60 protein-coding genes (2 of these 60 cut by a window edge) are annotated in these 57,671 nt (G+C 38.5%); 57 read left to right on the plus strand and 3 right to left on the minus strand.

Going from position 1 to position 57,671, the window contains the following annotated elements; translation table 11 throughout:
- The 8 genes in view from pyrR to pyrE are tightly spaced (at most 17 nt apart) and all read left to right on the plus strand, a layout consistent with a single transcriptional unit that may run on beyond the window.
- Positions 1-446, plus strand: partial view of a bifunctional pyr operon transcriptional regulator/uracil phosphoribosyltransferase PyrR gene (pyrR, locus tag H624_RS0110425; protein WP_026867544.1) — the 3' portion only. It extends 76 nt beyond the left edge of the window; 446 of the gene's 522 nt are visible here — the last part of the coding sequence; its start codon lies beyond the left edge, outside the window; the stop codon is at positions 444-446.
- 17 nt (positions 447-463) lie between these two features.
- A complete protein-coding gene (locus H624_RS0110430) occupies positions 464-1,777 on the plus strand; it encodes a solute carrier family 23 protein (RefSeq protein ID WP_026867545.1) in 1,314 nt (437 codons plus the stop codon).
- Entirely contained in the window at positions 1,778-2,698 is a 921-nt protein-coding gene (locus H624_RS12085; protein ID WP_051220571.1) for an aspartate carbamoyltransferase catalytic subunit, read from the plus strand.
- Complete coding sequence (locus H624_RS0110440) at positions 2,661-3,929, plus strand: dihydroorotase (RefSeq protein WP_026867546.1); 1,269 nt, start codon at positions 2,661-2,663, stop codon at positions 3,927-3,929. Before H624_RS12085 ends, H624_RS0110440 begins: the two co-directional genes overlap by 38 nt.
- 14 nt (positions 3,930-3,943) lie before the next feature.
- A complete protein-coding gene (locus tag H624_RS0110445) occupies positions 3,944-4,708 on the plus strand; it encodes a dihydroorotate dehydrogenase electron transfer subunit (protein WP_026867547.1) in 765 nt (254 codons plus the stop codon).
- Positions 4,705-5,616 carry a dihydroorotate dehydrogenase gene (locus tag H624_RS0110450; RefSeq protein WP_026867548.1) on the plus strand — a complete coding sequence of 304 codons (912 nt, stop codon included), beginning with the start codon at positions 4,705-4,707 and terminating at the stop codon, positions 5,614-5,616. Before H624_RS0110445 ends, H624_RS0110450 begins: the two co-directional genes overlap by 4 nt.
- 13 nt (positions 5,617-5,629) lie before the next feature.
- Positions 5,630-6,325: an orotidine-5'-phosphate decarboxylase gene (gene pyrF, locus H624_RS0110455; RefSeq protein WP_026867549.1), complete on the plus strand. Its 696-nt coding sequence runs from the start codon at positions 5,630-5,632 to the stop codon at positions 6,323-6,325.
- 1 nt (position 6,326) lies between these two features.
- Positions 6,327-6,932 carry an orotate phosphoribosyltransferase gene (gene pyrE, locus H624_RS0110460; protein ID WP_026867550.1) on the plus strand — a complete coding sequence of 202 codons (606 nt, stop codon included), beginning with the start codon at positions 6,327-6,329 and terminating at the stop codon, positions 6,930-6,932.
- A 136-nt stretch (positions 6,933-7,068) separates the two neighbouring features.
- On the opposite strand, the gene H624_RS0110465 is transcribed toward pyrE, so the two are convergent.
- Entirely contained in the window at positions 7,069-8,757 is a 1,689-nt protein-coding gene (locus tag H624_RS0110465) for an Rqc2 family fibronectin-binding protein (RefSeq protein ID WP_026867551.1), read from the minus strand.
- Positions 8,758-8,887: 130 nt separating this feature from the next.
- Here H624_RS0110465 and gmk point away from each other — a divergent pair, with 130 nt between their 5' ends.
- From gmk to H624_RS0110510, 9 genes are all read left to right on the plus strand, one after another.
- Positions 8,888-9,511 carry a guanylate kinase gene (gene gmk, locus H624_RS0110470; protein ID WP_026867552.1) on the plus strand — a complete coding sequence of 208 codons (624 nt, stop codon included), beginning with the start codon at positions 8,888-8,890 and terminating at the stop codon, positions 9,509-9,511.
- Positions 9,511-9,705 carry a DNA-directed RNA polymerase subunit omega gene (gene rpoZ, locus H624_RS0110475; protein ID WP_026867553.1) on the plus strand — a complete coding sequence of 65 codons (195 nt, stop codon included), beginning with the start codon at positions 9,511-9,513 and terminating at the stop codon, positions 9,703-9,705. Before gmk ends, rpoZ begins: the two co-directional genes overlap by 1 nt.
- A gap of 55 nt (positions 9,706-9,760) precedes the next feature.
- The gene (gene coaBC / locus H624_RS0110480; protein ID WP_026867554.1) at positions 9,761-10,948 is read left to right on the plus strand and encodes a bifunctional phosphopantothenoylcysteine decarboxylase/phosphopantothenate--cysteine ligase CoaBC; all 1,188 of its coding nucleotides are present in this window, start codon (positions 9,761-9,763) and stop codon (positions 10,946-10,948) included.
- Complete coding sequence (gene priA, locus H624_RS0110485) at positions 10,948-13,329, plus strand: primosomal protein N' (protein WP_026867555.1); 2,382 nt, start codon at positions 10,948-10,950, stop codon at positions 13,327-13,329. The genes coaBC and priA overlap by 1 nt, the downstream gene beginning before the upstream one ends.
- Before the next feature lie 10 nt (positions 13,330-13,339).
- The gene (gene fmt, locus H624_RS0110490) at positions 13,340-14,287 is read left to right on the plus strand and encodes a methionyl-tRNA formyltransferase (RefSeq protein WP_026867556.1); all 948 of its coding nucleotides are present in this window, start codon (positions 13,340-13,342) and stop codon (positions 14,285-14,287) included.
- A complete protein-coding gene (gene rsmB / locus H624_RS0110495; protein WP_026867557.1) occupies positions 14,277-15,578 on the plus strand; it encodes a 16S rRNA (cytosine(967)-C(5))-methyltransferase RsmB in 1,302 nt (433 codons plus the stop codon). The genes fmt and rsmB overlap by 11 nt, the downstream gene beginning before the upstream one ends.
- 22 nt (positions 15,579-15,600) lie before the next feature.
- Positions 15,601-16,347: a Stp1/IreP family PP2C-type Ser/Thr phosphatase gene (locus H624_RS0110500; RefSeq protein ID WP_156889186.1), complete on the plus strand. Its 747-nt coding sequence runs from the start codon at positions 15,601-15,603 to the stop codon at positions 16,345-16,347.
- Entirely contained in the window at positions 16,344-18,323 is a 1,980-nt protein-coding gene (pknB, locus tag H624_RS0110505; protein ID WP_026867559.1) for a Stk1 family PASTA domain-containing Ser/Thr kinase, read from the plus strand. The genes H624_RS0110500 and pknB overlap by 4 nt, the downstream gene beginning before the upstream one ends.
- A gap of 70 nt (positions 18,324-18,393) precedes the next feature.
- The gene (locus H624_RS0110510; RefSeq protein ID WP_026867560.1) at positions 18,394-19,662 is read left to right on the plus strand and encodes a cytochrome P450; all 1,269 of its coding nucleotides are present in this window, start codon (positions 18,394-18,396) and stop codon (positions 19,660-19,662) included.
- Between the two features lie 120 nt (positions 19,663-19,782).
- Here H624_RS0110510 and H624_RS0110515 read toward each other — a convergent pair whose 3' ends face one another.
- Positions 19,783-20,082, minus strand: coding sequence for a rhodanese-like domain-containing protein (locus H624_RS0110515; RefSeq protein WP_035857263.1), 300 nt, complete (start codon positions 20,080-20,082; stop codon positions 19,783-19,785).
- A gap of 103 nt (positions 20,083-20,185) precedes the next feature.
- Between H624_RS0110515 and rsgA the strand changes: the two genes are divergently transcribed.
- From rsgA to H624_RS0110535, 4 genes are read left to right on the plus strand one after another with little or no spacing between them, the layout of a single operon-like run.
- Positions 20,186-21,046, plus strand: coding sequence for a ribosome small subunit-dependent GTPase A (gene rsgA / locus H624_RS0110520; RefSeq protein WP_026867562.1), 861 nt, complete (start codon positions 20,186-20,188; stop codon positions 21,044-21,046).
- Positions 21,047-21,048: 2 nt separating this feature from the next.
- Positions 21,049-21,693, plus strand: coding sequence for a ribulose-phosphate 3-epimerase (gene rpe, locus H624_RS0110525; protein ID WP_026867563.1), 645 nt, complete (start codon positions 21,049-21,051; stop codon positions 21,691-21,693).
- Between the two features lie 4 nt (positions 21,694-21,697).
- Complete coding sequence (locus tag H624_RS0110530; RefSeq protein WP_051220572.1) at positions 21,698-22,309, plus strand: thiamine diphosphokinase; 612 nt, start codon at positions 21,698-21,700, stop codon at positions 22,307-22,309.
- 10 nt (positions 22,310-22,319) lie between these two features.
- A complete protein-coding gene (locus H624_RS0110535) occupies positions 22,320-23,021 on the plus strand; it encodes a DUF554 domain-containing protein (protein WP_026867565.1) in 702 nt (233 codons plus the stop codon).
- A gap of 44 nt (positions 23,022-23,065) precedes the next feature.
- On the opposite strand, the gene rpmB is transcribed toward H624_RS0110535, so the two are convergent.
- A complete protein-coding gene (gene rpmB, locus H624_RS0110540) occupies positions 23,066-23,254 on the minus strand; it encodes a 50S ribosomal protein L28 (RefSeq protein ID WP_026867566.1) in 189 nt (62 codons plus the stop codon).
- 190 nt (positions 23,255-23,444) lie between these two features.
- Here rpmB and H624_RS0110545 point away from each other — a divergent pair, with 190 nt between their 5' ends.
- From H624_RS0110545 to frr, 36 genes are all read left to right on the plus strand, one after another.
- On the plus strand, positions 23,445-23,813 hold the full coding sequence (locus H624_RS0110545; RefSeq protein ID WP_026867567.1) for an Asp23/Gls24 family envelope stress response protein: 369 nt from the start codon (positions 23,445-23,447) through the stop codon (positions 23,811-23,813).
- A gap of 18 nt (positions 23,814-23,831) precedes the next feature.
- Complete coding sequence (locus H624_RS0110550) at positions 23,832-25,484, plus strand: DAK2 domain-containing protein (protein ID WP_026867568.1); 1,653 nt, start codon at positions 23,832-23,834, stop codon at positions 25,482-25,484.
- Between the two features lie 56 nt (positions 25,485-25,540).
- On the plus strand, positions 25,541-26,206 hold the full coding sequence (gene sdaAB, locus H624_RS0110555) for an L-serine ammonia-lyase, iron-sulfur-dependent subunit beta (protein WP_026867569.1): 666 nt from the start codon (positions 25,541-25,543) through the stop codon (positions 26,204-26,206).
- A gap of 3 nt (positions 26,207-26,209) precedes the next feature.
- On the plus strand, positions 26,210-27,085 hold the full coding sequence (gene sdaAA, locus H624_RS0110560; protein WP_026867570.1) for an L-serine ammonia-lyase, iron-sulfur-dependent, subunit alpha: 876 nt from the start codon (positions 26,210-26,212) through the stop codon (positions 27,083-27,085).
- Positions 27,085-29,052: an ATP-dependent DNA helicase RecG gene (recG, locus tag H624_RS12090; RefSeq protein WP_035857269.1), complete on the plus strand. Its 1,968-nt coding sequence runs from the start codon at positions 27,085-27,087 to the stop codon at positions 29,050-29,052. The genes sdaAA and recG overlap by 1 nt, the downstream gene beginning before the upstream one ends.
- A gap of 12 nt (positions 29,053-29,064) precedes the next feature.
- A complete protein-coding gene (locus H624_RS0110570; RefSeq protein ID WP_026867571.1) occupies positions 29,065-29,685 on the plus strand; it encodes a sortase in 621 nt (206 codons plus the stop codon).
- Between the two features lie 218 nt (positions 29,686-29,903).
- Positions 29,904-30,473, plus strand: a complete 570-nt coding sequence (gene fapR / locus H624_RS0110575; RefSeq protein WP_026867572.1) for a transcription factor FapR — start codon at positions 29,904-29,906, stop codon at positions 30,471-30,473.
- 3 nt (positions 30,474-30,476) lie between these two features.
- The gene (gene plsX / locus H624_RS0110580; RefSeq protein ID WP_026867573.1) at positions 30,477-31,460 is read left to right on the plus strand and encodes a phosphate acyltransferase PlsX; all 984 of its coding nucleotides are present in this window, start codon (positions 30,477-30,479) and stop codon (positions 31,458-31,460) included.
- Positions 31,453-32,361: an ACP S-malonyltransferase gene (gene fabD / locus H624_RS0110585; RefSeq protein WP_026867574.1), complete on the plus strand. Its 909-nt coding sequence runs from the start codon at positions 31,453-31,455 to the stop codon at positions 32,359-32,361. The genes plsX and fabD overlap by 8 nt, the downstream gene beginning before the upstream one ends.
- On the plus strand, positions 32,354-33,091 hold the full coding sequence (gene fabG, locus H624_RS0110590; protein WP_026867575.1) for a 3-oxoacyl-[acyl-carrier-protein] reductase: 738 nt from the start codon (positions 32,354-32,356) through the stop codon (positions 33,089-33,091). Before fabD ends, fabG begins: the two co-directional genes overlap by 8 nt.
- A gap of 36 nt (positions 33,092-33,127) precedes the next feature.
- Entirely contained in the window at positions 33,128-33,367 is a 240-nt protein-coding gene (locus H624_RS0110595; protein ID WP_026867576.1) for an acyl carrier protein, read from the plus strand.
- Positions 33,368-33,449: 82 nt separating this feature from the next.
- The gene (gene rnc / locus H624_RS0110600) at positions 33,450-34,211 is read left to right on the plus strand and encodes a ribonuclease III (RefSeq protein ID WP_051220573.1); all 762 of its coding nucleotides are present in this window, start codon (positions 33,450-33,452) and stop codon (positions 34,209-34,211) included.
- A gap of 4 nt (positions 34,212-34,215) precedes the next feature.
- Positions 34,216-37,773, plus strand: coding sequence for a chromosome segregation protein SMC (gene smc / locus H624_RS0110605; RefSeq protein WP_026867578.1), 3,558 nt, complete (start codon positions 34,216-34,218; stop codon positions 37,771-37,773).
- Positions 37,773-38,879, plus strand: a complete 1,107-nt coding sequence (gene ftsY / locus H624_RS0110610) for a signal recognition particle-docking protein FtsY (RefSeq protein ID WP_026867579.1) — start codon at positions 37,773-37,775, stop codon at positions 38,877-38,879. Before smc ends, ftsY begins: the two co-directional genes overlap by 1 nt.
- Positions 38,869-39,207, plus strand: coding sequence for a putative DNA-binding protein (locus H624_RS0110615; RefSeq protein ID WP_156889194.1), 339 nt, complete (start codon positions 38,869-38,871; stop codon positions 39,205-39,207). Before ftsY ends, H624_RS0110615 begins: the two co-directional genes overlap by 11 nt.
- 13 nt (positions 39,208-39,220) lie before the next feature.
- Positions 39,221-40,567 carry a signal recognition particle protein gene (ffh, locus tag H624_RS0110620; RefSeq protein WP_026867581.1) on the plus strand — a complete coding sequence of 449 codons (1,347 nt, stop codon included), beginning with the start codon at positions 39,221-39,223 and terminating at the stop codon, positions 40,565-40,567.
- Between the two features lie 96 nt (positions 40,568-40,663).
- A complete protein-coding gene (gene rpsP, locus H624_RS0110625; RefSeq protein ID WP_026867582.1) occupies positions 40,664-40,939 on the plus strand; it encodes a 30S ribosomal protein S16 in 276 nt (91 codons plus the stop codon).
- A 5-nt stretch (positions 40,940-40,944) separates the two neighbouring features.
- Positions 40,945-41,172 carry a KH domain-containing protein gene (locus tag H624_RS0110630; RefSeq protein ID WP_026867583.1) on the plus strand — a complete coding sequence of 76 codons (228 nt, stop codon included), beginning with the start codon at positions 40,945-40,947 and terminating at the stop codon, positions 41,170-41,172.
- Positions 41,173-41,223: 51 nt separating this feature from the next.
- Positions 41,224-41,718, plus strand: coding sequence for a ribosome maturation factor RimM (gene rimM, locus H624_RS0110635; RefSeq protein ID WP_026867584.1), 495 nt, complete (start codon positions 41,224-41,226; stop codon positions 41,716-41,718).
- On the plus strand, positions 41,718-42,386 hold the full coding sequence (gene trmD / locus H624_RS12095; RefSeq protein WP_035857271.1) for a tRNA (guanosine(37)-N1)-methyltransferase TrmD: 669 nt from the start codon (positions 41,718-41,720) through the stop codon (positions 42,384-42,386). Before rimM ends, trmD begins: the two co-directional genes overlap by 1 nt.
- 143 nt (positions 42,387-42,529) lie before the next feature.
- A complete protein-coding gene (gene rplS, locus H624_RS0110645; RefSeq protein WP_026867585.1) occupies positions 42,530-42,877 on the plus strand; it encodes a 50S ribosomal protein L19 in 348 nt (115 codons plus the stop codon).
- Positions 42,878-43,033: 156 nt separating this feature from the next.
- Positions 43,034-44,014: a nuclease-related domain-containing protein gene (locus H624_RS0110650; protein WP_026867586.1), complete on the plus strand. Its 981-nt coding sequence runs from the start codon at positions 43,034-43,036 to the stop codon at positions 44,012-44,014.
- Between the two features lie 140 nt (positions 44,015-44,154).
- Positions 44,155-45,009, plus strand: a complete 855-nt coding sequence (gene ylqF, locus H624_RS0110655) for a ribosome biogenesis GTPase YlqF (RefSeq protein WP_026867587.1) — start codon at positions 44,155-44,157, stop codon at positions 45,007-45,009.
- A gap of 4 nt (positions 45,010-45,013) precedes the next feature.
- Complete coding sequence (locus tag H624_RS0110660) at positions 45,014-45,760, plus strand: ribonuclease HII (RefSeq protein ID WP_026867588.1); 747 nt, start codon at positions 45,014-45,016, stop codon at positions 45,758-45,760.
- Positions 45,761-45,888: 128 nt separating this feature from the next.
- Entirely contained in the window at positions 45,889-47,058 is a 1,170-nt protein-coding gene (gene sucC, locus H624_RS0110665) for an ADP-forming succinate--CoA ligase subunit beta (RefSeq protein WP_026867589.1), read from the plus strand.
- A 17-nt stretch (positions 47,059-47,075) separates the two neighbouring features.
- Positions 47,076-47,984, plus strand: a complete 909-nt coding sequence (gene sucD, locus H624_RS0110670; RefSeq protein WP_026867590.1) for a succinate--CoA ligase subunit alpha — start codon at positions 47,076-47,078, stop codon at positions 47,982-47,984.
- A gap of 160 nt (positions 47,985-48,144) precedes the next feature.
- Entirely contained in the window at positions 48,145-48,933 is a 789-nt protein-coding gene (gene dprA, locus H624_RS0110675) for a DNA-processing protein DprA (RefSeq protein ID WP_084145830.1), read from the plus strand.
- 105 nt (positions 48,934-49,038) lie between these two features.
- Positions 49,039-51,102 carry a type I DNA topoisomerase gene (gene topA / locus H624_RS0110680; RefSeq protein ID WP_035857273.1) on the plus strand — a complete coding sequence of 688 codons (2,064 nt, stop codon included), beginning with the start codon at positions 49,039-49,041 and terminating at the stop codon, positions 51,100-51,102.
- A 219-nt stretch (positions 51,103-51,321) separates the two neighbouring features.
- Entirely contained in the window at positions 51,322-52,203 is an 882-nt protein-coding gene (gene xerA / locus H624_RS0110685) for a site-specific tyrosine recombinase/integron integrase (RefSeq protein WP_281170744.1), read from the plus strand.
- Between the two features lie 4 nt (positions 52,204-52,207).
- A complete protein-coding gene (gene hslV, locus H624_RS0110690; protein ID WP_035857275.1) occupies positions 52,208-52,735 on the plus strand; it encodes an ATP-dependent protease subunit HslV in 528 nt (175 codons plus the stop codon).
- Positions 52,736-52,752: 17 nt separating this feature from the next.
- A complete protein-coding gene (hslU, locus tag H624_RS0110695) occupies positions 52,753-54,132 on the plus strand; it encodes an ATP-dependent protease ATPase subunit HslU (protein ID WP_035857277.1) in 1,380 nt (459 codons plus the stop codon).
- Positions 54,133-54,150: 18 nt separating this feature from the next.
- Positions 54,151-54,921 (plus strand): GTP-sensing pleiotropic transcriptional regulator CodY, encoded by a 771-nt coding sequence (codY, locus tag H624_RS0110700; RefSeq protein WP_026867596.1) that lies wholly within the window; start codon positions 54,151-54,153, stop codon positions 54,919-54,921.
- Between the two features lie 146 nt (positions 54,922-55,067).
- The gene (rpsB, locus tag H624_RS0110705) at positions 55,068-55,835 is read left to right on the plus strand and encodes a 30S ribosomal protein S2 (RefSeq protein ID WP_026867597.1); all 768 of its coding nucleotides are present in this window, start codon (positions 55,068-55,070) and stop codon (positions 55,833-55,835) included.
- A gap of 77 nt (positions 55,836-55,912) precedes the next feature.
- The gene (tsf, locus tag H624_RS0110710; protein WP_026867598.1) at positions 55,913-56,791 is read left to right on the plus strand and encodes a translation elongation factor Ts; all 879 of its coding nucleotides are present in this window, start codon (positions 55,913-55,915) and stop codon (positions 56,789-56,791) included.
- A gap of 68 nt (positions 56,792-56,859) precedes the next feature.
- Positions 56,860-57,582: a UMP kinase gene (pyrH, locus tag H624_RS0110715; protein ID WP_026867599.1), complete on the plus strand. Its 723-nt coding sequence runs from the start codon at positions 56,860-56,862 to the stop codon at positions 57,580-57,582.
- Positions 57,583-57,599: 17 nt separating this feature from the next.
- A protein-coding gene (gene frr, locus H624_RS0110720) for a ribosome recycling factor (RefSeq protein ID WP_026867600.1) crosses the window boundary here: on the plus strand, positions 57,600-57,671 show its 5' portion. 486 nt of this gene lie beyond the right edge of the window; only the first 72 of its 558 coding nucleotides appear in the window; the start codon lies at positions 57,600-57,602; its stop codon lies beyond the right edge, outside the window.

The following is a 57,671-nucleotide window of genomic DNA, read 5'->3' on the forward strand; positions in this document are numbered from 1 at the left end:
AACATAAAGGGCCTGAGAACATCGTCATCCTTGGTGTAAAAACACGAGGCGAGCACTTAGCGAAACGCATCACGGAAAAAATAGAGTCTATAGAAGGCGTAAAAATCCCATCAGGAACAATCGACATTAGCGGTTATCGAGATGATCGACCAGAAGATGCAAAGTCAAGTGATGCAGTGATCACTGAAGCAGATTACACAGATAAAAATGTAGTGATTGTCGATGATGTATTAGAAACAGGACGTACCATTAGAGCAGCTATCGATGCGATTTTAAATTTAGCTCGACCAAAGACCATTTCACTGTCCATATTAGTTGATAGAGGACATAGAGAACTACCTATTCGTCCTGACTATATCGGTAAAAATATACCGACATCTAAAAGTGAGAAGGTCATTGTAAAGGTTCACGAAGTTGACGGGGAAACGAGCGTCACAATCCAATAGTAAAAGGAGATGTACACATGTCAGGTAAAACGTCCGAAGATGCCTTATTTGAAAGAACGGTGGAACCAAAGTTAGATGTTCATGAAAGGCCGAAACTACTACAAGGGCTATTGCTCAGTTCACAGCACCTCTTCGCTATGTTCGGTGCCACAGTACTAGTACCCTTCTTAACTGGGTTACCAGTCAGCGCGGCACTGATTGCAAGTGGATTCGGGACACTGATTTATATTCTGGTCACCAAGGGACAGATACCAGCTTACCTCGGTTCAAGTTTTGCTTTTATACTTCCGATTACGATTGCACTTGGAGCGAATAGCCTTGGTGAAGTATTGACCGCACTATTCTTTAGTGGTGTGCTCTATGTATTAATTGGCTTCATAATTAAGCTCGCTGGTACTGATTGGATCATGAAAATGTTACCACCGATAGTTGTTGGACCGGTCATTATGGTAATTGGACTTGGCCTAGCACCAGTTGCAGTGGATATGGCCATGTACACGGACTCAGGGAATCAAGAAGGTTACAGTATAACTTATATTACAGTCGCTTTAATTACCTTGGTGATTACAATATTAGCTTCTATATTCTTAAAAGGTGTACTCGGTTTGATACCGATACTAATCGGTATCGTCGGAGGGTACATTACAGCCTTAATCTTCGGCATCGTCGACTTGAGTATTATCAGAGACACGGGTTGGTTTGTTTTACCTGACTTGTACGTTCCGTTTGTAGATTACACACCGGCGATGAATATAGGACTCTTCATCGTCATGCTACCGATCGTCTTTGTAACGATTTCAGAGCACATTGGACACCAGGTAGTCATCAATAAGATTGTCGGAAGGAACTTCTTTAAAAAGCCTGGTCTTCACCGTTCGCTCCTAGGTGATGGCCTTGCGACCATGTTTTCGAGCACGATTGGTGGCCCACCAACAACGACTTACGGTGAAAATATCGGAGTCTTGGCCATTACGAGAATTTTTTCGATCTGGGTTATCGGCGGGGCGGCTGTACTTGCAATTATCCTCGGTTTTGTTGGTAAATTTACAGCCGTAGTTCAAAGTATCCCTTCACCAGTCATGGGTGGGGTATCCATCCTGCTATTCGGGATCATCGCAGCTAGTGGTTTACGCATGCTCATCGATGCGAAAACTGACCTTGATAACAAGAGAAATCTCGTCATCGCTTCGGTCATACTGGTCATCGGCATCGGTAAGGCGCATCTAGATTTCACTATAGGAAACATTCCTTTTAACTTAGAAGGTATGGCACTCGCAGCACTTGCAGGCATATTATTAAATCTAATTTTACCTAACAAGGAGATGGACTAAATGAAAAACTTATTATCAATGGAAGAAGTTAACGTAAATGAAATTGAAGCTTTAATTACAAGGGCATTAGAGATTAAATACGGTAAGCCAGTGATGAAGTTAAACGATAAAACAGTCGTCAACTTGTTCTATGAAAACTCTACGCGTACAAAAGTGAGCTTTGAAATGGCAGAGAAAAACTTAAACCTAACCCAGCTACCTTTTGATATTGCAACGAGTTCAGTGTCTAAGGGTGAATCGCTCTACGATACATGTAAAACACTAGAAGCAATTGGAGCGGATGCACTGATCATTAGACATCCTGATAATAAGTACTATCAAGAATTAGAAAATATTAATATTCCCATCATCAACGGCGGTGACGGCAGTGGTTCACACCCAACACAGTCACTATTAGATATGATGACTATATATGAAAACTTAGGTAGAATTGCAGGATTAAAAATTGCGATTGTCGGTGATATCAAGCACTCAAGAGTTGCTAAATCTAATGCACAGGCGCTATCTAAAATGGGTGCAGATGTCTATTTCTCAGGGCCAGAAGTCCTACAAGAAGCGACACTCAATGTGCCTTATATCGATTTAGACGAAGCAGTTAAAACATGTGATGTTGTTATGTTATTAAGAGTACAGCATGAACGACATGAATCTTTTGAAGAAATGGATAAGTCAGAGTACAACCGCTTATACGGCATGAATGAGGAACGCTTAAAAGAAATGAAAAGTCATGCTATTATTATGCACCCTGCACCAATGAATAGAGGTGTTGAAATAACAGATAGCCTGGTTGAATGCGAAAAAAGTGTCATCTTTGAACAGATGTCAAACGGTGTTTTCATGCGTATGAGTATTTTAGAACGTGTACTGGAAGGAGAAGAATCATATGTCAATGCTACTAAAGCACGCTACGCTCTTATATAAAGGGTCTGAAATTACGAGAGATGTTCGTATAGAAGAGGGTATTGTCACTGAAATTGGTGAATCATTAACTGGCGGTGACAAAGAGATTGATTGTTCAGGGAAACTATTATCTGCAGGATTTGTCGATGTCCATGTTCATCTAAGAGAACCAGGTTTTGAACATAAAGAAACGGTTGCAACAGGATCAAAAGCAGCTGCTCGGGGTGGCTTTACAACCATCTGTCCAATGCCAAACACATCCCCAATCATTGATTCTATCGAAGAACTTAATAAGCTTAATGCAATTATAGAAAGAGATGCAGTGATTGAGGTATTGCCTTATGTTTCGATTACAAAAAGGTTAAAAGGAGATAAGCTTGTTGATTTCCCTGCCTTAAAGAAAGCTGGCGCATTTGCATTTACCGACGATGGTGTCGGTGTCCAAAGTGCGGATATGATGTACCGTGCCATGCAAAAGGCTGGTGAAATTGATATGCCGATTGTAGCGCATACAGAAGAGAATTCTCTTATATACGGTGGTGTCATTCATCAGGGTGAGACAAGTGAAAAATTAGATATTCCTGGTATCCCATCGATTACAGAAACAGTCCAAATTGCGAGGGACGTGCTCTTAGCTGAAGCGGCAGATTGTCATTATCATGTCTGTCACGTTTCAACGAAGGAAAGTGTGCGAGTGATTAGAGATGCGAAACGTGCAGGAATTAAAGTGACTGCAGAGGTCACACCGCACCACTTAGTATTAGACGAAAATGATATTACAACGCGAGACCCTAACTTTAAGATGAACCCACCACTTAGATCATCAACAGACAAACAAGCTTTAATTGAAGGGCTCTTAGACGGGACGATTGATTTTATTGCCACTGACCATGCACCCCATCATGAAGATGAGAAGAATGTAGGCATATTAAAAGCACCATTTGGCATTACTGGAAGTGAAAATGCCTTCCAGTTACTATACACGAGACTAGTACAAACAGACGTATTTACACTCGAACAACTGCTTGATTGGTTGACAGTAAAACCTGCCGAAGTTTTCAACTTAGATCGCGGGAAGTTAGAGGTTGGTCAACGTGCAGACTTAACTTTAATTGATTTAGAAAAGACCTATACGTTAAATAAAAAAGATTTTTTATCGAAATCACAGAACACACCTTTTGATGGTGTGGAACTAAACAGTGATATTGTCTTAACTATATCTCAAGGTCGTATCGTCTACGAAAATATGTGAAACAGGGGTGCCTCATGCTTAGAGAAGGTAAAGTGGTTGCTAAAAGTTACATAGCAAGAGATGTGTTTGAGTTTGTTATTGCAGTCGACCTCAAAAATATAGAAATTAGACCTGGTCAGTTTGTCCATGTACGGGTCTCGGAATCGACAGAACACGTCTTAAGACGACCGATTTCAATTTCTTCTGTCGATACAATCAATCATACAATCACACTTGTTTTTAGAGCTGGTGACCAATCGAGCGGTACTAATAAAATAGCACTAACTGCTGTCGGTGAGCATCTTGACCTATTGCTACCTCTAGGAAATGGCTATAAGTTAGATGATGTCAACCAAGGAGATAGTGTCCTCATTATCGGTGGAGGCATTGGTGTACCGCCACTCTACGAATTGGCTAAAAGATTGGATGATAGAGGGGTAAGGACGACACATATTCTCGGCTTTAACAGTGAAAAAGATGTGTTTTACGAAGATAAGTTTAAAGCGCTTGGGGAAACTTATATTGCCACTGCTGATGGCTCTTATGGCAATCCTGGATTCGTCACAGATGTCATTGAAGAAATTGGTGACGCTTTTGATAAGTTTTACGCTTGTGGTCCAAAGGTAATGTTAAAAGTCCTAGATGAAACCTTAGATATCGATGGCTATATTTCCCTAGAAGAACGAATGGGTTGTGGCATCGGTGTTTGTTATGCCTGTGTTTGTCAAAGTAGGAAACAAGGGCAGCTTAAAATATGTACAGATGGACCAGTATTTGAAAAGGGAGCGATTATTCTATGAATCACAAATTAAACGTCTCTTTACCTGGTCTAGACTTAAAAAATCCTGTCATGCCTGCTTCTGGTTGCTTTAGTTTTGGACAGGAATTCAGTAAACTATACAATTTATCTGAGCTTGGTGCAATTATGATTAAGGCAGCGACAGAAGAAGAACGAGAGGGTAATTTAACGCCTCGTGTAGCAGAAACATCAAGTGGTATGTTGAATGCAATTGGTCTACAAAACCCCGGTGTCGATCATATTATCGAAAATGAATTAAAGTTTCTAAATACATACGATGTACCTGTCATTGCTAATGTTGCCGGCACTACAATTGAAGATTATGTTGAGGTCGCAAGAAAAATTTCAGCTTCACCTACAGTAAAGGCTTTGGAATTAAATATATCTTGTCCAAATGTTAAAGAAGGTGGCATCCAATTTGGAACTGATCCAAAGACGGCAAAAGAATTAACACGGGCTGTTAAAGAAGTTAGTGAAAAACCAGTTTATGTTAAGCTTTCACCTAATGTAACGAGTATTGTTGACATGGCGAAAAGTGTGAGTGAGTATGCTGATGGCCTAACGATGATCAATACCTTAGTGGGTATGAAGCTCGATAGTAATGGAAAACCATTGCTCAATAATAAGACTGGCGGGCTCAGTGGGCCAGCTATAAAACCTGTTGCAATCAATATGGTCTATCAAGTCCGTCAAGCATTACCTGATATACCGATTATTGCTATGGGTGGGATTAGTAACGTTGATGATATCATTGATTTCATCAGTGTAGGCGCAGATGCCGTTGCAATAGGGACAATGAATTTTACAAATCCCTTTATTTGTAAAGAGCTAATCGAGCTTTTATCAAAAAAAGTGAGTGATATGAATTTAAACCACATACACGATATTAAAGGACGCGCATTTGTCTAAGAGGAGAAATATAATGACGAATTCACTAATTATCGCTTTAGATTATCCAAACTTAAAAGAAGCAAAAAAATTTTTAAAACATTTTGATGAGCCACTCTATGTCAAAGTCGGCATGGAATTATACATGCAAGAAGGTGCGAATGTTATTTCTTACTTAAAGGATGCGGGCCATCAAGTGTTTTTAGATTTAAAACTACATGATATTCCGACAACTGTAGAGAGAACGATGGCTGTCTTAGGTCATTTAGATGTTGATATGATCAATGTGCATGCCCAAGGTGGCTTCGACATGATGTACAGGGCAAGTATAGCTTTTAAAGCTGCTAATCAAAATGGCAAGATTATTGCAGTGACGCAATTGACATCTTTTGATGAAAAAACGATGCAAAAAGAACAGCAAACATCACTTTCTATGACAGACAGCGTCTTACATTATGCCAAGCTTGCCTATAAAGCTGGTTTGGATGGGGTGGTGTCATCACCATTAGAAAGTCGCTTGATTCATAATGAGATTACTGAAGATTTTTTAACAGTCACACCAGGCATACGCTTGACTGACAATAGATCGGACGATCAAGTACGTGTTGTCACGCCAGAACGTGCGCGACTGTTAACTTCAGATTATATTGTCGTCGGTCGACCAATTACTGAAAGTGATAATCCAAGAAGTGCATATCATCATATTAAACAACTATGGGAGGGTAAGTAAATTGTCTAAAAAAATTGCCAACATATTACTAAAACTCGGTGCGGTTAAGCTATCGACACTTGAACCCTTTACCTGGGCAAGCGGGATAAAGTCTCCAATCTATTGTGATAACAGACAGATTTTAGGAGATGTTAAGTCGCATAGAGCAGTTATTGAGAATTTTAAAAGTTTGGCCGGAAGATACGGCGCTATTGATGTAGTAGCCGGAACAGCAACAGCGGGCATACCACATGCAACCTTGCTAGCAGATCGATTAGATTTACCCTCCGCATATGTGAGAAGCAGTAAAAAATCACATGGTACAGGACGTCAAATAGAAGGGTCGCCGGTCGATGGTAAAAATGTATTATTAATTGAAGATTTGATTTCGACCGGCGGCTCTAGTCTAAACGCAGTTGAAGCTTTAAAAGAAGAAGGTGCCAATGTTGTCGGCGTACTTGCTATATTTTCTTACGGTATTGCAGGTGTAGAAGAAAAATTCTCCAGAGCAGATTGTAAATTAGAGGTGCTGACTAATTTAGATACGATTTTAAGTGAAGCGGTTGATTGTGGCGTCATAAATTCAGATGAGCATGTTCAGATTTTAGAATTTAGAGATGGTTTGTAAGGTATCGGCTCAATGTGAGGCCGACAGCGGTCCGGTAGAAGAATACCGGCTCAATGTGAACCTGACAGCGGGCCGCAAAACAAAAATCGGCTCACTGTAAAACACACAGTGAGCCGGCCTAAAATAAAATCTATATTTATTTTTCCATTGCTTTAACTTTGTCGCTATCTGGAGTCACATTGACTGTCGTCTGTTCTGAATAGCTAACAAAGCCTGGTTTCGTGCCAGGTATGTTTTTAACATGTTTGATTTCTGTATAGTCAACCGGTACTCCAGCAGATTGACCTGCCTTAGAGTAATATGCAGCTAACATTGCTGCCTCTAATATATCTGCTTCTTCTATATCATTTGCATTATGTGCAATAACGACGTGTGAACCTGGAATATCTTTAGTGTGGAACCACAGATGGTTGTTCTGAGCTTGACGGTTAGTCAAATAGTCATTTTGTTTATTATTTTTACCGACAAAGACAGGTAGGCCGTTTGAAGTCACAAATTCATGTAGCTGAATCTTTTTCTGTTTCTTTTTCTTCTTAGATTTCTGTGCTTTTATAATTCGCTCTTCAACAAGCTCTTGTCTAACTTCCTCTACTTCATCTTCTGTCGTAATATTCTCCATCTGATGCAGTAAATTATTAAAGTATTCAACATCCATATGCGCAATTCTTAGCTGTTCTTCAGCAATCTTTTCCCTATTTTTCAACTTATTATATCGGTTGTAAAAGTACTGTGCATTTTCAGACGGTGACCGTTGTTGATCTAAAGGAATATCAATTTCTTCATTTGTGTAATAGTCGAGTACCTTAACACTATCTTGAAATGGTTTAATCGTGTGCATATAGGCCGTTATCAATTCACCATACTTTTGATATTTGTCTTTTTCTTTTGCTTCTATTAAATCATCTTTAAGCTTATCAATCTTCCTAAGTGTCTTATCGTGCTCACGTTCAATAACTTGATAGTAGTCAGATGCTTTTTGTTTAATCATACTTTTTTGAGCTCTCTGATGGTAAAAGTCATCCATAAGTTCACTTAAACTATCGTAAGTTTTAGTTGGATTTCCAAGATGGTGGAGCCTAGTAAAGTAAAATACAGGTTTGTCTTGATCGTAAAATACTGGTTCCACTTTTTGACTGTCATCTAAGGCATCTTTAATCGCGTCGACGATGTTATCCTTATTAAAGTAGGTCACCTTAGACTCAACTTCTTTTACAAAGAGTGGGCTGAAGCCCTCAATATGATTTAAAATTTGCTTGTTGACCTTACCCTTATTCCAATCGATAAACTTCGGTAGCTCATTGATTTCAGAAGTTCTCGGATTTAATTTCTTACCTGTCGGCGGTTTTTCATAACTAAAGCCCGGCATGATGGTTCGGACATTGTTGTTTGGTGTGAGGTGTTTGATGCTTTCAATAATTTTATATGTTTGATCAGTTAAAATGATATTGGAATGACGTCCCATGATTTCTAAAATTAAAATTCGTTCGATATCATCACCAATATCATTTATAGCACGTATATGAATATGAACAATTCTATCGTTACCTTGTTGTTCTACTGAAGTGATGATGCCACCCTCGATGTGTTTTCTTAATACTCGAGTAAACATTGGGGGTTCAAATGGAAATTCATATTTTTCCCCTGTAATATGAAATCTTGAGAACATCGGATGACTACTGATTAATAATTGATGATTTTTACCAGCCGCGCGCATTTTAAAGAGAAGGGTAGTCTGGTCCATTTGATGTATTTTATTAATTTTACCACTCACTAGAAATTGTAATTCGTCTACAAGTGCATGTGTAAAATTTCCGTCTAAAGCCATGTGTATTCCTCCTCAAAATGATTACATATTATTTTATCATGAATGTCGGGTCAATGTCGGCAATATTGATGAAATTTCAGATGATCTATGATACATTAAGAAGTAATCAAAATTAGAAAGGTTACATTCCATGGTATCTGATAAAGGATTGCTCATCGTACTCTCAGGACCGTCTGGTGTCGGAAAAGGCACAGTTCGTAAAGCTATTTTCGATCATCCTGAGACTAACTTTAAATATTCAATTTCAATGACAACAAGAAACAAAAGAGAAGGCGAAGTTGATGGTGTCGATTACTTCTTTAAAACTAGGGAAGAATTTGAAACATTAATTCGTCAAGATAAGTTTATCGAGTACGCAGAATACGTCGGTAATTATTACGGTACTCCAGTGGATTATGTAAAAGAAACGACTGCCAATGGTCATGATGTCTTTTTAGAAATTGAAGTGGAAGGTGCCAAACAAGTCAGAGAAAAATTCCCTGAGGCCTTGTTTATCTTCTTAGCACCACCAACACTTAGTCAATTAGAACAACGACTCATCGGCCGTGGAACAGATTCACAAGAAGTCATCGACCACCGCATAAGAGAAGCGAAACGTGAGTTGAACATGATGAATCTTTACGATTATGTCGTTATTAATGATGATGTTACAAAAGCAAGAGAGAGTGTACAATGCATTGTTGAAGCGAGTCATCTGGAGCGGTCACGTGTAGAGAATAAGTTAAGAAAATTATTATTGGAGGCTGACAATTAATGTTATACCCAGCAGGTCACGAATTAAAAAAACATGTTGATTCAAAATATCTAGTAGTATCTATGGCAGCGAAACGCGCCAGAGATTTACAGGAGCATCCTGATCGTAAGCTTTTAGATTCATATCGTTCTAAGAAAAATGTTGGCTTTGCTTTAGAAGAAATTGCAGCCGGCAAAGTGACAGTAGATAAATAGTTCAAAAAATAACGCTGACAATTCATTGTCAGCTTTTTTTAAAGAGGTGGGAAATTTGGCAAATATCGTAATCGGTGTTACAGGCGGCATTGCCAGTTACAAGGCGATTGATTTAACGAGCAAACTCGTTCAAAGAGGCCATGCTGTTCGAGTCGTTTTAACAGATAACACACAAGAATTCGTTACACCACTCGCTTTTCAAGCTATCAGTCGTAACCATGTCTATACCAATACTTTTTTAGAAGAGGACCCAGCCTCCATTGCACATATTAAAATTGGTGAGTGGGCTGATGTAATTGCAGTTGTTCCAGTGACTGCAAATACTATAGGGAAATTTGCGAATGGTATCTATGACAACATGTTACTCAATGTACTCGCAGCGAATACTAAGCCGGTATTAATGGCGCCAGCAATGAATGTACACATGCTACATCAGCCTTCAGTACAAAACAATATCGATAAACTGCGTGCACAAGGCGTAACGTTCATTGACTCAGAATCAGGCTTTTTAGCATGTGGCTATAATGCTAAAGGACGTTTGGCAGACGTATTTAAGATCGTGGAAAAGCTTGAAGAAATGGTGACAGCAAAACAAGATTTTCTAGGTAAGAAAGTGTTAATTACGGCGGGCCCAACGCGTGAAAAACTCGACCCAATACGTTTCTTATCTAATTTTTCAAGTGGCAAGATGGGTTATAGTATCGCTGAAGCCTTTCAAGCACAGGGAGCAGATGTCACTTTAATTAGTGGACCGGTCAATCTACCGACACCTACTGGAGTCAGAAGAATTGATGTGGAATCAACAGAAGAGATGTTTGAGGCTGTAAAAGCACACATGAATAACGATATAGGTGTTTTCACTGCGGCAGTTTCTGACTATACAGTAAAAGATGTAAGTAGTAATAAGATGAAGAAGGTCAATGGCAAGTTACCTTCAATTGAACTTATCGAAACACAAGATATATTAAAATATGTGGGTCACAATTCAAAGAATATGTATGTTGTCGGTTTTGCAGCAGAGACACATGACGTTGAATCATATGCGCTTGGTAAGCTTGAAAATAAAAAGGCTGACGCAATTATTATGAATGATGTGTCGAATCCTGAAATTGGCATGAATTCGGATGACAATGAAGTAACAATGCTATTTAAAGATGGTACAAAACACCCATTACAAAAGATGAGTAAACGTCAATTAGCCAATCAAATAATAGAAGCTTTAAAAGAACGGGTGAAGGATTAATGTATGCATCTGTCATCGTGAGTGTGACTTCAAAAGATGTTAATCGTTTGTTTGACTATAAAGTACCTGATCATTTAAAAGATGTAATAAAAGTCGGGCACAGGGTCTTTGTCCCCTTTGGCCCGAGACATATTCAAGCATATGTCATGGCGTTAAATGAATATAGTGATGTTCCTGAAAATAAAGTCAAAGAAATTGTTAAAGTCATGGATGTCGAGCCGGTTCTAACAACAGAATTAGTCGCCTTATCAAAAAAGCTTGCGAACTATTATATAGAACCCTATATATCAGTGATTGAAACGATATTACCAGCAGCCTTGAAGACCAAAGCAAAAAAAGTCTTACATTTAAATGATAATGCGACAGCAGAAGCTCGGTTCATGTATGAATCCTTAAACAATGGTCAACTTATAGAGACGAAAAGTTTATCAACGAAAGAACTTGCATCACTTTTACCCTATATAAATCAGGGTGAGGTTTATGAGGATATTCAACTGAGTCAACATACGAGAAAGAAAACCCAAAAAGCGGTGGAGTCACTCTACCTAAATAAATCAACATTGGAACGTGCACCCAAGCAACTTGAAGCGCTCTATGCTGTTGAACAAGCTGAGGAACCTGTATTATTAAGCGATCTTAAGGACCAAGGATATTCTGAAGCAATTGTTAGAGAATTAGAGAAAAAAGGTTTTGTTAGAAAGTTAGACGTTGTCGTTGAAAGAGACCCGTTTGATGGGAAGGTTTTTGAAGCAGACCAGAAGAAAACCTTAACCAAAGAACAAGATGAAGCATTTAAGTCGATTAACCAAGCAGTTATAGAGGGCCAAATTAACACCTATCTCTTACACGGTGTGACCGGTAGTGGGAAGACTGAGGTATATTTACAACTCATTGAAACAACACTAAAAGAAGGAAAAGAAGCGTTAATGCTCGTACCTGAAATTGCTTTAACACCGCAGATGGTTAACCGTTTTAAGGCGCGTTTTGGTGATGATGTTGCTGTACTGCATTCCGCCTTAAGCCATGGTGAAAAATACGATGAGTGGAGAAAGATTAGTGATGGACGTGCGCGTGTTTCAGTAGGTGCACGTTCTTCCATATTTGCACCTTTTAAAAATATAGGGTTAATTATCATCGATGAAGAGCACGAAACGACCTATAAGCAATCTGAAAGACCGATGTATCATGCTGCTGAAGTGGCAAAATTAAGAGCGGAATTCCATAGTTGTCCAGTCGTCTTAGGCTCAGCGACACCGTCATTAGAAAGTTTTGCTCGTGCACAAAAAGGTGTGTATGATTTATTTACTTTAAGCGAACGTCCAAATATGAATCCATTGCCGACCGCAGAAATTGTCGATATGGCTGAGGAACATAAAGAAGGTAATGCTGGAATTTTATCGGCACGTTTAAAAGAAGCGATTCATTCGAGAATAGACAAAGGTGAACAGACCGTGCTCTTGTTAAACCGACGCGGTTTTGCAAACTTTCAAATCTGCCAAAATTGTGGTCACGTACCACAGTGTCCTAACTGTGATATTTCCCTAACTTATCATAAGACGAATCAGAGTTTGATGTGTCACTATTGTGGTTATGAGGAAGCGGTCAAGAAGCAGTGTCAAGACTGTGGCGCGAGTGATGTAACCTTTAGAGGGACTGGGACACAAAAAGTTGAAGAAATTTTAAGAGATACTTTTGGTGTCGATATCGTCAGAATGGATGTTGATACTACCCAAAATAAAGGAGCACATGAACAATTACTGAAAACTTTCGAAGAACAAAAAGTTCCCATTCTCCTTGGGACTCAGATGATTGCTAAAGGTTTAGACTATCCCAATGTGACCTTAGTCGGCGTCCTAAACGCAGATACGATGTTAAATTTGCCAGACTTTAGGGCGAATGAACGCACCTTTCAATTGCTCACTCAGGTTGCAGGGCGTGCAGGGCGCCACAGTCTACCTGGAGAGGTCATTTATCAGACGTACAATCCAACGCATTATACAATCACTATGGCTAAGGACAATAACTATATTGATTTTTATAGCAAAGAGATGGACTTTAGAAAGTTTGCGCGTTATTCACCGTATTATTTTCATGTCCTATTCACCATATCTAGTGAGCAGATTAAGGATTGTTTAAATGCAACGACAGATATTCATCAAACGCTTGTTGATAGTGTATCCACTTCTGCTTATATTATCGGACCGTCACCAAGCCCAATTGAAAGGATTAAGAACAAGCATCGCTTTCAAATCCTGTTAAAATATAAGAGAGAGCCTGCCCTGATGGATGTATTAAATCAGCTTGATTTAAAATATACTGAGTTATATAAGAAAAGTGGTATATCATTAAAAATTGATGTCGATCCACAATTCATAATGTAGGAGTTTAATTATGACAAAAATAATATTTATGGGTACACCTGATTTTTCGGTGCCAATTTTAAAAGAACTTCAAAAAGAATACGGTGTTGATTTAGTTATCTCTCAACCTGCTAGACCAGTCGGCAGAAAAAAAGTGCTGACAGATCCACCCGTTGCAGTTGCAGCTAAATTGCTCGGTATAGAGGTGTATCAACCAGAAACAATGCAGACTGATGAAGCCCTTCAAAAGGTAAGTGACATTGAGCCAGACCTAATTATCACCGCTGCATTTGGGCAATTATTACCTGAAAGCGTTCTAGAAGTACCAAGATACGGTGCCTTAAATGTGCATGCTTCACTCCTACCTAAACATAGAGGGGGTGCACCCATTCACCGTGCGATCATGAGCGGTGACTCACATACTGGTGTGACGATTATGTATATGGCGAAAAAACTAGATGCAGGGGATATTATTAGTAGCGAGCGTATTGAAATCAAAGATGAAGATGATACGGGTACCTTATTTAATAAATTAAGTTATGTCGGTGCATCTTTATTGATGAAAACTTTACCTTCAGTTTTAAGTGGAGAAAATGAGAGAACAGAACAAGATCATGACGCAGCAACTTTCAGTGCTAACATTTCTAAAAAGGATGAAATCATTGACTTTACTAAAGACGCAAGAGATGTCTTTAATACAATTAGAGGCTTAAATCCATGGCCTGTTGGACATACGACCTTAGATGATAAACGCTTAAAAATATTTAGTGCGTCCTTAACAAATGAAACAACAAACAAGCCTGCTGGAACAATTGTCAAACTGTCTGACGATGGCTTTTTAGTAGCGACAGGAGATGGTTTACTCATCAATTTAACAGAAGTACAACTCGCTGGTAAAAAGCGTGTAAAAGCCTTAGATTTTATAAATAATCAAAAGAACCTAATAGGGGAAAGACTAGGGGTGGATCATGACAGTTAGAGCAATTGCACTCGACTTATTCGAGGCTGTAATAACGGATAAGGCCTATAGTAATATCGCCTTAAATGAAGCCTTAAGATATGAAGACCTATCAACTGAAGATAAGGGACTTTTGACTGAAATACTATATGGTACCTTACAAAGAAAGTTGACTTTAGAGCACTTTATTAAGCCATTTGTTAGGACTAAGTTAAAACGTTGGCAAAGACACTTACTCCTTATAAGTGTCTATCAATTAGAATATCTAGATAGAGTACCGGATTATGCGGTTATCAATGAAGCGGTGGAAATCGCTAAAGATGAAGGTGGTCCGGGCTCAGCTAAACAAATTAACGGGATATTAAGAGCTTACTTAAGAAGTGAACGTCCTGGTTTTACAAATATTAAAGACGATGCACACAGGTTATCATTAATGTATAGCATGCCTAAATGGATTATTAGACATTGGTTTAAACATTATAGTTATGATGAAACTGAAAAGATTTTAGATGCATTGAATGAGCGTCCACAAATGTATTTAAGAACGAATAAGAAATTAATTGATAGAGATGATTTAATCAAAACATTAACCGCTGAAGGATACATGGTGGCACCATCAGACTTGCATCCCGATGCGATTCGTTTCAATGGACAAAATATTACTTTATCCCAAAGTTATAAAGATGGACTGTTTGCAATACAAGATGTTTCTTCGATGTTTGTAGCTATGGCGCTAAAACCAGAAGATAATGATGTAATATTAGATGCATGTAGTGCACCAGGCGGTAAAGGCATGCATGCTTTAGAGTCGATGCATGGTGGAGAAGTCGTTTTCGCTGACTTACATGACCACAAAATTACATTGATTAACAATGAAGCAACACGTCTAAAACATACCAATTATCAAGCGTTATCAGCAGATGCGAAAAGTTTTGATTACGGTAGACAGTTTGACCGCATTATTGTTGATGCACCGTGTTCAGGACTCGGTGTAATTAAGCGAAAACCTGAAATTAAATATGAACGATCTTCTGACAGTATAGAAGAACTCGTTGAATTACAATTAGAAATACTGGATAATGTAAAAAAACACTTAAAACCTGGTGGGATTTTAATCTATTCAACGTGTACCATTCATCAGTTGGAGAATGAAAATGTTGCTTTTACCTTCAAAAAGAAACACGACGACATAGAGTTTGATGATTTCTCCATTCCAGCTTTTGATTTTACCGGACCGTACCGACAAATCTTACCCTATGAACATGATACAGATGGCTTTTTTATAGCAAGATTTAAGAAGTCACAAAGTTGATCAACGGAAGTGAGGGTTTACCTTGGAAGTAACTTCGAAAAGTATATGTGGACAATTCAGAGAAATAAATGAAGATATGACAGGTTTTTTTACCAACCAAACCGGCCAACAACTGCTGTTAATAGCTGATGGTATGGGCGGGCACCAATATGGTGAAGTGGCGAGTCAATTCGTACATGATAAAATTAAGCACGCTTGGGAAGAGAAGAATTTATTTAATATAGATGAGGCTGAAGCATTTTTAAGAGACCTCGTCGTAAAGACCAACCGTGAACTGTATGACTATCAGGAAGAAAACACTAAGTATAAAGGTATGGGCACGACCTTGGTATTAGTTGCTGTTATAGATACGAGTATGCTCGTCTTGAATGTTGGTGATTCGAGGGCTTATGTTATGAACAATCGTAAGATTGATCAGATTACAGAAGATCATACTTTCGTTAATGTACTTGTTGCCAGTGGTGAGATTACTAAAGAAGAAGCTTTATCGCACCCGAGACGTAATTTGATTACGCGTGCTATGGGTACTGAACCGATGATTCAAGCCGATGTCTTCCGATTAAGAGCACGTCAGTATGACTATGCCTTACTTGCGACAGATGGATTAACGGATATTTTACGACCGGACGAAATTCATAAGTTGATGTACAGTGCTAAGCTCAACTTAGAAGAAAAGGCAGAACACCTAGTTCAATCAGCAGAGGACAATCAATCTCGAGATAATATTAGTATTGTCGTTGCTGACTTGAGACGAGGTGACGGGAATTGATCGGAAAAGTAGTGTCAGAGCGTTATAAAATAGAAAAATATCTCGGCGGCGGCATGAGTTCAGTCTATCAGGCTAAAGATATAATTTTAGATAGAGACGTCGTTGTTAAAATGATTAAATCTGATCCGTTAGACAAAGAGAAGTCAGTAAGAAGATTTCAAAGAGAAGTGGAGAGTACAATCCAGCTTTCTCATCCGAATATTGTGAGCGTAATCGATGTGGATGACACTGAAGAATATCATATTCTTGTGACTGAAGTCGTCCACGGGCCAAACTTAAAAGCGTACATTATGAAAAACAATCCTTTAGATATCGATGAAATAGTCAGTATTGCAATGATGACTTTAAAGGGTATAGAACATGCTCATGATAGAGGGATTATTCACCGAGATATCAAACCTCAAAATTTACTTTTAGATGAAAAAGGCAGAATCAAAATTACTGATTTTGGTATTGCTAAAGCACTGAGTGAGACGCGCATGACTGAAACCAATCAAGTCATAGGGTCGGTACAATATATTTCACCTGAACAAGCGAAAGGGCAAAATACTGATGAACGTACGGATATATATTCTTTTGGCATTATGCTATTTGAATTGTTAACAGGACGTTTACCATATGAAGCTGAGACAGCTGTTTCCGTTGCTTTAAAACACATCTCAGATCCTTTTCCGGACATCAATGATTACAGAGAAATTCCAATCGGTTTAAAAAATATTGTTATGAAGTGTACAGAGAAAGATCCAAGAGATCGTTATCGTCACGCAAATGACGTACTTTCTGCACTCGTACATTATAAAGATATGACAGAACCATATCAGCCGGTTAAAAAAATCACCCAAGACAAGACGGTCGTAACTCCGCCGGTTGTCCCAGTTAAGAAAGAAGAGAAAACAGCGCCTAAACAACAAATGGCAAACTCTCAAGTTGTGAATGAACCAAAAGAAGAAAAACTAAAAAAGAAAAGGCGTAAGTGGCCTTGGATTGCTTTACTTATCTTCTTGTTGTTAGCAAGTTCAGCAAGTGCAGCCTTCTTCTTATGGGATAGAATACCGCCGACTGTAGAGATTGAGAACCTACAAAATATGACAGTCGAAGAAGCTGAATCTTACCTTGAATCGGAGTCTCTGGTCTTAGGTGAGATAGAGGAGACCTATGACGATAACTTTGAAGAGGGTACAATTATAGAAACGACGCCAGTTTCTGGATCCGAAGTTGAAAGAGAAAGTGAAATCGATTTTCTAGTAAGTTTAGGAAAACAACCATTTACAGTTGAAGATTATACAGGTGCGAACTTTGAAGAAACCAAAGCAGCTTTAGAAGAAGCTGGTTTTTCAAATGTGGTCGCTGAGTATGAATATTCTGATCAAGAAGTGGGTACAGTGCTTAGTCAATCTATCGAACAAGATGAAGAAGTTTATCCAGAAGAAGAGACGATGACTTTGACAGTTTCAGAAGGACATGAACCAATACCAATCACTAACTATACAGGTACGGACTTTGACACTGCTAAGTCAGAATTAGAAGCTCAAGGTTTCATCGTAAATGTGACAACAGAAGTTTACAGTGATTCAGTAGCAGAAGGTGCGATAGTTTCTCAAGACCCTTCTTATGGAGATTTTTTACCTGGATCACAAATTAATGTTATCGTGTCATTAGGAGAAGCACCGCCAGAAGAAACGACCTATCAAATTTCACTAAATCTACCATATCCTGAATCATCAATATCTGGTTCTGAAAGTTCAGATTCAAAATCAGAATCAGAGAGTGACTCTGAAGAAGAGGAATCTGAACCTGTGGATGCAAAAATTTATATTGACGATAAGGATAATGATATAGGTGAAGTAGCAGAGACGATAGAAATTACCGAAGATACGAATCACACAATTTCTCTAGTCCTTGAAGAAGGACAGGATGGATCATACAAAGTAGAAGTTGATGGTGAAGAAGTTATAAATGAAACAGTTGAAAATTAAGTAAATATTGGCATTGGCTTTACTGTTTATATATAATGGTGGAGTACATTCGAATTGGAGGAATGAAATTATGGCAACACTTAAGAGGGATAAGGGCCTAGATAATACTTTGAAAGTATTAAAGCAAGGTTATCTTTACACAACAAATCAGAGAAATCGTCTAAACACATCAGTTTTCCAAACTAAAGCACTCGGTGGTAAACCATTCGTAGTTGTGACTGGTAAGGAAGGCGCTGAAATGTTCTACAACAATGATGTTGTTCAACGTGAAGGCATGTTACCTAAACGTATCGTTAATACGCTTTTTGGTAAAGGTGCAATCCATACGGTAGATGGTAAAAAACACGTAGACAGAAAAGCATTGTTCATGAGCTTGATGACTGAAGGTAACTTGAATTATGTACGAGAATTAACGCGTACATTATGGCATGCGAACACACAACGTATGGAAAGTATGGATGAGGTAAATATTTACCGTGAATCTATCGTACTACTTACAAAAGTAGGAACACGTTGGGCAGGCGTTCAAGCACCACCTGAAGATATCGAAAGAATCGCAACAGACATGGACATCATGATCGATTCATTTAGAGCACTTGGTGGTGTCTTTAAAGGTTACAAGGCATCAAAAGAAGCACGTCGTCGTGTTGAAGATTGGTTAGAAGAACAAATTATTGAGACTCGTAAAGGGAATATTCATCCACCAGAAGGTACAGCACTTTACGAATTTGCACATTGGGAAGACTACTTAGGTAACCCAATGGACTCAAGAACTTGTGCGATTGACTTAATGAACACATTCCGCCCATTAATCGCAATCAACAGATTCGTTTCATTCGGTTTACACGCGATGAACGAAAACCCAATCACACGTGAAAAAATTAAATCAGAACCTGACTATGCATATAAATTCGCTCAAGAAGTTCGTCGTTACTATCCATTCGTTCCATTCCTTCCAGGTAAAGCGAAAGTAGACATCGACTTCCAAGGCGTTACAATTCCTGCAGGTGTAGGTCTTGCATTAGATGTTTATGGTACAACGCATGATGAATCACTTTGGGACGATCCAAATGAATTCCGCCCAGAAAGATTCGAAACTTGGGACGGATCACCATTTGACCTTATTCCACAAGGTGGTGGAGATTACTGGACAAATCACCGTTGTGCAGGTGAATGGATCACAGTAATCATCATGGAAGAAACAATGAAATACTTTGCAGAAAAAATAACTTATGATGTTCCAGAACAAGATTTAGAAGTGGACTTAAACAGTATCCCAGGATACGTTAAGAGTGGCTTTGTAATCAAAAATGTTCGCGAAGTTGTAGACAGAACATAATAATTATAGAAAAAGTGGCAAGCCCCTTTGGGAGCTTGCCACTTTTTTTATGATTATATAGTTTTTGATTGGTTGTGTGCTTCGGATGATGATGAAGATTGCACATCACCCCTTCTGTATCTAAAAATAACTTCTCACACCATGGTATTTACTCATACCGCCTTCTATATTGTTAGCATTGTAACCATGTAGAAGCATGTGGTCCTGAACACGTTTTGATCGGCCACCTGATTTACATACTAAGTAATATTCTTTACTCTTATCCAACGTGAGTTCATCTAGATTAAAGGTACTTAATGGGTAGTGTACTGCTCCAGGAAGAAATCCTGTTTCTTTTAATTCTTCAGTTTCTCTGACATCAATGACAACTTTCCCATCTTTACCGAGTACTGTATTAATTTCATTAATATTAATATCCATTTTAAACCTCCATAATCATTATCCATTTACATATACCAATCATTTTATCATACATAATAAATTGATATAATAGACTAGTACTTATAATAAACTGAGGTGTTGTATGCAAAAAGGGAAAATTGTAAAAGCTTTAAGTGGTTTTTATTATGTATTATCAGATGACAAGATATATTCGACTAGAGCACGTGGTCTCTTTAGAAAGAATGATGAAAGTCCCTTAGTGGGCGATGAAGTTAAATTTCAAATCGAAAATGAAGATGAAGGCTATATTACCGAAATTTTGCCTCGTAGAAATGCTTTAGTTCGTCCACCGGTTGCAAACATCGATCAGCTCTTGGTGACGGCAAGCTTGAAGTCTCCGGATTTTAGCTACTATTTACTCGATCGTTTCATTGCCTATAGTGAAGCGAATGACATTGATCCTGTCATCATTGTGACAAAGAACGACCTTAACGATGACAAGGAATTGATTCATGAAATTGAGGAAACTTACGGTCATATTTATGAAGTTCACTTTACGGATAAAACACATATCAGAGATGATTTACAGGACCTTTTCTCAGGGAAAACAAGTGTGCTCGCTGGGCAATCTGGTGCGGGAAAATCAACCTTACTTAACACACTACTCCCTGAACTTGAACTCAAGACAGATGAGATTTCCAATGCTTTAAACCGTGGTAAGCATACGACCCGTCATGTAGAACTAATTGATCATGATGGTGGATATATTGCGGATACACCGGGATTCTCAACGATTGAATTTATGAACATCGACAAATATAATATCAAATTTTGCTTTATAGATTTTAATCAATATAGCTGTAAATTCCGAGAATGTCTCCACATTAATGAACCTAAATGTGGTGTCAAACAAGCGGTTGAAGATGGTGAACTTAAACAGAGTCGCTACGACAGTTATGTCAAAATTTATAATGAAATTGACAATAGAAAAGAGAGGTACTAAATATGGCAAAGGTATTACCGTCACTTTTAGCAAGTGATTTTTCAAAGTTAGCTACAGAGATAAAAGAAATGGAAGATGCAGGCGCTGATATTTTTCATTTAGATATAATGGATGGTCAGTTTGTTCCTAATATTTCTTATGGTATTCCTGTGTGCCAAGCAATCGCACAGCATGCTAGTATACCATTGGATGTCCATTTGATGACCTATGATCCCACTCAGTTTGTAGAAGAATTTAAAAACATGGGTGTAGACATGTTGTCGTTTCATATAGAGGCGACACCACATGCGCATAGAGCAATACAGTTGATTAAGTCTTCAGGAATGAAGGCAGGGATTGCACTAAATCCACAAACACCAGTTGAAGCTGTAAAACATTTACTAAAGGATCTTGATTTCGTTTTAATCATGACAGTGAATCCAGGCTTTGGTGGACAGGCCTTTATTGACATGTGCTTAGATAAGTTGGACGAACTTACAACCATAAAGCATAATTCTAACTTAGACTTTGATATTGAAGTAGACGGTGGTATTAATGATAAGACTGGCGCACTTTGTAAAGCGCACGGTGCAAACCTACTAGTGAGTGGGTCATATTTATTTAAAGCAGAAGACAAACAACAAACGATTAGGAACCTAAAGGAATGATCATATGCCTCACATCAATGTGCTCTTACGGGATATAAAGGTTAAACCCTTATTAGAAGGCCCATGGTCTGGAGTCGATGCTGGTGTTTTGGGTCTACATAATAATAATTTTGACATCATGCATCTCTATGGTGACTTTGATAGTGTTTCAGAGCTTGAACTTGAAAAGTTACAAGAAAAGCTAGACTTTGAAATTTCACCAGCGGAAAAAGATTTTACAGATTCTGAAATTGCTTTAAAGGCACTTGCTGAAGCGGGTTATACGAGTATTGATGTTTACGGTGCACTCGGTGGACGAATCGATCATGAGTTAATTAACATTCAACTGTTAAAAAACCCGCAACTTAGAGAATTAAATATTAGACTTATCGATGACAAAAACATCATAAGTCTGTTACCATCAGGTAGGCACAATCTGTCAAAGACGTCGTTGACATATGTCTCATTTGTTCCGTTTTACGATGAGACTTGTTTAACCTTGTCAGGTTTTAAATATAACTTAACGGATAAATATATTAGTATTGGTGAAACATTGACCGTCTCAAATGAGTTTCAAAACGATGAAGCCTTTGTTGAAACGAGTCATGATTTATTAATGATAAATTCTTCAGATTAGAGGTGGATGAATGATATTTGCAGGTGCAATTGTCAACGCATTAGCGATCATCGTTGGTGGGTTACTCGGTATGGTATTAACCTTTATACCTGAGCACATTAAAGATGCAATAATGAAAATACAGGGTGTTTTTATTATTGCCATGGGTATACAAATGGTTGTCGGTGCGACCGACATTTTGACAACGCTTATATCACTCATTATTGGTGTAGTTGTTGGTGAAGTGATTCAATTGGAAAAACAATTAAACCGCATGGGTCACCTACTAGAGTATAAACTTGGTGACAAGCATGGGGGTAATATCTCTCAAGGTTTAATTTCAGGGATGTTAATCTTTATAGTCGGTGCGATGGGCATTGTCGGTGGTTTGGATGCAGGTCTACGCGGGAACAATGATGTCCTGTATACAAAATCAGCGATGGACTTCTTCATTGCCTTAGTTATGACAGCGGCCTACGGTCGTGGCGTTATTTTTTCAGGTATTCCTACATTTATTTATACAGCACTGATCATTATTAGTGCACGTCTAATTGCTGCTTTTATACCTGAAGGGACACTCAATTTGATGATAGATCAAGTGAGTGCAACTGGAGGGGTAATTCTACTTGCTATCGGTTTAAATATGTTAAATGTGACCACAATGCGAGTAGGGAATATGATTCCAGCAATCTTTATTGGTATGATTTTAGTTTGGATGATTTCATTCTTCTAAATAAAAAAGCCGTCAGATCAATTGATCTGACGGCTTTTTTAATATTAAACGCGTTCTACTTTACCAGATTTTAGTGCACGAGCTGAAACCCAAACTTTTTTAGGCTTACCGTCAACTAAAATTCTTACTTTTTGTAGGTTAGCTCCAAAAGTTCTCTTATTAGCGTTTAGCGCGTGAGAACGGTTGTTACCACTTCTAGATCTACGTCCAGTTACATAACATTCTTTGACCATGTGTCCCACTCCTCTACTTAAAATTACATAATCATGTTCTTTTATACTTTATGCATACTCTAATATGGTACACTAAGACAAATGATAAGACAATAGAAATTTTTAGAAAATGTTTAGAAAAACTGTAATAACACTTGTATTTGACTAGTGGTTTTGCTTATAATTATATGATGTATTGGAGGCGAATTAAATGGCGCTAGAAATTGTAAATGATTTAGGTAAAATTGAAATTTCAACGGATGTAATTGCGAATATCGCTGGTGGTACTGTCGTAGAATCTTACGGTGTTGTTGGGATGGCATCTAAGAACCAAGTCCGCGATGGTTTTGCTGAACTCCTAGGTAAAGAAAACTATTCACGTGGAGTAATCGTTGAAAATAATGAAGGTAAGTTGACAATCGAGTTATATATAATTGCCGGTTACGGTGTGAAAATATCAGAAGTTGCTTCAAATGTACAAACTTCAGTAAAATATAAATTAGAAAAAACATTGGGCTTAAATATAGAAGCTGTGAATATACACGTTCAAGGCGTGCGTATTATCTCAACAGATGAGTAACCAGGGAGGATTTACAAGATAATGAACAAAATAGATGGCGTAATGTTCCGACAAATGATTAAAAACGGAGCACAAAACCTAAAAAAGAATGCAGATTATGTTGATTCATTAAACGTATTTCCGGTCCCAGACGGCGACACAGGTACGAACATGAATCTTTCGATGTCTTCAGGTGCGAGTGAAGTCGAACCGGTAGACGATAAGCATATTGGTACAGTAGGTAAGCACTTTTCAAAAGGCTTACTTATGGGCGCACGTGGAAACTCAGGTGTCATACTATCTCAATTATTTAGAGGCTTCTCTAAGGCGATTGAAGATAAGGATACGGTCGATACAGATCAGTTTATTGCAGCGTTTAAACAGGGTGTTAAAACTGCATATAAAGCAGTGATGAAACCAGTTGAAGGTACAATATTAACTGTCGCAAAGGACGCATCTAAAAAAGCTGCTGAATTTGAAGGCCAAGATAAGTCAATTATCGAAGTGATGCAAGCGACTTTAGAAGAGGCAAAAGCTTCATTGAAGCGTACGCCTGAATTGTTACCAGTCTTAAAAGAGGTTGGTGTGGTCGATTCTGGTGGACAAGGTTTAGTCTATGTTTATGAAGGTTTCTTAAGTGCTTTAACAGGTCAAGAAATCGAAGAGGACGAAGATCAATTAAACAATGAGTTATTAGTGGATTCTCATGACCACGACAATGATTTCGATGACTTTATGAGTGTCGATGATATCGAGTTTGGTTATTGTACTGAATTCATGGTGCGTTTCGAAGATGGTAAACGTGCCTTTGATGAAGATGAATTCCGTCAAGAGATGAGTGACTTTGGTGATTCTTTACTCGTCATTTCTGATGATGAAATTGTAAAAGTTCACGTCCACACTGAAACACCTGGTGAGGCGTTCACATATGGTCAAACATACGGTGAATTAATTAAACTTAAAGTTGAAAACATGCGTGAGCAGTTCAGAACAGTTCACGGCAATAAAAATGATAAAGTAGCTGAGAAACAATCATACGATACTGCCATAATCACAGTATCAAGTGGAGAAGGCATAAACGAGTTGTTTAAGAGTATCGGAGTGACTCATGTCATCAACGGTGGCCAAACAATGAATCCTTCTACTGAGGACATTGTCAATGTCATTAAAGATGAAGATGTAAAAGAAGTCTTGATACTACCTAATAATAAGAATATTGTGATGGCAGCAGAACAAGCCACGTACATGCTCGATATTCCTTCAGCAGTGGTTTCGACAACATCAATCCCTGAAGGTTTAGCTGCAATGCTTAGCTTTAACCCAGAAGCAGAATTATCAGAGAATAAAGCGCAGATGACTAAAGCATTTGAATTTGTCCAAACAGGACAAGTGACATATTCAGTCAGAGATACTAAAATAGATGGCATAGAGATTAAAAAAGACCAGCATATGGGTATCGCAAATGGTAAAATCATTACTGCTAGTGACTCAAAACATACGACGCTAAAAGATCTAATTAACAATATGATTGATGAGGATACTGAAATCATCACTGTACTTATCGGTGAAGAAGGTACTGAAGAAGAAGTTGAATCAGTGATTGAATCAATAGAAGCAGAAAATGAAGATGTAGAATTTGAAGTTCATAACGGTGCACAGCCCGTATACAGCTACTTAATTTCTGTTGAATAAAGAAGACTGGCCGCATCGGTTAACCCGATGCGGCTTTTTGAACAAGGAGGGATTGTATGAAATTTAAAAGTGTCTTTGACATAATCGGCCCGGTCATGGTCGGCCCATCATCATCACATACAGCAGGTGCGGCGAGAATTGGCTTACTTGCAAGAAGTCTCTTCGGCGGACAGCCAGATAAGGCAGACATTTATTTATATGGTTCCTTTAGGGATACATATCAAGGCCATGCGACAGATGTTGCTTTACTTGGTGGTCTCCTTGGTTACGACACGGATGATGAACGTATTATCAATGCAAAAAAAGACGCAGAATCACACAATATGACTTATAATTTTATAGAAATGAACGAAGAACGTTCACACCCGAATACTGCAGTCTTACACTTATTTAAAGGTGAGGAAGAGCTTGTGATCGAGGGCGTCTCCATCGGTGGCGGTAAGATTGAACTCGTTAGCATAAATGGTTACAACATTAATATATCAGGTAACTATCATGCTTTACTTGTCTTTCACAAGGATGAGTTCGGTACGATTGCACGTGTGACAACTAAGCTGGGTGAAGAAAAACTCAATATTTCTCAGATGAGCGTTTCACGTAAGGAAAAAGGCCAAGTAGCCCTAATGACTGTTGAACTTGATGACACAATTTCACAAACCGCAATAGATGAAATTCGTGCTGTAAAAGGTGTCGACAGAGTCATAGAAATGATTGGAGGATAAGAAATGTTTAATAGTATAAATCAATTAGTAGAACGTGCCTTATCTGAAGGTATTTCTCTTTCAGAAGTGATGATTCAACAAGAGATGGAACAGACAGGTCAATCGTATTTAGATGTTTATAATTTGATGAAAATTAATTATGAAACGATGGAAAATGCGGTTCAAGAAGGTATTGCTGGTGTGAATTCTACAACAGGATTAACCGGTATGGACGCTGTGAAGATGCAGAAATATATAGATTCAGGTAAGGGACTGAGCGGTGAACTTAATCTCCTTGCAATTGCCAATGCAATTTCAACAAATGAAGTTAATGCGGCTATGGGTAAAATTTGTGCGACACCGACAGCTGGTTCTGCAGGTGTTGTCCCTGGTGTTTTATTTGCTATGGTAAAAAAAGATCCGACGATTACTGAGGAACAAAAGATTCGCTTCTTGTTCACTTCAGGTGCCTTTGGTTTTGTCGTTGCGAATAATGCGAGTATCTCAGGTGCAGCAGGCGGCTGCCAAGCAGAAGTGGGTAGTGCCAGTGCGATGGCTGCAGCCGCACTTGTAGAATTAGCAGGTGGTACACCAGAAATGAGTGCGAACGCCTTCGCCATCGCTATGAAAAATATGCTCGGGCTTGTATGTGACCCAGTTGCTGGTTTAGTAGAGGTACCATGTGTCAAACGTAATGCAGCAGGTGCATCTAATGCTTTAACAGCAGCAGATATGGCATTAGCAGGAATTGAATCAAGAATTCCAGCAGATGAGGTCATTGAAGCGATGTACAAGATAGGGTTAACAATGCCATCAGCGCTCCGTGAAACTGGTCGTGGTGGTTTAGCGGCTACACCAACAGGAGAACGTCTTAAAGCAGAACTATTCGGTGCAAAATAATGACGCGCATTCATCAGGTACAGACACCAGATCAAAGTATAACGGGTTTAAAAGGTGTCGGGGATAAGGTCAAAGAAAAACTTTTTAGTATTGGAATAGAAGGTGTGAATGATGTATTATTTCACCTTCCTTCATCCTATACAGATCAAAGTGTGGTTAATTTAAATGAAGCTATAGACGGCGCAAATATTACCGTAGAAGGTACAGTGAAAACTGAACCTCAATTAGCTTTCTTTAGAAAAGGTAAGAGCCGTCTTACTTTTTTTATGGATGCAGATGGTATTTATGTTAAGGTAACTTTCTTTAATCAACCCTATCTTAAAAGTAAAATTATTAATGGTGAATTTGTTAGGCTCTTCGGGAAATTTAACCGTAATAAGCTTGAGATTAACGGTAGTAAATTAATCTTTGAAGCTAGTGGAGGCATGTCGGTAAAATATCCACTCGGTGGCGTGATACAGTCGAAAACCTTTCAAAAAATAGTGAGAAGTGCCTTTGACACTGCTATTTTTAACTTAGATTTACCACAACACTTAAAAGCAAAATATAAGTTGATGGCTGTACGTGACGCCTTGTTCGAACTTCATTTTCCAACGAGTCAGGTTATGACAGATCAAGCGAGACGTACAATTAAATTCTTTGAGTTGTATAATTTCCAACTTAAGATAATGGATAAACGACAAAAAGAACGCGTGAGAAGCGAGCGTTTTATAGTCGATTATAATATAGATGAATTAAAGCAGTTTATAGAAACCTTACCCTTTGAATTAACAGGAGATCAAAAGCGTAGCGTCAATGATATTTGCCGTGATTTTAAGCAGAATATTTCCATGCACAGGCTACTACAAGGTGATGTGGGTAGTGGGAAGACGATTGTTGCTGGAATTGCTGTTTACGCCGTGAAGACCATCGGTGAACAAAGTGCAGTAATGGTCCCAACAGAAGTGCTTGCTAACCAGCATTATCAGAGTTTTAAAGATACTTTTGGTGATAAGCTAGTGATTGAAAAACTCACAGGGACGACCAAACCTAGAGAAAAAAGAGAAATTTTGGATCGACTGAGTAGTGGTGAAATTGATCTCTTAGTAGGAACGCATGCGATCTTTGAAGACGACGTGGTTTTTGACCGTTTAAGTTTTACAATTATAGATGAGCAACACCGCTTTGGTGTAAGACAAAGGCAACGCTTAAACGATAAGGCTTATAGAAAAAATGTGTTGTACATGACAGCGACTCCGATTCCAAGAACTTTATCGATTACTGCTTATGGTGATATGGATGTCTCTCTAATAAGAGAAATGCCAGCAGGACGTTTGCCAATTACAACAGAATGGCGACGCTTTAATGAGTTAGATCAAGTGTTAAGCTCAGTAAAAAATGAAATAGATAAAGGCCATAGTGCCTATATTGTCGCACCGTTAATTGAAGAGTCGGAAACCTTAGACTTAAAAAATGTCTACGAGATTTATAGTATTTTTGAAGATTACTTTGGACATGAAGACGTCGTACTTGTACACGGGCGAATGAAGCCTGAAGAGAAAAATGATGCAATGAAGGCTTTTGAATCTCTGAATAAAAAACTTTTAGTATCGACAACAGTGATTGAAGTAGGTATTAATGTGCCTAATGCGACATCCATAGTGATCTTTAATGCAGAACGATTCGGGTTATCTACTTTACATCAGCTTAGAGGAAGAGTCGGTCGGAATAATAAACAAAGTGCATGTATTTTAGTCAGTGATGCGGCGACAGATAATGCCAAATTACGAATGGAAATCATGACCTCTACGACAGATGGCTTTATTTTGAGTGAACGCGATTTAGAAATGCGTGGACCAGGTGATTACTTTGGTGTCAGACAAAGTGGTTTACCACAATTTAAAGTTGCTGACATTACAGAAGATTATCGTATACTAGAAGTAGCGAGAGAGGAAGCAGCAAAAGCCTATCTTCAAGATCAGTTTTAATCGGAGGAAACCATGAGAATTTTATTGAGAACACTCGGGGTGTTGATGATTGTTGCCGCACTAGTCTTATTTTTCTGGCAGGAGATTAGAGAATACTTTACAGATCAAGTCAATGATAAAGTCATTACTGCCTACCAAGACGGTGATGATGTAAAGATAAATCCTTTAGAGTCCTTTGTTTCTGGTGTTGAAGCAACTGAAGATACATCACTTAATATTTCAGATAATATGGCTGGTGTGCTGGAAATTGAAAGTGCTGAAATCTTTGAACCATTATATAAAGGCGCGCTGACTGAAGAGAAACTTCGTAATGGTGTCAGTTTACTTGAAGAAACGGATAATCTAGAGATGCAGAATATCCCGATTGCTGGTCATAGAGTTGAAGGTGCAGGCATCAGATTTAACTACATCGACCGTGCAGAAGTTGGGGATGAAGTCAAAATCATTACCCATGATGATACGAAAGTGTATAAGATTACTGAAATGTTTGAAGTTGAACCTACAGAAGTCAATGTCCTCGACCAAAAAGAGGGCGAGCCACAAGAACTGACATTGATTACATGTGAGGATTACAATCCAGACACGTTACTCTTTGAGAAGCGGTTAATCGTTAGAGCTGAAATAGTTCAATAATAGCGCACTTCCTCCCATGGAGGAAGTGTTTTTATGTGCCGTCGACCTTATAACGAAGGCGAGTATTTTGATTTACGTGCCGTCGTCACCCGTAATAAATGCACTTTTTTATCATTGAAACTAATTGAAAAAATGGTAAGGGTTTAATATACTAAGTTTAGTGTTATGTTTAGATATTAATACCAACTACTAAAGTATAGAAGATTAGAGGAATCGACATGGGGAAATTAAAGAAAGTGGAACGACAATCAAATCTAGAAGCACATCTAGAAGAAGATCCATTTTTAACTGATGACCAGTTAGCAAAGATTTTTGACGTGTCTATCCAAACGATTCGTTTGGACCGTCTCGAATTGAATATACCTGAATTAAGAACGAGAGTTCAACACGTTGCTCGTGAAGGGGCAGATAAGATTCGTGCGTTATCTGTTCAAGATGTAGTCGGGGAAATAATCGATATCGAACTCAATGACAATGCAATTTCTCTGTTTATCATTGAAAGCGGGCATGTCTTTGAAAAAAACGAAATTGCCCGAGGGCATTTTTTGTTTGCACAAGCAAATTCTCTTTGTGTCGCTTTAATCGATGAGCCACTAGCATTAACTTCAAAAGCAGAAGTAGATTTTAAACGACCTGTTATGTTAAATGATAAGGTTATCGCCAAAGCAAAGGTGATCTCGATGGATAAGAATAGGGCACAAATTGAAGTGGAATCAAAAGTGAATGGTAAAGTGATTTTTACTGGAAAATTTGAAATGTATTATAAAGATGAAGATGGAGCTGAGTAGAACATGGCTAAAATTGCGATTGATTTAATGGGTGGAGACAATGCCCCTAGAGCGATAGAAGAAGGTGTACTCGAAGCGGTAGAGACATACCCAGATGTAGAAATCCTAGCATTTGGAACAAAAGGTAGCTACACACAGTCCCATCCAAAAGTGACGTTTATTGAAGTAACAGAAGTGATTGAATCAGATGATGATCCAGTCAAAGCGGTCAGAAAGAAAAAAGATAGTTCACTGGTTCGTGCAATTAAAGCGGTCAGTGATGGTGAGGCGGATGCGATTGTATCTGCAGGAAATACAGGTGCCTTGATGAGTGCAGGACTCTTTGGAGTCAAGCGCATAAACGGTATCGAACGTCCGGCGATTACTTCGATGATTCCGACCACTTCAGGTGAAGGTATGATGTTACTTGATATGGGTGCGAATTCTGAGAATAAGCCGAACCATTTACTGCAATTTGCACAAATGGCAAGTGTCTATATGGAAAATATAGAGGGCAGAGAGAATCCTTCAATCGGGCTCATTAACAACGGTTCAGAAGAAATTAAAGGTACTGAGCTGACTAAAGAAACCTATCAGCTGCTCAAAAATAGCGGCTTAAACTTTGCAGGTTTTTTTGAGACGAGAGATATTTTATCTGGAAAAGTTGATATTGCAGTAACAGATGGTTTTACAGGTAATATCGTCTTAAAAACCATTGAGGGTACTGCCAGTGCGCTCATGAGTGAGCTAAAGAAAATTATGTATAAAAGCACGTTAAATAAAGGTGCAGCCCTAGTCTTGAAAAACGATTTAGGCGACCTTAAAGATATGTTGGACTACCGACAGTTTGGTGGTGCGCCATTAATGGGCTTACGTGGAAACGTGCTTAAGGCACATGGCTCTTCTGACTCGACAGCGATCGTTAATGCTATAAAACAAGCAAAAATTATGGCGGATTCTGGTACGATTGAAAAAATTCAAGAATTGATAGGTGAATCAAATGAGTAGATTACTAATCTTTCCTGGCCAAGGCGCACAGTACGGCGGTATGGCTAAGGATCTATACGAAAATAACGACAAGGCAAAAGCCATTCTCGATAAAATTTTCGACTTATCAAACTACGACTTAAAAGAAATTATGTTTAGTGAAGATGATGACAGATTGAACGACACTAAGTATACACAGCCAGCTCTTTTTGCTCATAGTCTAGCAGTCGTTGAAGCAACAGGTATAACAGGCGATTACTTACTTGGGCACTCACTAGGTGAGCTTCCAGCATTGGTACATGCTGGTGTTGTTTCATTGGCAGATGGTGTTCGTCTTGTAGAAAAACGTGGGGAACTAATGAGTCAAACTGAAGATGGCGCAATGGCTGCCATCATTGGTATGGACTATGATGCGCTTAAAGAAACTTGTGAGGCAGCCTCAACGGATGAGGAAAGCGTTGCACCTGCAAATATTAATGCGCCAGACCAAGTTGTCGTTTCAGGTGACAAGGCTGCTGTGGAATGTTTTAGAGCACTCGCGAAGGATGCTGGTGCGAGACGCATCATACCATTAAAGGTATCAGGCGCTTTTCACTCGCACTTAATGGCACCTGCGAAAGATCAGTTCAAAGCTTTTGTTAAAGATATTACTTTCAACGATGCAAAAACACCTGTCATTCAAAATGTGTCTGCTAAAGCTGAAACGGATAGTGAAACAATTAAGGCAAATTTTGTTGAACAAATCACGCATCCAGTCCGTTTTGTAGAATGTGTGGAAACTGCAGCGGCACATGGTGTAACAGAATCTGTAGAGGTTGGACCGAAGAAAGTTCAGTCTGGCTTAGTACGTAAGATCACTAAGGAAATCTCAACATCAAATATTGATACGATCGAACACGTGGAGGTGTTTTTAAATGAGTAAAGTTGCATTAGTCACTGGCGCATCTCGAGGAATTGGTCGTGCGATTGCATTGACATTAGCTGAAGAAGGGCACACTGTAGTCGTCAATTACTCTGGTTCAAAAGACAAAGCAGAAGAAGTTGTTAAAGAGATTGAAGACAAGGGTGGGAAAGCGACAGCCTATCAGTGCCAAGTCCAAAATGCTAATGAAGTGAAAGAAATGGTTAAATATATCACGGATACTTATAGTTCTATCGATGTTGTTGTAAACAACGCAGGTATTACGAAAGATAATCTATTGATGCGCATGAAAGAGGAAGAGTTTGACGCAGTTGTGGATGTTAACTTAAAAGGTGCATTCAATGTCATTAAGAGTGTATCAAGACCGATGATCCGCCAAAAATCAGGGCGTATTATTAATATTTCAAGTATCGTTGGATCACTTGGGAATGCAGGGCAAACAAACTATGTTGCAACGAAGGCAGCGATCGATGGCATGACGAAGTCAACTGCGAGAGAACTTGCAGCTAAAAACATTACAGTGAATGCTGTGGCACCTGGATTTATTAAAAGTGATATGACAGATGTTTTAAGTGATGACATCAAAGATGGTATGTTACAACAAATTCCTTTAAAACATTTCGGTGACACGAAAGATATCGCAGATGCAGTGAGTTTCTTAGCAAGTGACCGTGCATCGTACATTACAGGCCAAGTATTACACGTCAACGGCGGTATGTACATGGGGTAGAGCTTATGATATTATTTAAGGGAGGTGAATTGAATAATGGCTAACATTGACAAAATTAAAGATATCATCGTTGACAAACTTGGAATCGATGAAGAAAAAGTAACTAGAGAAGCTTCTTTTAAAGATGATCTAGGTGCTGACTCACTTGACATTGCTGAATTAGTAATGGAACTTGAAGACGAGTTTGATATGGAAATTCCTGATGAGGAAGCTGAAAAGATTAACACAGTAGGCGACGCATTAGATTTCATTGATAAAATCGAAAAAGAGCAATAATAAGCTTCGAAAAATCCACTCCGGAGAGTGGATTTTTCTTTGTAATTAAAAACTAAGAAAGTAAAATATAAGAGGTGATTAAATGGACTTTAACGTTGTCTTAAACAAGGTGAAAACTGAAGACAGTGCTAGGGAAAAGCTAAGAGACTTTAACCAACTATTTAAAGCATTTACAAGTCAGTTGAATATAACAGTAGAAAATTTAATGCTCTACCAACAAGCCTTTATGCATAGTTCATATATCAATGATTTAGGCTTAGATAAACGCTATAATAATGAGCGTTTAGAATTTCTAGGAGATGCGGTACTAGAATTGATGGTTTCAGATCATATTTTTAATAAATACGAAGCTTTACCTGAGGGCAGATTAACAAAACTTCGTGCCAATATCGTATGTGAACCTTCACTTGTAGTATTTGCCTCAAAAATTAACATGGAACAACTCATCTTACTGGGTAGAGGTGAGGAGAAAACAGGGGGTAGACATAGACCGTCTATTGTTAGTGATGCCTTTGAAGCCTTCTTAGGCGCCTTATACTTAGATCAGGGGACCAAGGGTGTCTTTCAATTTTTAAGCCAGGTTGTCTTTCCAGAAATACAGACGAGTGATTATAATGCAGTGGTGGATTACAAGACAAAGTTACAAGAATATGCACATAGTGCTTATAAAGATAGTGTAACTTATACACTGGTTAGTGCATCTGGACCGAGCCACCATAGACAATTTGAGACCACTGCAAACCTAGGTAATAAAGTCCTCGGCCATGGTCAAGGTCTAACTAAAAAAGAATCAGAACAACAAGCAGCTAAAAGTGCATTGCTGGCACTTGGCCAAGAGGTGTAAATGAATGGTATTTTTAAAGCGAATCGAAGCTCAAGGTTTTAAATCTTTTGCAGATAAAGTAAATATTAAATTCGATAGCGGAGTCACAGCAGTTGTCGGGCCTAACGGTAGTGGTAAAAGTAACATCACTGATGCTATACGCTGGGTGCTTGGAGAGCAGTCTGCACGTGTCATGCGCGGTGCCAAGATGGAAGATGTCATCTTTGATGGAACTGAAAACCGTAACCCTATGAATAGTGCTTCTGTTAGTTTAATATTAGACAACAGTAAAAAAGTACTTGGTGATGAAGCGGAAGTCGTTATATCTAGGAAATTATATAGAAATGGTGACAGTGAGTACTTCATTAATAAGGAAAAGGTTAAGTTAAAAAATATTACCGAACTCTTTATGGATTCAGGACTTGGCAAAAATGCTTATAATATTATCAGCCAGGGTCAGGTCGATGAAATACTTAATGCAAAACCATTAGAACGTCGTAAGATTATCGAAGAAGCTGCAGGTGTCATGAAGTATAAAAGTCGTAAAATCGAGTCTGAGAAACGTCTCGAAGAGACCAAGCAAAACTTACTTCGCGTTCATGATATTATCGAAGAAATTTCTTCACGTGTCGAACGTTTAGAAAGAGAAAGTGCTGTCGCTGAAGAGTACTTGGCATTAAAAGAAGAAATGACTGAAAGCGATATTGAAGTAACAGTCTATGATGCGAAATTACTCGCTAGTGAACTCAAAGACTTAAAGACAGCTATAAACAAAGAAGAAACGACGTTAAAGACTTCTCGTGAAAAATTAGAGTCAGTTTTAAATGAACAAACAGAGTTAAATAATGAACGTGATGAATTAGAGGCAAAATCAAAGTCATTAAACAACCAATTATTAGAAGATGCACGTACCCTTGAGCAAATTGAGGGCCGCATCGCCTTGTATGCTGAAAGAGAGACAAATAAGGAAACCTTAAGAGAAGATTTAAACAGTCGTCTTGAAAAAAATAAGGCTGAAATTACTACACTAAAAGAGCAGTTGCAAGAAGAAACAACTAAAAAAGATGAATTAGCATATGCTTGCACTGAACTTGCTACAAAGATTAAAAATAAGGAAAGAGAAATCAGTGTCATAAGAGAAGGCAATGATACTGATATAGAAGAGTTAAAAGATCAGTATTACCAGCTCATGGTAGAAAAGACAACCTTAGAAAATGATAAACGACGCAATCATGATGAGCAGTCTAAAATCGAAAATAATATCCGCTATAAATCCGAACGTTTAGAAACGCTCTTAAATGAAGTGAGTGAAGCTGAGTCGAAACTTAAAGATTTAAAAGCAGGAGCTGAAACGACAGGGCAGAATCTAAATAGAGCGAGACAAGCATATAAGGATACTAAATCAAAGCTTGATTCCTTAAATGAAAATTACGACCAGGCAAAAAGTGATTATAACCGAGCCGAAAACTTCATCCAAAACCAGCAATCAAAGCTGGATATGCTTAGAAATATGGAAGAGAATTACCAGGGGTATTACCCTGGTGTTCGGGCAATTTTGAAAAATAAAAAGAGTATTCCTGGTGTTGTCGGTCCAGTGGGTGAATTGATTAGTGCTAATCCAGAGTACATGACTGCTTTAGATACTGCACTTGGTCAAGCGAGCCAGAATATTGTTATGGATGTAGAGTATAATGCAAGAACTGCGATTCAATTTTTAAAACAAAAGAAACTCGGTTTCGCAACTTTCTTACCACTTGATACCATTAAGGAGCGCCACCTATCGGTGGATATAGAAAATGCACTACAGTCTTCAGGTGTGGAATATCAAATATTATCAGAAGTGACAGATATTGACCGTGCCTATAGAAAAGTGATTCTACATTTATTAAATACGACGATTGTCGTGAAAAACTTAGAAGATGCTTCTCGTATATCTCGAGCGAGTAATCAAAGAGTTAGAATTATTACCTTAGACGGCGACATTATCATGCCTGGTGGGGCAATGAGTGGTGGTTCTAAAAACCGTAAGGGATCCATCATGGAAACTAAAAAAGAAATCGCTGATATCACTGAAAAAATAAATGCTTATAAATCACAGACAGCGGAGCTTGAAAATAAGGTCAATCGCTATAGGGAGCAAATCTTACAAGCGACTGCAGAATTAAAAACACAAGAAAACAGTGGCCTACAGCTCGCAGAAGTGTACGATGAAGCAGGAAGAGAAATTGCTAAACTTGAATATGCGCTTCAGTCAAAAAATGAAAATGTTAAAGAGATTCAAAAGGAAGTCGATGGTTTATCAGCAAGTACTAACGAAGAAAACCTCGATCAGCAAATTGAAAACTTAACGTCTAAAATGGCTGATATTGAAACTTCAATTAACATGATGAGTCGCTCTAATGATGAAAAAGATAAGGAAATAGAAACATTATCACACGAGATTCAACAGCTAAATAATGATAAAATAAGTAAAGACGGTGATGTGCGTTACACACGTGCATCGATTAGCAGAATTGAAGCGTCAATTGAAGATCTTGAAAATCAAGTTGCGAATATTGAAAGTGAAATCAGCATGGTGGATGATGACTTATCTGCTATGAATATTGAAGAATTAGAGACGAACAAAACCGAGTTAACACAGACTGTCGCGACCATTAAATCTTCTCAACAAGAAAATGATGAAAAACTGGTCACTGTTAAGGACGCACTAAAATCTATCGCAAGTAAAGAAACAGCGCTTCGTGCAGAAATTGATGACTGTCAATCCAGACTCCGTGGACAGTCAGCAGAATTAGAAGGTGTCGATACTAAATTAGAGAACAAACTGACTTATATTAGTGATAACTACAAGATGACTTATGAGTTAGCACTCAGTAAGTTCGATAGTTTTGAAAACATTGAAGAAAAACGTCAAAAAATCACTTTAAACAAGAAGAGTATTGAAGAACTCGGACCGGTTAACTTGGGTTCAATCGAAGAGTTTAAGACAGTTAATGAACGCTTTACCTTCTTAAAAGAACAAGAAGCGGACTTAATTGATGCAAGACAAACCTTATTAGATGTTATTGCTGAAATGGATGAAGAAGTTTCGGTTCGTTTTAAGGATACTTTCATTCAAGTCAATGTTTACTTCCAAGATGTCTTTAGTGAGATGTTTGGCGGTGGGCGTGCTGAACTCAGATTACAAGAACCCGACAATTACTTAGATTCTGGTATAGAGATTTTTGCGGAGCCACCTGGCAAGAAGTTATCCTCCCTATCTTTATTATCCGGTGGGGAACGTGCTTTGACAGCAATCAGCTTACTCTTTAGTGTGCTGAAAGTTAAGGTAAGTCCGTTTATAATTTTAGATGAAGTTGAAGCGGCACTCGATGAAGCAAACGTGATAAGATATGCAAGATACTTGAAAAAACTATCTCACGATACGCAGTTTATCGTTATTACTCATAGAAAAGGCACTATGGAAGAATCAGACCGCTTGTTTGGTGTAACCATGCAAGAAAAAGGTGTGACGAAGTTAATCAGTGTCGATTTGAAAAACTATGTTGACCCTGGAGTTAATGAAGAGAAAGGAAGAGTTTAATGGGTATTTTTGATCGTTTCAGACGTAAGAAAAAAACAAGTGAAGAAACCCCAGAAAATTTAGAAACACAGACAGACAAGCTTGATGATGGGCTGATTAGTTTAGATGAATTTGAAGAGTGGGAACAAGAACAGCTCAGCTATAAATTTGAACAAGGGCTTAAAAAGAGCCGTGATAAGTTCCAAGCAGATATCAATGCTTTGATGTCACGTTACCGTAAAGTCGATGAAGACTTCTTTGAAGCATTAGAAGAAGTACTTATCTCAGCGGATGTCGGTTTTAATACTGTACTTGAATTAACTGAAGAACTACGCCGTGAAGCACAGTTGAAAAATATCACAGAGACGGCTGATCTTCGAGAGACCATCGTTGAAAAAATGGTAGAAATCTATGAGCGTAACGGTGACTTATCTGAAGAGATGAACATTCAAAATGATGAGTTGACCGTTGTATTAATGGTCGGTGTAAATGGTGTAGGTAAGACAACTTCAATCGGTAAACTTGCCTATAAATACCAACAAGAAGGCAAAAAAGTAATGCTCGCTGCGGGTGATACTTTCCGTGCCGGTGCAATCAACCAACTGCAAGTTTGGGGTGATAGAGTCGGTGTAGATGTCATTAAACAGGCAGAAGGCTCTGACCCTGCAGCAGTCATGTTCGATGCAGTAAGTGCTGCAAAAAAACGCGGTGCAGACATCCTTTTATGTGATACTGCAGGCCGTCTACAGAACAAAGGAAACTTGATGAATGAGCTCGGTAAGATTAAGAAAGTCATTCAAAAAGTTGTCCCAGAAGCACCTCATGAAGTCCTCTTAGTACTCGATGCAACAACTGGGCAAAATGCACTGAGCCAGGCCAAAGCCTTTAAAGAAGTCACTGACGTTACCGGCATTATTCTTTCCAAATTAGACGGGACGGCCAAAGGTGGGATCGTTCTAGCGATTAAGAATGAACTCGGAATACCAGTTAAGTTTGTAGGACTCGGTGAAAAACTGGATGATCTTCAGCCTTTTGATGCAGAAAACTATGTTTATGGTCTATTTGCTGATATGATTGAAGACTCAGAAACGCTCGAAGAAAAATTAGAGGAAGATGCTGATGACTAATGATTTAGAGCGCACGATGCGCATGAATTATCTCTATGATTTTTATCAGACCTTACTCACAGAAAAACAACAAAAATATATAGAATTATATTATCTTGAAGACTTTCAGTTTTCGGAAATTGCAGAAGCAATGGATGTTACACGTCAAGCAGTCTACGATAACTTAAAGCGGTCGAGAGATCTTTTAGAACACTATGAAGAGACACTCAGTATGTATAAGAACTTTAATAAGCGACTTGAACTCTACAAGGATTTAAAAGAAGCGCTTGGTGATGATACGAGTACAGAAGTAAAGGACATATTAAATCGTCTAGAAAACCTAGATTAAGGAGGCCACATACATGGCATTTGAAGGACTTGGAGAACGACTGCAGTCCACAATGGACCGTATTAAGGGTAAAGGTAAAGTAACCGAATCCGACGTCAAAGTAATGATGCGTGAAGTAAGACTGGCTTTACTTGAAGCAGATGTTAACTTCAAAGTAGTCAAACAGTTCATCAATGATGTTAAAGAACGTGCCTTAGGCTCAGATGTTATGCAGAGCTTAACACCTGGCCAACAGGTCATTAAAATTGTACAAGAAGAATTGACAGCGTTGATGGGTGGAGAAAACCAACGGATTAACATGGCCAACAAACCACCAACAGTTATCATGATGGTCGGCTTACAAGGGGCAGGTAAAACAACAACGGCTGGTAAGCTCGCACTTCATTTACGTAAAAAACATAACAAAAAGCCACTCTTAGTTGCTGGTGATATTTACAGACCAGCTGCTATAGACCAGTTAGAAACTGTAGGGAAGCAGATTGATATCCCAGTCTTTTCACTTGGTGATCAAGTCAAACCTGAAGAAATTACAGAACGTGCCTTGGCTCATGCTAAAGAAGAACACTTAGATACAGTCATCATTGATACTGCGGGTCGTCTGCATATTGATGAAGCACTGATGAATGAATTGAAAAATGTTAAGGAAATTGCTAATCCGAACGAAATCATGCTCGTCGTCGACTCAATGACCGGTCAAGATGCGGTCAATGTTGCCGAGAGCTTTAACGATTTACTGGACATTACAGGTGTAACTTTAACTAAACTCGACGGCGACACACGTGGTGGTGCCGCACTTTCCATTCGTTCAGTCACAGAAAAACCAATTAAATTCATCGGTGTCTCTGAGAAGATGGACGGCTTAGAAGCCTTCCACCCTGAACGTATGGCATCTCGTATTCTCGGCATGGGTGACGTACTGTCAATCATCGAAAAAGCACAGGATAATATCAATGAAGATGAACAAAAAGCACTTGAGAAAAAGTTGAAAGATTCATCATTCACACTCGATGACTTCCTTGGACAAATGGATCAGGTGAAAACACTTGGACCATTAGATGAACTATTGAAGATGATGCCTGGTGCCAACAAGATAAAAGGACTAGATAAAATGCAGTTCAGCGGCAAGGAAATCGATCACGTACAAGCGATTATACGTTCGATGACTCTAGAAGAAAGAGAGCACCCTGAAAAGCTGAATGCGAGTCGTAAAAAACGTATATCTAGAGGTTCTGGACGTTCCTTACAGGAAATTAACCGCCTCTTAAAACAGTTTAACGACATGAAGAAAATGATGAAACAAATGACAAGTGGCAAGAAAAAAGGTAAGAATCCGTTTGGTAATATGGGCTTACCATTCTAATAAAATAAATGTGTAAAGAAAAAACTCTTTACACATTTATTTTGATTTGTTATGATATATAAGTCGAAAAGATAGTAAAGAGAGGAGTTTTCACACATGGCAGTAAAAATTAGATTAACTCGTATGGGTTCTAAAAGAAATCCTTTCTACCGTATCGTTGTTGCAGATGCACGCAGCCCAAGAGATGGTAGAATCATCGAGCAAATCGGTTCATACAACCCGGTTTCAAAATCTGAAGATAACGTTGTTTTAGACAACGACAAAGCGCTTGATTGGTTACAAAAAGGTGCTAAACCAAGCGACACTGTAAGAAATATCTTCAGTGACAAAGGCATTATGGAACAGTTCCACAACGCTAAATTCGGGAAATAATTCCTATGGACAAATTACTTCAAACAATTCTTGAACCGATGCTAGATTATCCGGAGGCGCTCGTTATTACAACGGAAGATGCGCCAGCGAAGATTTCGTACAAAATCAGTGTTCATGAAGCCGATGCAGGTCGTGTAATCGGTCGAGGCGGTCGTACAATTAAGGCGATTCGAGTCATCATGTCAAATGCTGAAAGAGATGCATCAAAGAAAGTGTTTGTTGATTTGCATTAAGAGACACACTTTTCTAGTGTGTCTTTTATTTTTTACTAAGAGGTGTATATCTTGAGTATTAAAATTGGTAAATTAGTCAGTTTTCACGGCGTTAAAGGTGAAGTTAAAATCATGAGTGATTCTGACTTTTTAGAAGACCGTTTCATAAGCGGTGAAACAGTTGAGATTAAAGGTGAGACCTACACAATAAAATCTTACCGTAAACATAAAAATTTTCACTTACTAACCTTTGAAGGTGTGAGTAATATGAATGATATTCTGCACTTAAAGGGTGAAACGGTTTTTATCGATGAAAATGCAGATGACTTAACACTAGACGAACACGAGTTCCACGTAAAAGATATCATCGGATTAAAGGTCATTAACTTGGATGATAATCAGACGCTTGGGACGGTTAAAGATGTCATGTTCACTGGAGCAAATGATGTTTGGGTGATAGAGGGCGATAAGGAATATTTGATTCCTTATATCGAGCAAGTTGTTCAGACAGTAGACCTCGATAAAGGTATTATTGAAATTACACCACTTGAAGGATTGTTAGACTAATGGATATTTATTATTTAACCTTGTTTCCTGAAATGTACCAAGGGGTCCTAGGAACATCTATTTTAAAACGTGCTGAGGACAAAGGCATTGTGAATTATCACCTCATTAACTTTAGAGATTTCTCAAATGATAAACATAACAAAGTCGATGATTATCCGTACGGCGGTGGTGCAGGTATGGTTTTAAAACCAGAGCCTGTCTTCAATGCCATGGACAGTTTAGAGCTAGAAAACAAGCGCGTGATTTTAATGTGTCCTCAAGGTAAACCCTTTGATCAAAAATTAGCGGAAGAGCTGGCTCATGAAGAGAATATTGTTTTCATCAATGGCCATTACGAAGGCTATGATGAACGCATACGCTCACTTGTTACAGACGAAGTGTCAATCGGTGACTACGTATTAACCGGAGGCGAACTTGCTTCTATGACGATGACAGATGCAATCGTACGTCTAATTCCAGATGTATTAAGTAATGAAAAAAGTCATCAAGAAGATTCGTTCTCTACAGGAATGCTTGAACATCCGCATTACACTAGACCTAGAGAGTACCGCGGTATGAAGGTACCCGATGTTCTATTAAGCGGTAATCACAAGTTGATTGAAGAGTGGCGACAAGCTGAAAGTTTAAAACGCACGAGAGAAAGACGCCCTGATTTACTAGGGGAGTAAAAAGTTAATTTTATTTCTAAAAGTGATTGAATGGTCACCACTTGTATGGTAATATAATACGAGTGTAAATACACGTAAATATCACAGTCATCCGCTGCCAAAGTTCGTCGGCAAGATAACTGGAAGAATGGAGAAGATATAATATGTCACAAGAATTATTAAATTCTATTGTCAAAGATCAGTTAAAAACTGATATTCCTGATTTCAAACCAGGAGACACAGTAAAAGTTCACGTACGTATCGTTGAGGGAGATCGCGAAAGAATCCAGCTATTCGAAGGTGTTGTAATCAAACGCCGCGGTGGTGGAATCTCAGAAACATTCACAGTCCGTAAAGTATCTTACGGTGTTGGTGTTGAGCGTACATTCCCAATTCACACGCCAAAAATCGAAAAAATCGAAGTTTCACGTCGCGGACGCGTTCGTCGTGCTAAACTTTACTACCTACGTAACCTACGTGGTAAAGCTGCACGTATTAGAGAAATCCGCTAATAATGCTTTAAGAAAACCAAACCTCAGCCGAGGTTTGGTTTTTTTGTTGGGAAAATTTCTGTTTTTAAGCGAAAGAGGAAATGCCTCTAATACATATGGTCAAACGTTAAATAATGTTGTATAAATGATATGTAAATGAAAAATGGAGGTTAAGTATTGTTCATAACAGAACGTCATCGTCCCTCTGAACTTTTGCACATGGAAGCTATGTTTAGCCGCTCAAAATTAGATGATAAAAACCACAATCAGTTAGAAAATCTTCGGAGAGGTTATGAAGGTGAATGTATCTATGACAATATCTTTAATGAAGTTGGTCATGATAATTCATATATTTATAGAGATGTCTATTTGAACATTGAAGACAGCACCACTCAGTACGATAGTTTAATCGTTACCGAAGAAGGTGTCGTCGTCAACGAAATTAAAAACTTTAGCGGGACCTATACCGTAAGTGATGACAGCTGGGCAAAAGGAAATTTTGAGTTACCCGACGATCCATTCGCACAGCTGCGTCGTGCTATTGGTAAGATGAGACGATTATCTTTATCGTCCGATTTACAATTTAAAGTCAGTGGCAAGTTAATATTTCCTAATGAAGAATGTACTTTAATTATTGCCGATGAGTTATTGAAACAAAATATTATAATTAGAAGTAATTTGAGACGATACTTAGCTCGTTTTAAGAACAACTTTAGTATTAGTAGCGGGTTCGCTCGGGAAATTTGTGAAGTGATCACTGAACATATCGTTGTCAATCCCTACTTCAAATCAGCAGTCGACTTTGATGACGTCCGTCACGGTATCTACTGTAGTGAATGCGGCGGGTTTGAGGTCGATTCTGAGCGATTTCATTTTAGGTGTTCATCCTGTGGCTCATATGAAACCAAAGAAACTCATTTTGTCCGTGCAATTAGTGACTATAAATACTTGTTCGGAAAATTGCCGATGACAACAAATCGTATGATGGAATTTACAAATTATAAGTTCAGCAAGCGTTCTGTTCAAAGATTGTTGGCTAAGTATTGTGATCGAGAGGGAATTTATAAATCGACGAGTTATAAATTTAAATACTACGATTTCGAAGATGCGATGTCGAAACAACCTAGAAATATACGATATAAGGATAGAATAGATTAGGTGATCTACGATGTGCGCCAATGAGAGAGCACCGTTGGGGCGCAAACGGAAATACTCTCGAGCGCCCAATCAATCAAGGCGCGTAAGCTAAAAAAATGATAAAATAAAGGACATGAAATGAAGAAAACGGAGGGAAATGTATGTCGATTAATTGGTTCCCTGGACATATGGCAAAAGCACGTAGGCAAATCGAGGAAAGTTTAAAAAAAGTAGATGTTGTCATCGAAATTTTAGATGCGAGGATTCCATATGCATCACAAAACCCGATGCTGGACCAAGTTATTGGTGAAAAGCCGAGAGTCATTATTTTAAATAAGAAAGATATGGCGAGTCAAAGTGAAACAGACCGCTGGATGAATCACTATAAGGCAGAGGGACTTTATCCTGTTGCAATAAATGGTAAGGAGCCTAATATTTTAAAGAAAATTGAAGGTGTCGTCGTAGAAGCGACTAAAGAAATTTTTGAGAGAATGGAACGTAAGGGCATCAATCCACGCGCCATTCGTGCAATGATCGTCGGGATCCCGAATGTTGGAAAGTCAACGATTATCAACAATATTGCAAAGAAAAAAGTTGCGAAAACAGGAAATACACCAGGTGTGACAAAGGCTCAACAATGGATCAAAGCTGGAGGTAAGATGGAACTCTTAGATACCCCAGGCGTACTTTGGCCAAAGTTTGAAGATGAGACGGTAGGCTTAAAATTATCACTTACAGGTGCGATCAAAGACAATGTGGTTAACCTAGATGAAGTGGCAATCTTCGCCTTAAAATTTATGCAAGCACACCATCTAAAGGCTCTGAACAAATTTTATAATATCAATATAGACGAAGACTCAGAAATCGTCGAAATTTTCGATGCTATCGGACAGTCTCGCGGTTTCAAAATGAGCGGAAACGAAATCGACTATGAGCGCGTCACAGAACGTGTCATTTACGATACACGAGACGCTAAGATTGACCTCATGACGTTCGACTTCCCGGAGGATAACTAATCTAATGAAGATTTCAGATATAAAATTAGCCCTCAACAAGATAAAAACCCTGGACGATTTAGCGGCCTCTGAATTTCATTTAGATGAAAGAAAAGGGGTTCAAAACGCGCTTAAATCAAGGGCTCGCACACTTCAAAAAGAAGTCGAATTAATTGAAAAGTATAAAAGAATGATGCGATACGAAAACCAGCACTACGGCAAGATCATTGCAGGCATTGATGAAGCGGGGCGAGGTCCACTTGCAGGGGAGGTTGTTGCAGCAGCAGTGATTCTCCCTTTAGAACATGATTTCTTAGGCCTTGATGATTCAAAGAAAATTCCAGCAAAAAAACGTGCAGCGCTACGTGAAGAGATTATGAAATATGCGGACTATGGTATCGGTGTAGCAACTGTTGAGGAGATTGATACGTTCAACATTTACGAAGCGACCAAACTCGCAATGGACAGGGCTGTAAAAAATTTGAAACACACCCCAGAGCATCTTCTCATCGATGCGATGACCCTGGATAATGGTATTGAACAAACATCACTCATTAAAGGGGATGCGATTTCTAATTCTATTGCAGCAGCTTCTATTATTGCCAAAACGACGCGTGATGAAATGATGATTCAGCATGCAAAAAGATATCCTGATTACGCCTTTGAAAAGAATATGGGATACGGGACGAAAGACCATCTCGAAGGGCTGAAAAATTATGGAGCATGTAGTATTCATAGACGTTCTTTTGAACCGATTAAGAGATATTTTTAAGCTATTTCGTTTTTGAGTAACTTATTACATATAAAATAATGAGGAGAAGGATTTGAAAGTTTACAATCTACATCAATTTTCTTATAATTGAGAATGTAAGCTTTATTAAAAGTCTTAGGAGGAAAATCATGAATATCCATGAGTATCAAGGAAAAGAAATTTTTCGCTCTATGGGTGTAAACGTGCCTGATGGCGGCGTTGCACTTACACCTGATGAAGCAGTTGAAGTTGCAAAAACACTTGATTCAGATGTCTATGTAGTAAAAGCTCAAATCCACGCAGGTGGCCGTGGTAAAGCTGGCGGTGTAAAAATCGCTAAATCGTTAGATGAGGTTAAAGCATATGCTGAGGAACTACTTGGTAAAGTATTAGTGACTCATCAAAACGGTCCAGATGGTACTGAAATCAAGCGTCTTCTTATTGAAGAAGGTTGCGATATCGACAGCGAATACTACTTAGGTTTCGTTATCGACCGCGCGACGAACCGCGTTACATTAATGGGTTCTGAAGAAGGCGGAACGGAAATCGAAGAAGTTGCAGAAAAAACTCCTGAAAAGATTTTCAAAGAAGTTATAGATCCTGCAGTTGGATTACTACCATTCCAAGCGAAGAGACTCGCTTTTAATATCAATATTCCAACAGGTTCAGTAAACAAAGCTGCTAAATTAATGCTTTCACTTTACGATGTGTTCATCAGTAAAGACGCATCAATTATGGAAATTAACCCACTTGTAACTACAGGTGATGGTGAAGTTATCGCGCTTGATGCTAAAGTAAACTTCGACGCGAACTCACTATTCAGACACAAAGATGTTGTTGAATTACGTGACTTCGACGAGGAAGATGAAAAAGAAATTGAAGCATCAAAACACGACCTTGCTTACATCGCACTTGATGGTAATATCGGTTGCATGGTAAATGGTGCAGGTCTTGCGATGGCAACTATGGATACAATCAACCACTTCGGTGGTAAACCAGCCAACTTCCTTGACGTAGGGGGCGGCGCGACTGCTGAGAAAGTTACTGAAGCATTCAAACTTATCTTAAGTGACAAATCAGTTGAAGGAATCTTTGTAAACATCTTTGGAGGAATCATGCGTTGTGACGTAATTGCACAAGGTGTTGTAGAAGCTGTAAACAACGTTGGTCTAGAAATTCCTTTAGTCGTACGCTTAGAAGGTACGAATGTTGAAGAAGGTAAGAAAATTCTAGCAGAATCTGGTCTTGAAATTACTCCAGCTAGTACTATGGCTGAAGGTGCAGAAAAGATTATCGCTGCTGTTAACGAAAATAAATAATAACGGAGGAATATATTGTGGCTGTATTTGTTGATAAAAATACGAAAGTAATTGTTCAAGGTATTACTGGTTCAACAGCACTCTTCCACACTAAGCAAATGTTAGAGTATGGTACTCAAATCGTTGCTGGTGTTACACCTGGTAAAGGTGGACAAGAAGTTGAAGGTGTACCTGTATTTAACACAGTAGAAGAAGCTAAAAAAGAAACTGGCGCAACAGTTTCTGTAGTATACGTACCAGCTCCATTTGCTGCAGACTCTATTATGGAAGCTGCGGATTCAGAAATTGAATTAGTGATTTGTATCACTGAGCACATTCCTGTTTTAGACATGGTTAAAGTTGTCCGTTATTTAGAAGATAAGAATACACGTTTAATCGGACCAAACTGTCCAGGTGTCATCACTGCTGATGAAACTAAGATTGGTATCATGCCTGGTTATATTCACAAAAAAGGACATGTTGGTGTAGTTTCACGTTCTGGTACATTAACATATGAAGCGGTTCATCAGTTATCTGAAGAAGGCGTTGGTCAAACAACGGCTGTCGGTATTGGTGGGGACCCTGTTAACGGTACTAACTTCATCGACGTACTTAAAGCGTTCAATGAAGATCCAGAAACTTACGCTGTCGTTATGATCGGTGAAATCGGTGGTACTGCAGAAGAAGAAGCTGCTGAATGGGTTCGTGACAACATGACTAAACCTGTTGTTGGATTCATCGGTGGTCAAACTGCCCCTCCAGGAAAACGTATGGGCCACGCTGGTGCGATTATTTCTGGCGGTAAAGGTACAGCAGATGAAAAAATCCGCATCATGAACGAATGTGGAATTGAAACTGCTGATACACCATCTGAAATTGGTGAAACATTAATCAACCGTATCAAGAAAGAAGACGGTTTATACGAAAAATGTCTAACAGTAAAATAAATGAAATATAAATCAGTTAAGTGATTAAAAAGAGCGGTAATCATCATGGATTACCGCTCTTTTTTGTATTTTTATGGTAGTGTTTGTCAGTAAATTGAAAAGTAAAATGAGACAATTTTCTACTATAATATAGGGGATAATATTTGTCAGGAGGAAACATGTGGATCTATTACTTTTATCGTACGCTGGGGTGACTGCAAAAGAATTTTTATCCATAACAAACCATGAATATATTAAGCCTGATTTAAGTAAAAAATTAGCCTATGCAAAATCTTTAAATCGTGAGGAAATATTAGGTAAACTACAGTCATTCAATGTGAATTTCATGACCTATAAACATAGGAAATATCCACAACTCCTAAAAGAAATTTATGATTTTCCTTACATTATATATTACAGAGGTAACATCAATTTGTTACAAACAGATATGTTAGGGGTAGTAGGGAGTAGAAAGGCGACGCTTTATACGAAAAATGCTCTACTAGATATTCTTCCAAAACTAAAGGATATTACAATTATTTCAGGTCTGGCATATGGAGCTGATGAAATGGCACACAGTATCGCAATCAAGAATGATTTAAAGACTATTGGCGTGCTTGCATTTGGCCATGATATTCATTACCCTAAAACAACTGAAAAAGTACGTGCTCTGATGGAAAAGGAACATCTAACAATCAGTGAATATCCACCAGGTACAAAGATTGAAAAATGGAGATTTATAGCTAGAAATAGAATTATTGCAGGTTGTGCTAAGGGTGTTTTAGTGACGGAAGCTGAAGAGAAAAGTGGAAGTTTGATAACTTTAGAGATGGCATTAGATGAAAATAGAAATGGCTATTGCCTACCAGGAAATATTACCTCTGACTTTTCAAGAGGTACAAATTTGAGAATAAAAGACGGTGCAATGCTTGTTTTGAGTGCTGATGATATACTTTTAGATTACAATTAAATTGTCACTTATAGAACGTGATTAGAATTATTTTAATTGACAAAGTAAAATTTATCTGTGTATCATTTGGACTTGAGTGGATAATAACGAATGGAGGTCGTGAGTGTGGCAGACAATTTAGTGATCGTGGAATCACCCGCGAAAGCAAAAACGATTGAAAAGTACCTCGGTAAACGATATAAAGTTGTCGCATCTATGGGACACGTGAGAGATTTACCACGTAGTCAAACTGGAATCGACACAGAAAATAACTATGAACCAAAATATATAACTATACGAGGTAAGGGCCCCTTACTAAAAGATTTAAAGAAAGAAGCTAAAAAAGCGAAGAAAGTATTTCTCGCAAGTGACCCCGACAGAGAAGGAGAAGCAATCGCATGGCACCTCAGTCATGCCCTTGGTGATAATAATGATTATTACCGAGTCGTCTTCAATGAGATTACTAAAGATGCGGTTAAAGAAAGTTTTAAAAGCCCGAATGAAATAGATATGCAATTGGTCGATGCCCAGCAGGCTAGACGTATTTTAGATAGACTGGTAGGGTATAACATTTCTCCAGTCCTATGGAAAAAAGTTAAGAAAGGTTTGTCTGCAGGACGTGTTCAATCAGTCGCACTTAAGCTCATTATCGACCGTGAAAATGAAATCAGAAACTTTGTTCCAGAAGAATACTGGACGATCGAAGGCACCTTTAAGACAGGGCGTTCGAAGTTTACTGGTAAGTTTAACAAGTTAAAGAGAGATAAGGAAAAAACGAAATTAAAAACTAAAGCCGATGTTGATAACGTATTAAAAGAGCTTAGTGGTAAGGATTATTTAATCGAAAAAGTAGAGAAGAAAGAAAAGAAACGCTACCCAGCACAACCATTCACAACTTCTTCTCTACAACAAGAAGCAGCACGTAAGTTGAACTTTAAGGCACGTAAGACCATGATGCTCGCCCAGCAATTATATGAAGGTATCGATATTAAAAAAGAAGGTACAGTGGGTCTGATTACTTATATGAGAACTGACTCAACACGTATCTCAGATTCAGCTAAAGCAGAAGCTTACCAACTTATTAATGATACTTATGGTAAAGAATATACAGGCGTGCAAAAGGAAAAAAAAGCAGCCCAAGATGCACACGAAGCCGTGAGACCAACATCTGCTAATCGTACACCTGAAAATATGAAGCAATATTTAAGCCGTGACCAACACCGTCTATATAAACTGATTTGGGATCGTTTTATTGCGAGTCAAATGGCACCAGCAGTGCTCGATACGGTAAAAGTTGATTTGAGTAATAATGGTGTGCTGTTTAGAAGTACCGGACAAACAATTAAATTTAAAGGTTTCATGACAATTTATATTGAAGGCACCGATGATGCTAAAGATGATTTTAATAACCGTTTACCAGAATTAAAAGAGGGTGAAACGGTAACAGAAGAAAAAATTGAACCTTTTCAGCACTTTACTCAACCACCACCAAGATATACAGAAGCGAGGTTAGTTAAGACTTTAGAAGAGTCAGGTATTGGTAGACCATCAACGTATGCCCCGACAATTGATACGATTCAAAAGCGTAACTATGTAAGAATGGATCAGAAGCGATTTTTCCCTACGGAAATTGGAGAAATTGTCAACGAGCAAGTTGTTGAATACTTCCCTGATATTATCGATGTTGCCTTTACACGAAATATGGAAGATAGTCTAGATGCTGTAGCAGAAGGCGAAAAAGAGTGGCGTCAAGTCATCGATGAGTTCTATAAAGGCTTCGAGCCTCAGGTTGAACGCGCAGAAGAAGAGATGGAGAAAATTGAAATCAAGGACGAACCCGTTGGTGAAGATTGTGAAAAATGTGGTTCACCAATGGTATACAAGATGGGCCGTTATGGTAAGTTTATGGCATGCTCTAATTTCCCAGAGTGTCGCAATACAAAAGCCATCGTTAAATCGATTGGTGTGACTTGCCCAACATGTAAGGAAGGCGACGTGGTTGAAAGAAAATCTAAGCGTGGTCGAATCTTTTACGGTTGTGACAAATATCCTGATTGTGATTTCGTCTCTTGGGATCGCCCAATTGGCAGGAACTGTCCGAAGTGCGAACACTACTTAATTGAAAAGAAAAAAGGACAGAAGGCACAGGTTAAATGTACCAACTGTGATTACACAGAAGATGCAAGTTAATTGATTACCGTGATTCTTAATAGAATCACGGTTTTTTTAATTGAATAATTAAAACTGTTTTACTTTGTGGCTGAATTATAAATATTTGTACAATTTCGTGCAATTTATATTCAAATGGTTTAAAATTACTAATGGAATTAATGGGAACGAATCATCTGACATATATTTTGGATATATTTTCTTAATTATGATAAAATTCAGACAAAGATAGAGGTGGTTATTATTTACGTCAAAGATTTTCTTAAGATGTTAGAATTTCAACGTAATTTTTCACCCCATTCTATTAAAAGTTATGATCATGATATTCATGAATTCATAACTTTTTTATGGACTGAGAATTTATCTGTTAAAGAATTTAAATATGGTGATGCTAGAAGCTATTTGTCTAGTCTATATGACCGGGGCTTAAAAAAAGCGACAGTATCTAGAAAGATATCGTCACTTAGAAGCTACTATAATTATTTATTAGATAGAGATGCTGTTGAAATTAACCCATTTTCGAACTTACCATTCCCTAAAAAAGAAAGTCAGTTACCTGATTTTATGTATGATAATGAGATTAATGCTCTTTTTGACTCGATGGACACTGGTCACAAAATGTATCTGAGAGACCGTGCAATCATCGAACTCTTATATGCGACAGGCATTAGGGCAAGTGAGCTAATTAACATAAAATTGAGTGACATTGATTTTACTGCTCAAGCACTCAAGGTATTAGGGAAAGGTCGAAAGTGGCGTGTTGTTCCTTTTAACAACAGTACACGTGAAAGTCTTAAAGACTACCTTGATGAATTTTCTACACCCATTAAAGGAATCGATACAATATGGATCAACCAACGTCAAGGTCAGTTAACTGTACGTGGCTTAAGACACATTATTGATATGGTTGTTAAGAGAAGTGCCTTACATCTAGATGTACACCCACACACCTTCAGGCACACATTTGCAACCCATCTATTAAATAACGGTGCAGATTTACGTGCTGTACAAGACCTCTTAGGTCATGAGTCTTTATCGACAACTCAGCGCTATACCCATGTGACGACAGAACAAATAAAAGCGACATATTTAAATGCCCATCCGGGCAATAAGAAGAGGTGACAAGATGACAACGATATTTGCATTAAAACACAAGGGCCAAGTCGCCATGGCTGGAGACGGTCAGGTAACGCTTGGTAATCAGGTTGTTATGAAACATACAGCTAAGAAAGTCAGACGCCTATTCAACGGCAAGGTCGCTGCAGGATTTGCGGGTAGTGTGGCCGACGCGTTTACACTATCTGAAAAATTTGAAGCGAACCTCTATGAATATAATGGGAATTTAACTCGTGCTGCTGTAGAACTTGCTAAGGATTGGCGAGGGGATAAGATGCTGCGACAACTTGAAGCGATGCTCATTGTGATGGATAAGGATAATCTTCTCCTAGTCTCTGGTACAGGAGAGGTCATCGAACCAGATGATGGTATATTGGCCATTGGTTCTGGCGGTAACTATGCACTTGCTGCTGGACGTGCGCTTGTGAAATACGGGGATCATCTAGATGCTAAAACAATTGCCAAAGAAAGCTTGGAACTGGCAAGTGAAATTTGTGTCTTTACAAATGGCAATATAATAGTAGAAACAATTGACTAAATATAAAGGTGAGATGTATGTCTAACAGAAATCTTTCTCCAAAAGAAATCACTAGTCGTCTCGACGAGAGTATTGTCGGACAAAGTGAAGCAAAAAGAAAAGTTGCAATCGCTATGCGTAACCGCTATAGACGTATGCTTTTAGATGATGAGCTACAAGAAGAAGTTATTCCTAAAAATATTCTAATGATAGGACCGACAGGTGTCGGTAAGACGGAAATTGCTAGACGGATTGCAAAAATTACTGGCAGTCCTTATACAAAAGTTGAAGCAACTAAGTATACTGAGGTCGGCTATGTTGGACGAGATGTTGAGTCCATGGTCAGAGATTTAGTCGAAGCATCTGTCAGAATGATTAAAGAACAGAAGAAAAATGAAGTCGAAGACGATGCTTTGAACCTTGCGAATGAAAGACTTGTTGGGCTATTAGCTCCAGGTAAAAAAATTAAAAAGCCTGCTTCTAATAACCCTTTCGAAATGTTGATGAATCAATCCAATCAAGATGAAGAGATTGAAGAAGTCGATGATAGTGTTAGAACAAAGAGAAGAGATATCAAAAGCCAGCTTGAAGCTGGTCAGTTAGAAGATGAAAAGGTTACGATCGAAGTGACTGAAGAATCCAACCAACTTGGTATGATGATGCCAGGAATGGATAATAACGGTATGGGGGACATGTTACAAAACCTGATGCCTAAGAAAAAACAAAAGCGTACAATGACAGTTAAAAAAGCACGTCAGTATTTAAAAGACGAAGAAGCTGAGAAGTTAATCGATGGTGAAAATGTAAATGATGAGGCAATCGAATTAGCTGAAACAACGGGTATTATTTTTATCGATGAAATAGATAAGATCGCTAAAGGTAGTCAAAACTCGGGTGACGTTTCTCGTGAAGGTGTACAAAGAGATATTTTACCGATCGTCGAAGGATCACAAGTCCAAACGAAATACGGTACGATTAGAACGGATTACATTTTGTTCATCGGTGCAGGTGCTTTCCATGTTGCTAAACCAAGTGACTTAATTCCAGAATTACAAGGGCGTTTCCCACTAAGGGTTGAGCTGAACAAGTTGTCAGTTGATGACTTTGAAAAAATCTTAAGGGAACCGAAAAACTCTCTCTTAGAACAGTATCAAGCCTTACTACAAACTGAGGATGTGACAGTCACATTCACTGATGAAGCAGTAAGAACCTTAGCTGAGATTGCCTATAATGTGAACACATCAAATGATGATATTGGTGCGAGACGCTTGCATACAATTTTAGAAACCCTGCTTGAAGAATTGCTATTTGAAGCAAGTGATATCAAAGGGGCACAAGTTGAAATAACTAAGCAGTATGTTGAATCTAAGTTATCCCATATTTCAACTGATAAAAACTTAAGCGAATTTATATTATAACTAATAGGAGTGAATGAAATGGTCAGTTTATTACAAAAAACACGTGAAATTAATGCACTAATTCAAAGCAGTTCAAGCATTAAGGTAGATTTCGAAGAGGTTGCAGACAAGGTCAGCCGTACTCTAGAATGTAATGCCTTTGTCGTATCAAAGAGGGGTAAGTTACTCGGTGTTGGACAAATCGAAGCGATCGACAATGCGCGTATCGTTGAGATGTTAGAAAACAGACAGTTCCCTGAGTACTATGTCAGCCAAATTATGCGTTTAACAGAAACACGTGAAAATATTGCTTTTGAAGATGAGTTAACAATTTTCCCGACAGAAGATTCCTACCAAGATTCAGAAACATGCATCGTACCGATATACGGTGGGGGTAATCGCTTAGGAACTCTAGTATTAGGACGTAGTGAAACAGAGTTTTCTGAAGATGACTTAGTGTTAGCAGAATATACAGCGACTGTTGTTGGTATGGAAATTCTCCGCGAGAAAAACGATGAGATTGAACAAAAAGCCCGTGATAAGGCAAGCATCTCTATGGCAATCCGTTCATTATCTTACTCAGAAAGAGAAGCAATTGAGCACATCTTTGATGAGCTAGATGCGGATGAGGGCTTACTCGTCGCTTCTAAGATTGCAGATAGAGTGGGCATTACGCGTTCTGTAATCGTTAATGCACTTCGTAAGTTAGAAAGTGCAGGTGTGATCGAATCACGTTCACTTGGTATGAAGGGTACATTTATTAAAGTTAAAAAGGAAGACTTCCTACCTGAATTAAGAAAAGAAAGCTAAGCTTGCACGACTTTTAGAAATATGATATTATATAAAACGGTCATTAGACCAAATACGCACAACTTTGTAGGGGCTTGACCGGTGCCTTTTTAGGTGGTCACGTAGCGCAAAGTTGGAGGTATAAACCATTTAGGAGGAAACAAATCATGGCAGTAATTACTATGAAACAATTGCTTGAAGCAGGTGTACATTTCGGACACCAAACTCGCCGTTGGAACCCTAAGATGTCTAAATACATCTTTACGGAACGTAACGGTATCTACATTATCGACTTACAAAAAACAGTTAAGAAAGTTGCAGAAGCTTACGATTTCGTAAAATCTGTATCTGAAGAAGGCGGACAAATCCTGTTTGTAGGAACTAAAAAACAGGCTCAAGACGCTATTAAAGAGGAAGCTGAACGCGCTGGCCAACTTTACGTTAACCAACGTTGGTTAGGTGGAATCTTAACGAACTATCAAACAATCAGTAAACGTATCAAGAGAATTTCTGAAATCGAAAAAATGGAAGCTGACGGCACATTTGACGTACTTCCTAAAAAAGAAGTCGTTGAACTTCGTAAAGAGTATGCACGTTTAAACAAATTCCTAGGCGGAATTCGTGACATGAAGAAAATGCCAAGTGCAATTTTCATCGTTGACCCACGTAAAGAACGTAATGCAATCGCTGAAGCGAAAAAATTAAACATTCCTATCGTTGCAATGGTAGATACAAACTGTGACCCAGATGAGGTTGACTACGTAATCCCAGCAAACGACGATGCAATCCGTGCTGTAAGATTAATGACTAGTAAGATGGCTGACGCTGTTTTAGAAGGTCAACGCGGAATTTCTGATGAAGAAGTTGCAGAGGAACAAAATATCGACTTAACAGAAGAAGAAGCTTCAGCTGAGACTTCAGAAGATAACGAGTAATAAGTAAGAACAATCTTGGTGATAAGCGTCAAAACTTATCACCTTTTTTTAAAACAAAGTTATGGAGGACTGAGAACATGGCTATTTCAGCAAAATTAGTTAAAGAACTACGTGAAAAAACTGGCGCAGGTATGATGGATTGTAAAAAAGCGCTCATGGAAACAGATGGTGACATCGACAAAGCAGTAGACTACCTACGTGAAAATGGTATTGCTAAAGCTGCTAAAAAAGCAGATCGTATTGCTGCAGAAGGTGCTGTTTACATCACTTCTGAAGGTAACGATGCTGTAATCGTTGAAGTTAACTCTGAAACAGATTTCGTTGCGAGAAACGAAAGCTTCCAAGAACTAGTTAAAAAGATTGCTTCTCACATCCTAGCAACTAAACCTGCAGATGTTGAAGAATTATATAACTCTGAAATCGATGGTGAGTCAGTAACTTCTGTAATGAACAATGCTGTTGCAACTATCGGTGAAAAATTAAGCATCAGACGTTTTGCAGTTGAGACAAAAACTGATGATGATGCTTTTGGTCAGTACATGCACATGGGTGGACGCATTGGTGTACTTACAGTTGTTGAAGGTACAACAAGTGAAGATGTAGCTAAAGATGTTGCAATGCACGCAGCTGCATTAAACCCTAAATATGTTTCACGCGACCAAGTTAACCAATCTGAGCTTGATCACGAACGTGAAGTATTGCGTCAACAAGCCTTAAATGAAGGTAAACCTGAAAATATCGTTGACAAAATGGTTGAAGGTCGTATCCGCAAATATCTTGAAGAGATTTGCTTAGTAGACCAACCATTTGTTAAAGATTCAGACCAAACAGTACAACAGTACTTAGATGCACAAAAAGCGTCACTACGTACTTTCGTTCGCTATGAACTCGGTGAAGGTATGGAGAAACGTGAAGAAAACTTTGCTGACGAAGTACTTGGTCAGGTTAAAAAATAAGCTTTTTTAAAAGACACTTCGGTGTCTTTTTTTCTAAGTTGAAAATTTAAGGAAAAGGATTGAAATACATGGCTGAAACTTCTAGATTCAATCGTATCGTTTTAAAGTTAAGTGGTGAGGCACTTGCTGGTGATGACGGCTTTGGTATCAACCCTGTTGTCATTAAAAATATTGCAGAGCAAGTTTCAGAAGCACAAAAACTCGGTGTAGAAATGGCAATCATCGTCGGCGGTGGCAATATTTGGCGAGGTAAAATCGGTAGCGATTTAGGTATGGACCGTGGGACTGCTGACTACATGGGCATGCTTGCAACTGTAATGAATTCTTTAGCACTACAAGATAGTCTAGAACAGCTCGGTCATGAAACACGTGTGCTGACTTCTATCGAAATGAAACAAGTCGCGGAACCTTATATTAGAAGACGTGCGATACGTCACTTAGAAAAGGGTCGCATTGTTATCTTTGCGGCTGGTATTGGTAATCCATACTTCTCTACAGATACTACAGCTGCACTTAGAGCAGCAGAAGTAGAAGCTGATGTTATCCTAATGGGTAAAAATAACGTTGATGGCGTGTATTCTGCAGATCCTAAAACAAATAGTGATGCAGTTAAATACGAGAAACTAACGTATATGGAGATGCTACAAAATAATTTACAGGTGATGGATTCCACTGCATCATCGTTCTGTATGGACAACAACATTCCGCTTGTGGTATTTTCAATTACAGAAGACGGTAATATCAAACGTGCTGTATCAGGAGAAACGATCGGTACAACAATTACAAAGTAATAGGAGAAGATATTATAATGAGTGAAGCTGTGTTAAAAACGACAGAAGAAAAAATGGACAAGTCTATTGATAACCTACAAAGAGAACTT

Source organism: Jeotgalicoccus marinus DSM 19772 (genome assembly GCF_000425825.1).
Taxonomy (GTDB): Bacteria; Bacillota; Bacilli; order Staphylococcales; family Salinicoccaceae; genus Jeotgalicoccus; species Jeotgalicoccus marinus.

Excerpts from the sequence above, each read along its gene's own strand:
- rpmB (WP_026867566.1), bottom strand. The coding sequence starts at position 23,254 with ATGGTCAAAGAATGTTATGTAACTGGACGTAGATCTAGAAGTGGTAAC.
- H624_RS0110440 (WP_026867546.1), top strand. The coding sequence starts at position 2,661 with ATGTCAATGCTACTAAAGCACGCTACGCTCTTATATAAAGGGTCTGAA.
- H624_RS0110570 (WP_026867571.1), top strand. The coding sequence starts at position 29,065 with ATGAGAATTTTATTGAGAACACTCGGGGTGTTGATGATTGTTGCCGCA.
- sucC (WP_026867589.1), top strand. The coding sequence starts at position 45,889 with ATGAATATCCATGAGTATCAAGGAAAAGAAATTTTTCGCTCTATGGGT.
- H624_RS12085 (WP_051220571.1), top strand. The coding sequence starts at position 1,778 with ATGAAAAACTTATTATCAATGGAAGAAGTTAACGTAAATGAAATTGAA.
- recG (WP_035857269.1), top strand. The coding sequence starts at position 27,085 with ATGACGCGCATTCATCAGGTACAGACACCAGATCAAAGTATAACGGGT.
- gmk (WP_026867552.1), top strand. The coding sequence starts at position 8,888 with ATGGTATCTGATAAAGGATTGCTCATCGTACTCTCAGGACCGTCTGGT.
- hslU (WP_035857277.1), top strand. The coding sequence starts at position 52,753 with ATGTCTAACAGAAATCTTTCTCCAAAAGAAATCACTAGTCGTCTCGAC.
- H624_RS0110630 (WP_026867583.1), top strand. The coding sequence starts at position 40,945 with ATGGACAAATTACTTCAAACAATTCTTGAACCGATGCTAGATTATCCG.
- fmt (WP_026867556.1), top strand. The coding sequence starts at position 13,340 with ATGACAAAAATAATATTTATGGGTACACCTGATTTTTCGGTGCCAATT.
- pyrH (WP_026867599.1), top strand. The coding sequence starts at position 56,860 with ATGGCTGAAACTTCTAGATTCAATCGTATCGTTTTAAAGTTAAGTGGT.
- smc (WP_026867578.1), top strand. The coding sequence starts at position 34,216 with ATGGTATTTTTAAAGCGAATCGAAGCTCAAGGTTTTAAATCTTTTGCA.
- codY (WP_026867596.1), top strand. The coding sequence starts at position 54,151 with ATGGTCAGTTTATTACAAAAAACACGTGAAATTAATGCACTAATTCAA.
- hslV (WP_035857275.1), top strand. The coding sequence starts at position 52,208 with ATGACAACGATATTTGCATTAAAACACAAGGGCCAAGTCGCCATGGCT.
- rnc (WP_051220573.1), top strand. The coding sequence starts at position 33,450 with ATGGACTTTAACGTTGTCTTAAACAAGGTGAAAACTGAAGACAGTGCT.
- ffh (WP_026867581.1), top strand. The coding sequence starts at position 39,221 with ATGGCATTTGAAGGACTTGGAGAACGACTGCAGTCCACAATGGACCGT.
- H624_RS0110660 (WP_026867588.1), top strand. The coding sequence starts at position 45,014 with ATGAAGATTTCAGATATAAAATTAGCCCTCAACAAGATAAAAACCCTG.
- fabG (WP_026867575.1), top strand. The coding sequence starts at position 32,354 with ATGAGTAAAGTTGCATTAGTCACTGGCGCATCTCGAGGAATTGGTCGT.
- priA (WP_026867555.1), top strand. The coding sequence starts at position 10,948 with ATGTATGCATCTGTCATCGTGAGTGTGACTTCAAAAGATGTTAATCGT.
- ftsY (WP_026867579.1), top strand. The coding sequence starts at position 37,773 with ATGGGTATTTTTGATCGTTTCAGACGTAAGAAAAAAACAAGTGAAGAA.
- rplS (WP_026867585.1), top strand. The coding sequence starts at position 42,530 with ATGTCACAAGAATTATTAAATTCTATTGTCAAAGATCAGTTAAAAACT.
- sdaAA (WP_026867570.1), top strand. The coding sequence starts at position 26,210 with ATGTTTAATAGTATAAATCAATTAGTAGAACGTGCCTTATCTGAAGGT.
- H624_RS0110535 (WP_026867565.1), top strand. The coding sequence starts at position 22,320 with ATGATATTTGCAGGTGCAATTGTCAACGCATTAGCGATCATCGTTGGT.
- rpe (WP_026867563.1), top strand. The coding sequence starts at position 21,049 with ATGGCAAAGGTATTACCGTCACTTTTAGCAAGTGATTTTTCAAAGTTA.
- H624_RS0110510 (WP_026867560.1), top strand. The coding sequence starts at position 18,394 with ATGGCAACACTTAAGAGGGATAAGGGCCTAGATAATACTTTGAAAGTA.
- sdaAB (WP_026867569.1), top strand. The coding sequence starts at position 25,541 with ATGAAATTTAAAAGTGTCTTTGACATAATCGGCCCGGTCATGGTCGGC.
- rpoZ (WP_026867553.1), top strand. The coding sequence starts at position 9,511 with ATGTTATACCCAGCAGGTCACGAATTAAAAAAACATGTTGATTCAAAA.
- rsgA (WP_026867562.1), top strand. The coding sequence starts at position 20,186 with ATGCAAAAAGGGAAAATTGTAAAAGCTTTAAGTGGTTTTTATTATGTA.
- tsf (WP_026867598.1), top strand. The coding sequence starts at position 55,913 with ATGGCTATTTCAGCAAAATTAGTTAAAGAACTACGTGAAAAAACTGGC.
- trmD (WP_035857271.1), top strand. The coding sequence starts at position 41,718 with ATGGATATTTATTATTTAACCTTGTTTCCTGAAATGTACCAAGGGGTC.
- H624_RS0110430 (WP_026867545.1), top strand. The coding sequence starts at position 464 with ATGTCAGGTAAAACGTCCGAAGATGCCTTATTTGAAAGAACGGTGGAA.
- fapR (WP_026867572.1), top strand. The coding sequence starts at position 29,904 with ATGGGGAAATTAAAGAAAGTGGAACGACAATCAAATCTAGAAGCACAT.
- H624_RS0110545 (WP_026867567.1), top strand. The coding sequence starts at position 23,445 with ATGGCGCTAGAAATTGTAAATGATTTAGGTAAAATTGAAATTTCAACG.
- H624_RS0110515 (WP_035857263.1), bottom strand. The coding sequence starts at position 20,082 with ATGGATATTAATATTAATGAAATTAATACAGTACTCGGTAAAGATGGG.
- H624_RS0110530 (WP_051220572.1), top strand. The coding sequence starts at position 21,698 with ATGCCTCACATCAATGTGCTCTTACGGGATATAAAGGTTAAACCCTTA.
- ylqF (WP_026867587.1), top strand. The coding sequence starts at position 44,155 with ATGTCGATTAATTGGTTCCCTGGACATATGGCAAAAGCACGTAGGCAA.
- rsmB (WP_026867557.1), top strand. The coding sequence starts at position 14,277 with ATGACAGTTAGAGCAATTGCACTCGACTTATTCGAGGCTGTAATAACG.
- H624_RS0110445 (WP_026867547.1), top strand. The coding sequence starts at position 3,944 with ATGCTTAGAGAAGGTAAAGTGGTTGCTAAAAGTTACATAGCAAGAGAT.
- plsX (WP_026867573.1), top strand. The coding sequence starts at position 30,477 with ATGGCTAAAATTGCGATTGATTTAATGGGTGGAGACAATGCCCCTAGA.
- H624_RS0110450 (WP_026867548.1), top strand. The coding sequence starts at position 4,705 with ATGAATCACAAATTAAACGTCTCTTTACCTGGTCTAGACTTAAAAAAT.
- rpsP (WP_026867582.1), top strand. The coding sequence starts at position 40,664 with ATGGCAGTAAAAATTAGATTAACTCGTATGGGTTCTAAAAGAAATCCT.
- H624_RS0110465 (WP_026867551.1), bottom strand. The coding sequence starts at position 8,757 with ATGGCTTTAGACGGAAATTTTACACATGCACTTGTAGACGAATTACAA.
- pyrF (WP_026867549.1), top strand. The coding sequence starts at position 5,630 with ATGACGAATTCACTAATTATCGCTTTAGATTATCCAAACTTAAAAGAA.
- fabD (WP_026867574.1), top strand. The coding sequence starts at position 31,453 with ATGAGTAGATTACTAATCTTTCCTGGCCAAGGCGCACAGTACGGCGGT.
- rpsB (WP_026867597.1), top strand. The coding sequence starts at position 55,068 with ATGGCAGTAATTACTATGAAACAATTGCTTGAAGCAGGTGTACATTTC.
- H624_RS0110595 (WP_026867576.1), top strand. The coding sequence starts at position 33,128 with ATGGCTAACATTGACAAAATTAAAGATATCATCGTTGACAAACTTGGA.